Origin of the sequence: Flavobacterium stagni (genome assembly GCF_004122105.1) — a bacterium.
Lineage (GTDB): Bacteria > Bacteroidota > Bacteroidia > Flavobacteriales > Flavobacteriaceae > Flavobacterium > Flavobacterium stagni.
The window spans coordinates 57,672-114,937 of sequence record NZ_SBKN01000008.1; the positions used below are offsets into that span (position 1 = coordinate 57,672).

At 38.9% G+C, this 57,266-nt stretch carries 63 protein-coding genes and 1 tRNA gene (2 of these 64 cut by a window edge); 38 read left to right on the plus strand and 26 right to left on the minus strand.

What is annotated here, in order from left to right:
• The 12 genes from EQG61_RS12155 to EQG61_RS12210 form a co-directional block, all read left to right on the plus strand.
• Window positions 1–62, plus strand: partial view of an RHS repeat-associated core domain-containing protein gene (locus EQG61_RS12155; protein ID WP_262707620.1) — the 3' portion only. 781 nt of this gene lie to the left of the window's left edge; the window shows 62 of its 843 coding nt (coding positions 782–843); the start codon falls outside the window, past its left edge; it ends in the stop codon at window positions 60–62.
• 3 nt (window positions 63–65) lie between these two features.
• Complete coding sequence (locus EQG61_RS12160) at window positions 66–275, plus strand: hypothetical protein (RefSeq protein ID WP_129462221.1); 210 nt, start codon at window positions 66–68, stop codon at window positions 273–275.
• A gap of 639 nt (window positions 276–914) precedes the next feature.
• A complete protein-coding gene (locus EQG61_RS12165; RefSeq protein WP_129462222.1) occupies window positions 915–1,421 on the plus strand; it encodes a hypothetical protein in 507 nt (168 codons plus the stop codon).
• Between the two features lie 22 nt (window positions 1,422–1,443).
• Window positions 1,444–1,806, plus strand: coding sequence for a DoxX family protein (locus EQG61_RS12170; RefSeq protein WP_129462223.1), 363 nt, complete (start codon window positions 1,444–1,446; stop codon window positions 1,804–1,806).
• 70 nt (window positions 1,807–1,876) lie between these two features.
• Window positions 1,877–2,452 (plus strand): hypothetical protein, encoded by a 576-nt coding sequence (locus EQG61_RS12175; RefSeq protein ID WP_129462224.1) that lies wholly within the window; start codon window positions 1,877–1,879, stop codon window positions 2,450–2,452.
• A gap of 94 nt (window positions 2,453–2,546) precedes the next feature.
• Window positions 2,547–3,101 carry a hypothetical protein gene (locus tag EQG61_RS12180; RefSeq protein ID WP_129462225.1) on the plus strand — a complete coding sequence of 185 codons (555 nt, stop codon included), beginning with the start codon at window positions 2,547–2,549 and terminating at the stop codon, window positions 3,099–3,101.
• A 527-nt stretch (window positions 3,102–3,628) separates the two neighbouring features.
• Window positions 3,629–4,030: a hypothetical protein gene (locus tag EQG61_RS12185; RefSeq protein WP_129462226.1), complete on the plus strand. Its 402-nt coding sequence runs from the start codon at window positions 3,629–3,631 to the stop codon at window positions 4,028–4,030.
• 27 nt (window positions 4,031–4,057) lie between these two features.
• Entirely contained in the window at window positions 4,058–4,558 is a 501-nt protein-coding gene (locus EQG61_RS12190) for a hypothetical protein (RefSeq protein ID WP_129462227.1), read from the plus strand.
• Between the two features lie 15 nt (window positions 4,559–4,573).
• Window positions 4,574–5,089 carry a hypothetical protein gene (locus EQG61_RS12195; protein WP_129462228.1) on the plus strand — a complete coding sequence of 172 codons (516 nt, stop codon included), beginning with the start codon at window positions 4,574–4,576 and terminating at the stop codon, window positions 5,087–5,089.
• Between the two features lie 106 nt (window positions 5,090–5,195).
• On the plus strand, window positions 5,196–5,444 hold the full coding sequence (locus tag EQG61_RS12200; RefSeq protein WP_129462229.1) for a DUF7683 domain-containing protein: 249 nt from the start codon (window positions 5,196–5,198) through the stop codon (window positions 5,442–5,444).
• Window positions 5,445–5,657: 213 nt separating this feature from the next.
• A complete protein-coding gene (locus EQG61_RS12205; protein ID WP_129462230.1) occupies window positions 5,658–6,398 on the plus strand; it encodes a hypothetical protein in 741 nt (246 codons plus the stop codon).
• Window positions 6,399–6,606: 208 nt separating this feature from the next.
• A complete protein-coding gene (locus tag EQG61_RS12210; protein ID WP_129462231.1) occupies window positions 6,607–7,899 on the plus strand; it encodes an MDR family MFS transporter in 1,293 nt (430 codons plus the stop codon).
• Window positions 7,900–8,024: 125 nt separating this feature from the next.
• Here EQG61_RS12210 and EQG61_RS12215 read toward each other — a convergent pair whose 3' ends face one another.
• A complete protein-coding gene (locus EQG61_RS12215) occupies window positions 8,025–8,567 on the minus strand; it encodes a hypothetical protein (RefSeq protein WP_129462232.1) in 543 nt (180 codons plus the stop codon).
• 124 nt (window positions 8,568–8,691) lie between these two features.
• On the opposite strand from EQG61_RS12215, the gene EQG61_RS12220 reads away from it, so the two are divergent.
• The 4 genes from EQG61_RS12220 to EQG61_RS12235 all read left to right on the plus strand — a co-directional run bounded on the left by EQG61_RS12220 (window position 8,692) and on the right by EQG61_RS12235 (window position 12,012).
• Window positions 8,692–9,051: a BlaI/MecI/CopY family transcriptional regulator gene (locus EQG61_RS12220; RefSeq protein ID WP_129462233.1), complete on the plus strand. Its 360-nt coding sequence runs from the start codon at window positions 8,692–8,694 to the stop codon at window positions 9,049–9,051.
• Window position 9,052: 1 nt separating this feature from the next.
• A complete protein-coding gene (locus EQG61_RS12225; protein WP_129462234.1) occupies window positions 9,053–10,822 on the plus strand; it encodes a M56 family metallopeptidase in 1,770 nt (589 codons plus the stop codon).
• Between the two features lie 91 nt (window positions 10,823–10,913).
• Complete coding sequence (locus tag EQG61_RS12230; RefSeq protein ID WP_129462235.1) at window positions 10,914–11,816, plus strand: hypothetical protein; 903 nt, start codon at window positions 10,914–10,916, stop codon at window positions 11,814–11,816.
• A gap of 55 nt (window positions 11,817–11,871) precedes the next feature.
• Window positions 11,872–12,012, plus strand: coding sequence for an SsrA-binding protein (locus EQG61_RS12235; protein ID WP_129462236.1), 141 nt, complete (start codon window positions 11,872–11,874; stop codon window positions 12,010–12,012).
• Here EQG61_RS12235 and EQG61_RS12240 read toward each other — a convergent pair.
• A complete protein-coding gene (locus EQG61_RS12240) occupies window positions 12,009–12,521 on the minus strand; it encodes an adenine phosphoribosyltransferase (RefSeq protein WP_129462237.1) in 513 nt (170 codons plus the stop codon). The two genes, EQG61_RS12235 and EQG61_RS12240, sit on opposite strands and share 4 nt — an antisense overlap.
• 102 nt (window positions 12,522–12,623) lie before the next feature.
• Between EQG61_RS12240 and EQG61_RS12245 the strand changes: the two genes are divergently transcribed.
• Window positions 12,624–12,697 (plus strand) — tRNA-Arg (locus EQG61_RS12245).
• 318 nt (window positions 12,698–13,015) lie between these two features.
• Here EQG61_RS12245 and EQG61_RS12250 read toward each other — a convergent pair.
• The 3 genes from EQG61_RS12250 to EQG61_RS12260 form a co-directional block, all read right to left on the minus strand.
• Window positions 13,016–15,043, minus strand: a complete 2,028-nt coding sequence (locus EQG61_RS12250; RefSeq protein WP_129462238.1) for a hypothetical protein — start codon at window positions 15,041–15,043, stop codon at window positions 13,016–13,018.
• Window positions 15,044–15,295: 252 nt separating this feature from the next.
• Window positions 15,296–16,009 (minus strand): DUF1573 domain-containing protein, encoded by a 714-nt coding sequence (locus tag EQG61_RS12255; protein ID WP_129462239.1) that lies wholly within the window; start codon window positions 16,007–16,009, stop codon window positions 15,296–15,298.
• 10 nt (window positions 16,010–16,019) lie between these two features.
• Entirely contained in the window at window positions 16,020–16,529 is a 510-nt protein-coding gene (locus EQG61_RS12260; protein ID WP_129462240.1) for an NUDIX hydrolase, read from the minus strand.
• A 66-nt stretch (window positions 16,530–16,595) separates the two neighbouring features.
• Between EQG61_RS12260 and EQG61_RS12265 the strand changes: the two genes are divergently transcribed.
• From EQG61_RS12265 to EQG61_RS12275, 3 genes are all read left to right on the plus strand, one after another.
• On the plus strand, window positions 16,596–17,171 hold the full coding sequence (locus EQG61_RS12265) for a pentapeptide repeat-containing protein (protein ID WP_129462241.1): 576 nt from the start codon (window positions 16,596–16,598) through the stop codon (window positions 17,169–17,171).
• 61 nt (window positions 17,172–17,232) lie between these two features.
• Window positions 17,233–19,458: a TonB-dependent receptor gene (locus EQG61_RS12270; RefSeq protein WP_129462242.1), complete on the plus strand. Its 2,226-nt coding sequence runs from the start codon at window positions 17,233–17,235 to the stop codon at window positions 19,456–19,458.
• Window positions 19,459–19,509: 51 nt separating this feature from the next.
• The gene (locus tag EQG61_RS12275; protein WP_129462243.1) at window positions 19,510–20,346 is read left to right on the plus strand and encodes a hypothetical protein; all 837 of its coding nucleotides are present in this window, start codon (window positions 19,510–19,512) and stop codon (window positions 20,344–20,346) included.
• Window positions 20,347–20,361: 15 nt separating this feature from the next.
• On the opposite strand, the gene EQG61_RS12280 is transcribed toward EQG61_RS12275, so the two are convergent.
• From EQG61_RS12280 to EQG61_RS12325, 10 genes are all read right to left on the minus strand, one after another.
• Window positions 20,362–21,036: an ABC transporter ATP-binding protein gene (locus EQG61_RS12280; RefSeq protein WP_129462244.1), complete on the minus strand. Its 675-nt coding sequence runs from the start codon at window positions 21,034–21,036 to the stop codon at window positions 20,362–20,364.
• Window positions 21,037–21,039: 3 nt separating this feature from the next.
• Entirely contained in the window at window positions 21,040–22,296 is a 1,257-nt protein-coding gene (locus tag EQG61_RS12285; protein WP_129462245.1) for an ABC transporter permease, read from the minus strand.
• Window positions 22,296–23,393 carry an efflux RND transporter periplasmic adaptor subunit gene (locus EQG61_RS12290; RefSeq protein WP_235829065.1) on the minus strand — a complete coding sequence of 366 codons (1,098 nt, stop codon included), beginning with the start codon at window positions 23,391–23,393 and terminating at the stop codon, window positions 22,296–22,298. The genes EQG61_RS12285 and EQG61_RS12290 overlap by 1 nt, the downstream gene beginning before the upstream one ends.
• 54 nt (window positions 23,394–23,447) lie before the next feature.
• Complete coding sequence (locus EQG61_RS12295) at window positions 23,448–24,497, minus strand: o-succinylbenzoate synthase (RefSeq protein WP_129462246.1); 1,050 nt, start codon at window positions 24,495–24,497, stop codon at window positions 23,448–23,450.
• Window positions 24,497–25,699 (minus strand): tetratricopeptide repeat protein, encoded by a 1,203-nt coding sequence (locus tag EQG61_RS12300; protein ID WP_129462247.1) that lies wholly within the window; start codon window positions 25,697–25,699, stop codon window positions 24,497–24,499. The genes EQG61_RS12295 and EQG61_RS12300 overlap by 1 nt, the downstream gene beginning before the upstream one ends.
• Window positions 25,700–25,759: 60 nt before the next feature.
• Complete coding sequence (locus EQG61_RS12305) at window positions 25,760–26,434, minus strand: metal-dependent hydrolase (protein ID WP_129462248.1); 675 nt, start codon at window positions 26,432–26,434, stop codon at window positions 25,760–25,762.
• A gap of 19 nt (window positions 26,435–26,453) precedes the next feature.
• Entirely contained in the window at window positions 26,454–27,422 is a 969-nt protein-coding gene (menA, locus tag EQG61_RS12310; protein WP_129462249.1) for a 1,4-dihydroxy-2-naphthoate octaprenyltransferase, read from the minus strand.
• Window positions 27,423–27,438: 16 nt separating this feature from the next.
• Window positions 27,439–28,944, minus strand: a complete 1,506-nt coding sequence (locus EQG61_RS12315) for a PH domain-containing protein (RefSeq protein WP_129462250.1) — start codon at window positions 28,942–28,944, stop codon at window positions 27,439–27,441.
• On the minus strand, window positions 28,944–29,462 hold the full coding sequence (locus EQG61_RS12320) for a PH domain-containing protein (RefSeq protein WP_129462251.1): 519 nt from the start codon (window positions 29,460–29,462) through the stop codon (window positions 28,944–28,946). Before EQG61_RS12320 ends, EQG61_RS12315 begins: the two co-directional genes overlap by 1 nt.
• An 82-nt stretch (window positions 29,463–29,544) precedes the next feature.
• Window positions 29,545–30,384, minus strand: a complete 840-nt coding sequence (locus tag EQG61_RS12325; protein WP_129462252.1) for a 1,4-dihydroxy-2-naphthoyl-CoA synthase — start codon at window positions 30,382–30,384, stop codon at window positions 29,545–29,547.
• A gap of 276 nt (window positions 30,385–30,660) precedes the next feature.
• Between EQG61_RS12325 and EQG61_RS12330 the strand changes: the two genes are divergently transcribed.
• The gene (locus tag EQG61_RS12330) at window positions 30,661–31,086 is read left to right on the plus strand and encodes a PH domain-containing protein (protein ID WP_129462253.1); all 426 of its coding nucleotides are present in this window, start codon (window positions 30,661–30,663) and stop codon (window positions 31,084–31,086) included.
• A gap of 8 nt (window positions 31,087–31,094) precedes the next feature.
• Here EQG61_RS12330 and ygiD read toward each other — a convergent pair whose 3' ends face one another.
• From ygiD to menD, 3 genes are all read right to left on the minus strand, one after another.
• Window positions 31,095–31,928: a 4,5-DOPA-extradiol-dioxygenase gene (gene ygiD / locus EQG61_RS12335; protein WP_206733890.1), complete on the minus strand. Its 834-nt coding sequence runs from the start codon at window positions 31,926–31,928 to the stop codon at window positions 31,095–31,097.
• 308 nt (window positions 31,929–32,236) lie between these two features.
• Complete coding sequence (locus EQG61_RS12340) at window positions 32,237–33,064, minus strand: CvfB family protein (protein ID WP_129462255.1); 828 nt, start codon at window positions 33,062–33,064, stop codon at window positions 32,237–32,239.
• An 18-nt stretch (window positions 33,065–33,082) separates the two neighbouring features.
• The gene (menD, locus tag EQG61_RS12345; RefSeq protein ID WP_129462256.1) at window positions 33,083–34,741 is read right to left on the minus strand and encodes a 2-succinyl-5-enolpyruvyl-6-hydroxy-3-cyclohexene-1-carboxylic-acid synthase; all 1,659 of its coding nucleotides are present in this window, start codon (window positions 34,739–34,741) and stop codon (window positions 33,083–33,085) included.
• Window positions 34,742–35,147: 406 nt separating this feature from the next.
• On the opposite strand from menD, the gene EQG61_RS12350 reads away from it, so the two are divergent.
• Window positions 35,148–35,645 (plus strand): GNAT family N-acetyltransferase, encoded by a 498-nt coding sequence (locus EQG61_RS12350; protein WP_129462257.1) that lies wholly within the window; start codon window positions 35,148–35,150, stop codon window positions 35,643–35,645.
• 12 nt (window positions 35,646–35,657) lie between these two features.
• Window positions 35,658–36,239 carry a hypothetical protein gene (locus EQG61_RS12355; protein WP_129462258.1) on the plus strand — a complete coding sequence of 194 codons (582 nt, stop codon included), beginning with the start codon at window positions 35,658–35,660 and terminating at the stop codon, window positions 36,237–36,239.
• Between the two features lie 11 nt (window positions 36,240–36,250).
• Here EQG61_RS12355 and EQG61_RS12360 read toward each other — a convergent pair whose 3' ends face one another.
• Complete coding sequence (locus EQG61_RS12360; RefSeq protein WP_129462259.1) at window positions 36,251–37,048, minus strand: hypothetical protein; 798 nt, start codon at window positions 37,046–37,048, stop codon at window positions 36,251–36,253.
• A gap of 171 nt (window positions 37,049–37,219) precedes the next feature.
• Entirely contained in the window at window positions 37,220–37,603 is a 384-nt protein-coding gene (locus EQG61_RS12365) for a pyrophosphohydrolase domain-containing protein (RefSeq protein WP_129462260.1), read from the minus strand.
• A 308-nt stretch (window positions 37,604–37,911) separates the two neighbouring features.
• Between EQG61_RS12365 and EQG61_RS12375 the strand changes: the two genes are divergently transcribed.
• From EQG61_RS12375 to EQG61_RS12390, 4 genes are read left to right on the plus strand one after another with little or no spacing between them, the layout of a single operon-like run.
• Window positions 37,912–39,000 (plus strand): GyrI-like domain-containing protein, encoded by a 1,089-nt coding sequence (locus EQG61_RS12375; RefSeq protein WP_129462262.1) that lies wholly within the window; start codon window positions 37,912–37,914, stop codon window positions 38,998–39,000.
• A gap of 52 nt (window positions 39,001–39,052) precedes the next feature.
• Window positions 39,053–39,595 (plus strand): RNA polymerase sigma factor, encoded by a 543-nt coding sequence (locus EQG61_RS12380; protein ID WP_129462263.1) that lies wholly within the window; start codon window positions 39,053–39,055, stop codon window positions 39,593–39,595.
• Between the two features lie 30 nt (window positions 39,596–39,625).
• Entirely contained in the window at window positions 39,626–40,036 is a 411-nt protein-coding gene (locus EQG61_RS12385) for a hypothetical protein (protein WP_129462264.1), read from the plus strand.
• Window positions 40,037–40,050: 14 nt separating this feature from the next.
• Complete coding sequence (locus EQG61_RS12390; protein WP_235829066.1) at window positions 40,051–40,539, plus strand: sensor of ECF-type sigma factor; 489 nt, start codon at window positions 40,051–40,053, stop codon at window positions 40,537–40,539.
• A gap of 74 nt (window positions 40,540–40,613) precedes the next feature.
• On the opposite strand, the gene EQG61_RS12395 is transcribed toward EQG61_RS12390, so the two are convergent.
• A complete protein-coding gene (locus tag EQG61_RS12395) occupies window positions 40,614–41,657 on the minus strand; it encodes a WD40/YVTN/BNR-like repeat-containing protein (RefSeq protein WP_129462265.1) in 1,044 nt (347 codons plus the stop codon).
• Between the two features lie 113 nt (window positions 41,658–41,770).
• Here EQG61_RS12395 and EQG61_RS13865 point away from each other — a divergent pair, with 113 nt between their 5' ends.
• The 4 genes from EQG61_RS13865 (at window position 41,771) to EQG61_RS12415 (ending at window position 47,802) form a co-directional block, all read left to right on the plus strand.
• Window positions 41,771–43,282 carry a hypothetical protein gene (locus EQG61_RS13865; protein ID WP_206733888.1) on the plus strand — a complete coding sequence of 504 codons (1,512 nt, stop codon included), beginning with the start codon at window positions 41,771–41,773 and terminating at the stop codon, window positions 43,280–43,282.
• A gap of 93 nt (window positions 43,283–43,375) precedes the next feature.
• Complete coding sequence (locus tag EQG61_RS12405; protein ID WP_129462266.1) at window positions 43,376–45,373, plus strand: KUP/HAK/KT family potassium transporter; 1,998 nt, start codon at window positions 43,376–43,378, stop codon at window positions 45,371–45,373.
• Between the two features lie 125 nt (window positions 45,374–45,498).
• Window positions 45,499–46,710 carry an RsmB/NOP family class I SAM-dependent RNA methyltransferase gene (locus EQG61_RS12410; RefSeq protein WP_129462267.1) on the plus strand — a complete coding sequence of 404 codons (1,212 nt, stop codon included), beginning with the start codon at window positions 45,499–45,501 and terminating at the stop codon, window positions 46,708–46,710.
• A gap of 9 nt (window positions 46,711–46,719) precedes the next feature.
• On the plus strand, window positions 46,720–47,802 hold the full coding sequence (locus tag EQG61_RS12415; RefSeq protein ID WP_129462268.1) for an endonuclease: 1,083 nt from the start codon (window positions 46,720–46,722) through the stop codon (window positions 47,800–47,802).
• Between the two features lie 34 nt (window positions 47,803–47,836).
• Here EQG61_RS12415 and EQG61_RS12420 read toward each other — a convergent pair whose 3' ends face one another.
• Both EQG61_RS12420 and EQG61_RS12425 read right to left on the minus strand, forming a co-directional pair.
• Complete coding sequence (locus tag EQG61_RS12420; protein WP_129462269.1) at window positions 47,837–48,877, minus strand: RluA family pseudouridine synthase; 1,041 nt, start codon at window positions 48,875–48,877, stop codon at window positions 47,837–47,839.
• Window positions 48,867–49,487: a PASTA domain-containing protein gene (locus tag EQG61_RS12425; protein WP_129462270.1), complete on the minus strand. Its 621-nt coding sequence runs from the start codon at window positions 49,485–49,487 to the stop codon at window positions 48,867–48,869. The genes EQG61_RS12420 and EQG61_RS12425 overlap by 11 nt, the downstream gene beginning before the upstream one ends.
• A gap of 82 nt (window positions 49,488–49,569) precedes the next feature.
• On the opposite strand from EQG61_RS12425, the gene EQG61_RS12430 reads away from it, so the two are divergent.
• From EQG61_RS12430 to coaD, 3 genes are read left to right on the plus strand one after another with little or no spacing between them, the layout of a single operon-like run.
• Window positions 49,570–50,559, plus strand: a complete 990-nt coding sequence (locus EQG61_RS12430) for a D-alanine--D-alanine ligase (RefSeq protein WP_129462271.1) — start codon at window positions 49,570–49,572, stop codon at window positions 50,557–50,559.
• Window positions 50,556–51,179, plus strand: a complete 624-nt coding sequence (locus EQG61_RS12435; RefSeq protein WP_129462272.1) for a hypothetical protein — start codon at window positions 50,556–50,558, stop codon at window positions 51,177–51,179. The genes EQG61_RS12430 and EQG61_RS12435 overlap by 4 nt, the downstream gene beginning before the upstream one ends.
• A 33-nt stretch (window positions 51,180–51,212) precedes the next feature.
• The gene (coaD, locus tag EQG61_RS12440) at window positions 51,213–51,671 is read left to right on the plus strand and encodes a pantetheine-phosphate adenylyltransferase (protein ID WP_129462273.1); all 459 of its coding nucleotides are present in this window, start codon (window positions 51,213–51,215) and stop codon (window positions 51,669–51,671) included.
• Here coaD and EQG61_RS12445 read toward each other — a convergent pair whose 3' ends face one another.
• Window positions 51,672–52,274 carry an NUDIX hydrolase gene (locus tag EQG61_RS12445; RefSeq protein WP_129462274.1) on the minus strand — a complete coding sequence of 201 codons (603 nt, stop codon included), beginning with the start codon at window positions 52,272–52,274 and terminating at the stop codon, window positions 51,672–51,674.
• 7 nt (window positions 52,275–52,281) lie between these two features.
• Here EQG61_RS12445 and pyrE point away from each other — a divergent pair, with 7 nt between their 5' ends.
• The gene (gene pyrE, locus EQG61_RS12450) at window positions 52,282–52,932 is read left to right on the plus strand and encodes an orotate phosphoribosyltransferase (RefSeq protein ID WP_129462275.1); all 651 of its coding nucleotides are present in this window, start codon (window positions 52,282–52,284) and stop codon (window positions 52,930–52,932) included.
• Window positions 52,933–52,938: 6 nt separating this feature from the next.
• Window positions 52,939–53,331 carry an SRPBCC family protein gene (locus tag EQG61_RS12455; RefSeq protein ID WP_129462276.1) on the plus strand — a complete coding sequence of 131 codons (393 nt, stop codon included), beginning with the start codon at window positions 52,939–52,941 and terminating at the stop codon, window positions 53,329–53,331.
• A 37-nt stretch (window positions 53,332–53,368) separates the two neighbouring features.
• Here EQG61_RS12455 and EQG61_RS12460 read toward each other — a convergent pair whose 3' ends face one another.
• Both EQG61_RS12460 and EQG61_RS12465 read right to left on the minus strand, forming a co-directional pair.
• The gene (locus EQG61_RS12460; protein WP_129462277.1) at window positions 53,369–55,498 is read right to left on the minus strand and encodes an elongation factor G; all 2,130 of its coding nucleotides are present in this window, start codon (window positions 55,496–55,498) and stop codon (window positions 53,369–53,371) included.
• 76 nt (window positions 55,499–55,574) lie between these two features.
• Entirely contained in the window at window positions 55,575–56,306 is a 732-nt protein-coding gene (locus tag EQG61_RS12465; RefSeq protein WP_129462278.1) for a biotin--[acetyl-CoA-carboxylase] ligase, read from the minus strand.
• A 95-nt stretch (window positions 56,307–56,401) separates the two neighbouring features.
• Between EQG61_RS12465 and rsfS the strand changes: the two genes are divergently transcribed.
• Together rsfS and ftsH are read left to right on the plus strand one after the other, a co-directional pair.
• A complete protein-coding gene (rsfS, locus tag EQG61_RS12470; protein ID WP_129462279.1) occupies window positions 56,402–56,773 on the plus strand; it encodes a ribosome silencing factor in 372 nt (123 codons plus the stop codon).
• Between the two features lie 17 nt (window positions 56,774–56,790).
• A protein-coding gene (gene ftsH / locus EQG61_RS12475) for an ATP-dependent zinc metalloprotease FtsH (protein ID WP_129462280.1) crosses the window boundary here: on the plus strand, window positions 56,791–57,266 show its 5' portion. It continues 1,456 nt past the right edge of the window; 476 of the gene's 1,932 nt are visible here — the first part of the coding sequence; its start codon is at window positions 56,791–56,793; the stop codon falls past the right edge of the window.

Consider the following 57,266-nt stretch of genomic DNA (forward strand, 5'->3'; position numbering starts at 1 on the left):
ATTACATTGGTTTAGCAAAAGATAATAAAATAAATAGTCTAGATAAAAAGAAAAAAAAATAAAACATGAATAATTTTTTAAACATATTTATTTCCTTAGTTTTTTTATCGGGTGGAGCCTACTTTATTTATAGTACTTATAAAAAACCTGCTGTTTTATTTGGCACTAATTTAAAAGGATTTATCGGTGGAGTTGGACTAATAATATTAGGGTTAATGTCTTTGTTAGGTAAGATGAACTTATTGGAAATTATTAAAGAGATTTTTAATGCATAATTTAATATCAACCCTCTCCACAAAGTGTTCATATGATGCACAATGCTCTGCATCCCGATAGCTATCGGGACCCGACTTTGCAGAATAAATTAAAAACAAAACCACCTTCACGGGTGGTTTTTGCTTTTGTATCTAGTATTATTATGCCTGTATCTACTCTTTAACGTTTAGCACCACAATTATAGATGATGAGGCCACCCGATGGCGCGGATTTTCAACCCCGCTCCCGCGCGAAATGAAATTCGACGAAGTCAATCCTTTCGCGTGGTTGTAGAAAATTAAATCATAACTGCTATACAAAACCACCTTCACAGGTGGTTTTTATCTTTATAAAGAAGGGTTGAATGAAAGTCGGCACCCTAGCCCAGATCGAAATGTAAAGCCCGGAAGACGGTACCGTAGTTTTTTGTTGCCTAACGAAAGCGACCAACGGAAGCTATCGTATGGCTTACAAAAACACGGTAAAGGCTGAGGACATGAAATGTAGAGCTGGAATAGCTTCAAACTATACTCCTAAACCGCTGTACCATCTCCAACATTTGAGACCTAAACAGGTATGAAACGATTCAATGTATTTGCTGTATTGATTTGATAAATCGCGGAGTGTAAAAAATCAAAACTATTCACTACCTTCCCTTCATGGTACAATACAAAAAGCCAATCACCTATCTCATTGTGGGACTCGCCGTATGCCTCAACATTTTGTTATTGGATCGGTTGGTGCTTCCCCGCAAGTTTGTGCCCGCAATTGTGGAAGAAACCATGATGTTGGAATACGAACATGAGTCGCGCTATGGTGGGCATTCACGCACCTTTATTGGGGAAATGTATTTTACGGATCTAGGGCAAACGTTTAGCTTGGAACGAGGTAATATTGACACACCTTTTGTTGAAGTAGAAGAAACCTTCTTATTTCACAATATTACCGGAGTTAAAACGATTAACGAAGATTATTCGGAGGGGTTGATCTCGGGCTTCAACGGATTAAAATTATATTTTCTGGGGATACTTGCGTTGTCGCTGAATATTTGTGCGGGACTGCTGTTGGGGTACAAAAAGGCCAACGAGAATATTCTGTGGAATTCGATTTTGTTTAACGGATTTCTGCTATTTGTCTTGTCGGTTTTGTATATTTATGTCAGTTAAACAAACCCTAAACCAACGTCAAATGAAAAAAAACAAACTAATTTATTGGACTACCACCACGCTTATCGCCCTATTTGAAGGTGTGATGCCGGCACTGACTTCACAAACGGAACTGGCCAAGGAAGGGATTCGCCATTTAGGCTATCCCGAGTATTTCGGAAATGCCTTGGTGGTTTTTAAAATCTTGGGTGTACTTGTTTTGGTTATTCCGCAAGTCCCCAAACGTTTGAAAGAATGGGCCTATGCCGGATTCACATTCAACTTTCTATTTGCGGCCATCAGCCACTGTGCAGTTGACGGCATAAACGGGCAAACGTTTTTCCCATTGGTGGTTTTGGGTATATTGCTGCTTTCGTATCGCTCGTATCATCAATTGGAGGGATGAGCTGCTGAGTTGCTGAGCTACTGAGCGTTTGAATGCCAATTCAAACATAAATCGAGAATATAATCCAACTATGAAAAATTGCATCTTACTTCTTATTTTTTGCTTTATTTCCTGTAAAGAAACTAGTCAATCAGAGATTGAAGTGACTTCAGCTAGTGAAAAAAAAGAAGGAAAAAAAGTATTTGAATATTACAAAGATGATGTTTTAGAGAAAAAATTAGAATACATTAATTTATGTAATAAGTTGTATCTAAATCAGGGCTGGTATTACAATGAGAAAAAGGAATTAGTCCTTGAAAAAAGTAATTTCTTTAAAACTACTATTGGGAAAACCAAACTTAAAGTAAAGGATACAACTTTAGTTAAATTTTATTTTAAGCCGATTATAAAAAATAGCATTCGTGTATTGTTATTATGTCAGAAAAAAATTGACAATTATTGTGAAATAACCACATGTAAAAATTTTGACACCCTATATTTTAAAAATAATAGACTTGAATATGTGCATAGTTTTGCAAAACCTGGAAAACGAAATGTTGGAGGCTATATTTTAGAGATCAGTCGTACAATGAAAAAGAAAAAAGGGAAAGATTACTTTCAGGAACGTAGGGTTTATTTCAAAATCCCTTTTGAAGTTGTGGATTAACCTACCACTCTGCAAAGTGTTTATTTTATGCACGATGTTCAGCATTTCGATTGTAATTGAGATGCACAGCGAGGGGACATAATTTAAGACGATAATGAAGAATATTGTAGAAGATTTAATTTACATAATGCGTTCTGAAAATGAAGACAAATCTAATTCTGCAATTACCTATTTAGGTTTGTTAGTTGAAAGACACATTCAAGATAGGTATTGCGATATAGATTATCTACATCTATTCCATAATGATATTCAAATCTATAATCTTAAACTTAGTGAAAATGATGTTAATTCTATCTTAGAAACTGTGTTATTCGAATTATTTCTTTACGTTAATAAAAACCCTGTTTCATTAGCATGGTGCCTTGGTAAATTTCATGATAAAGACATTTTATCAGATTTTTTAAAGCTTTTTGAAATTTATAAAAATGATGATGATGTTTTTTTACAATTATTGTTTTCATTAAATTCAATTTACGATTTAAGAGAAATAATGAATACTTTAAATTTAGAATTAAAAAAAATTGATTTAAGTAAATTAGAGAAATCAAAAGAATATCTTATAGAGTTATCTTCAATTTTCCAAAACTTAAAACCTTTTTATTCTGACACCCCAGGTGGCGCGGATTTTCAATCCGTGCCCACAACGTAAAAAGTTAAACTACATCGTTTTGATGTCGTTTTTCTATATTTGATAAAAACTAAATATGCCTATTCATTGTATTAGCACGGATTGCACCCGAGGCTTTAGCCGAACAGACGAAGTAAATCCGCGCTATCGGGTGTAAAATAATTTTGATTCATAATTTAAAAAAGAGCTACTTCTTTAGCATACACCTTTCATGAATACACCACCCAAACGACCCAACAAAAAGAATACCTCACTTTGGGATAATGCAGTGTTTCTCTTTTTCATCGGACCGTTGTTGTATTTATTTATTGTGGCGTTGACGGGAAATTCGATATTTTATGAGAAAAGAAATACTTCAATACACAGCACAAGGAAAGTCTTTTTACTTTCAGGTGGTGCTCTTTTTTATTTTATCCTTCTTTTATTGCTTTTAGGAGATGAATTTAAACAAAGGAGATGATCTTGTTTGTTGTTGGATAGTACCATTTCAAATTTGAAAATTGTATTTAAATATAAAAAAAGTTAAATTTGAAATAAAACAAACACCTATGATACGACGAATCGGTGCCGTACTCTCCGGAATAATAGCGGCAGTACTCTTATTTATGGTCGCGGAATCCATTAATAATTCGCTTCATCCCTTTCCTAAAACATTGGATCTAAAGGATACGAAAGCCGTTGGCGCTTTTATGGAAGCCCAGCCCATCGACTTTTGGTTGTTGGTTTTGGGGGGCTGGCTTGTGGGTTCGATCGTTTGCGGCCTTTTAATTCGGATCATTGGACGCTCCACCTCATTACGCTCACCGTTGATTGCGGGCATTGTATTAACGCTTTCGGCGGTGCTGAATTTTGTGCTATTGCCCCATCCCACTTGGTTTATTGTATGTGGTTTGGTACTCTTTATTCCAGGCACCCTGTTGGGTTTTCGTTTGGTGAAAAAGGGAGAGTAAACACATTCACATATACCCGCTTTTAGTTTGGAAACACCTTTACGCCATTCCCGTTCGTTGAATGCCATAGTCTACATCACTTTTGGATGCATACTGTTGCTGTATTTTGATTTTTTTCATCCCGAGGCAACCGTCACACCTGAACAATCGATTCAGTATTATGAATACCAAATTAGTGGAGCAAGTTACCGTTCGCATAGGAGTTATGAAAATGTTTATCTCGTGACGACAGCAAGTGGAGAAAAATACCGCTTTTTCTTTCCACCCGACTTGCCTGAAATCAATCCACAAGCCCCTATTGCACTAGTGAAAACAGCTTGTTTGGGCAAACTAAAAACGATTCGTATCGCTACTACCGACTATTCGGTTTCATTCCTCACCCATCCCGCTTGTTTTTTTGTGATCGCTCTCTTTTTGGGTATTAGTTTTGCCTACCGGGTGCGACCCAACAATAGAAATACTGCTTTTTTAGGCATTGCTGTGACTTTTGTATATTTGGGTATGTTTGCCTATTTGTATTTTAACTAAAATCAATTTCTCAAGATGACACCCCACTCCTTTTGGACCCTAGTATTAAAAATCATCGGCATTTGGATGATTGTAAACGGTTTATTCTTTTTACCCCAATTTGTTGGTCCTCTTTTGTATGGCCACAGTGGTTACGATTTCGAGGATTTGAAGTTACTATTGGCCGTCAATTTACTCATCGTGGTCATTTTTATCGCCGTCATTCGGATGTTTTTGTTTAAAACGGACAGCCTAATTCGTTTTTTCCGATTGGATCGCAACTTTCAAGAAACCACCTTTAGTTTAACGCTTTCAGAAGTGACTGTACTCCGTATCGCGCTGATTGTCATCAGCGGCATGGCCTTGCTTGACAGTATTCCCGACTTTTGCCGCAACTTGTTTGAATTTACGCAACAAAAAATACTGTTTAAAGACTATCCCAACGCCCATTGGTTGGTATTTCAATTCATAAAAAGTGGTCTTGCTTTGTGGGTGCTCAGCAATTCACGTAGGGTTGCAGGATGGGTAACACAAAAAGCGAGGGAGGATTAAGCGGGGGAATTGCTTAATGACTGGTCACAATAGCTATTGGGACGCGAAGCGGTTACAGTCCGCATTATCGGGGTTTAGCATGGCTTATGCCTAAAAATGATTAAATATGATAGTTAGAGAAATAGCAATTTATCAAAAAGAAGGTGATAAGTACATTAAAAGTTTCGAAATTGATTTATCAGCTGAAAAACTGATAAATATTTTAAATGTAGATACCGATAAAGACCCAAATGTTTATATGGTATATGCTATAAACAAAGCACAATTTTTACAACTGCAAAAGTTAATCCCAAATTTAAAAGAGATTAACTTTGAAAATGTTGAATTGTTTTATGAATGTTTTCAAACAAAATAATCAATCAATGTTATAAAGATGTATAAGAGACGGGAGGCAATACTCGTCTTTTTTAAATTCATTCCACTAGTCCCGATTGCGCGTATTTCACCTGCATCAAAATGAAAAGGACGGGATAATTTCTTCACTCCTTTTCTCATTAAATTTCTGGCACGGAAATTGTGTTTGGTTTTGCAATTAAAAATTACACTAAACCACTGAAAACCAATATTTATGAAAACCTTTACTTTATCCATCGCCTTCTTTATTTCCGGTTGGTTTACATGCCAAGCCAACGGGTACCAATGTTACAATTACACCGGTACTGTAGGCAAAGCTTCGATCAACTTATCGTACCAAATCACACCCGATTATTTTGGTGAAGCGGCAAAAAAGAACTTTAACATTAACGGTGTATACAGTTACACCCAATACAATACCCCTATCCGTTTGGAGGGCATTCTGGATGCAAGCCAACAAACGGTAACCTTGTATGAAATGAACAAGGAACAACGCACCGCCACTTTTATCCTTTCCTTACAAAATCAAAAAATTAGTGGTACGTGGACTAAAGTTGGAACTACTTCCTCTCTACCCGTGCACTTGCAATTGACAACATCACTCAACGATACCGCAACGGCTGCAACAGAAATCCCTCAATTTGATTCGCTTCCCGACTATTATTTTGTGGGTGTATATACAAAAAAAGCGGGAGCCACTCAGGCTGAAATGACATCCCTAAAAATCATGCGTAAAAAAGACCACCGCCTTTTTCAAGAAATTTCATTTACCGATGCTACGGTACCTACCGGAAATTTAATGACGGTGATTTATGATCAAATTGAAGTGACTTCGCCCAAAGCTAAAAATTTCACCGTAGCCAACCAATACGGACGTACAGGTGGCTATTGGAACATTGTTTGGAATTCCAAAACCCAACGTTTTGAGAAAGCAGTTGAACCGATTGCTGACTAAAAGCTGCTGAGAAGCTGAGCCGCTAAGCTGCTGAGCTTTTGATCTGTCAATAAAAATACAACCACCTACACGGGTGGTTTTTTTATATAGTAGTATGGGGATCTCTATTTTATTTCTCGATGTATGGCATTTTTTTAATCTATGCATACATTACTAAAGACTACAATCTAACGTCTAAAGACTAATTGCTATTCACTACCTTTGCCTCATGTTGCAAAAAGCCCTTCAAAAATACCTTGCTAACTTTAAAGGATTTTCCCGAGAAATATGGATCCTGACGCTGATTACCTTTATCAATCGCGCGGGTACCATGGTCTTGCCGTTTTTATCCAAATACTTGAAAGAAGACTTGCATTTCAATTATGAGCAAGTCGGGTGGATTTTATTTTGGTTCGGTGTGGGTTCGATGGCGGGCTCTTGGTTAGGCGGTAAACTCTCCGACAAAATTGGATTTTACAAGATCATGGTGTTTAGTTTATTCACCAGTGGCTTGGCCTTTTTTGTCTTGCAATACGTCAAAACCTTCAACGCTTTATGTGTGGCTATTTTTGGCATCATGGTGATTGCGGACATGTTTCGTCCGGCCATGTTTGTATCGATCGGTACGTATGCCAAACCAGAGAATCGCACACGGGCACTGACCTTGGTGCGTTTGGCCATTAATTTGGGCTTTGCGGCGGGTCCGGCACTGGGCGGACTCATCATTATGGGGATGGGCTACCAAGGTTTGTTTTGGGTCGATGGCGCCACGTGTATTCTTGCTATCGGAATTTTTGCTGTATTGGTCAAAGAGAAAAAAGCGATCAAACTCCACCCCGATGAAAAGGCTGCCTTGGAAGCAGAACGCAAATCGGTGTTTACGGACGGACCGTTTTGGTTGTTTTTGTTCTGTTGTGTGATTACGGGGATTTTATTCTTTCAATTGTTTACCACGATTCCGCTGTACCATCGCATCCAATTTGGACTTACTGAATTGCAAACGGGATTGCTACTCACTTTCAACGGCGTACTTGTTTTCTTTTTGGAAATGCCCATTGTTAGTGCGGTGGAGCGAAAAAAACTGGATAAAGTTAAGATTGTCACTTGGGGATGTTTCTTTATGAGTATAAGTCTGTTTTTACTTTTAATTCACCAATGGGCAGGCATCTTACTCGTCATGATGGTGTTTATGACTTTTGCGGAAATGTTTGCCTTCCCCTTTTCCAATTCGTTTGCGATGAGTCGGGCCCCCAAAGGACACGAAGGTCGTTATATGGCAATTTTCACGATGAGTTATTCGGCGGCCCACATACTCAGTGCCAAAATTGGAATGACCGTTGTGGACCATTACGGCTATGCCACGAACTGGTTAGTCATGGGTGTTTTGGGATTGGTAGGTACGGCCTCTGGCTACTGGGTCTACCGCATGGTACAGCAAGAGAAAGCGAGTCATCCAGAGCAGGTTCGTGATATCCCAGCAAATTTTGAACATCCAGCGGAAGGTGGAGAGCGGGAAATCTAATAGTTGAATTTTGAATTATAAATTTTAAATTATAAATTTTAAATTATAAATTTTAGTCCCGTAACTTCGGGAGGAATTTGGGATTTTAACTATTGGAATTTAAAACTTGAGTTAACTCCCACTTATCATAAGTATTTCCTTTTTATGGCATCTAAAGCCTCATGGCTGGTATTCCATTCCGTTAAGATTTGTTGGCGGAGGGTATCGGGGTTGCCTTCAAAGTAGCGCAACCAATTGTCTTCTCCTAAATGCTGGCGCACGATTTTGAGTCGTTTAAGGGTTTCAGGCGCAGTACGGAAAACGGTTGCCTCGGGAAACACTTTGCTGTCTTTATGGTAATAATGAGCGGTGCGGAGATCAAAATCAATTTCGATGGCATACAAACAATCGGTATCATTATCGGGTAAAAAAGCGGTCCAAGGTGCGTAGCCGACTACATTGCCCGAGTAGCGTTTGGGACCTTGGGTTTCTAAACGCCATTTGCAATTGGCTGCCCTTCCCCAATGGTTGGCCACACGATAAACACCATCTTCTGTAAAATAATACCGACTCCCCGACTTGCTGGTGAATTGGAGTTGGAGCGACTCCAATACAGAGGCATCCACTTCCTGAAACACACAATAGGTATGTTTGTGAAAATTATGTCGGGTATAGGTTTTACGGGTCATGGCGCAAAGATACACAATCCATTCAAACCCCTATTTCTAAAAAAATAGTTAAATAACTATAAAATTAGTTTGTCAACTAAAAAAATAGTTATAAGTTTGATTCATCAATTAAAAAACGAATTCCATGCAAAAGTTAACCAACAAGGAAGAAGAGATCATGCACATTTTATGGAAGCTGAAAAAAGCTTTCGTAAAAGAAGTGATGGCGGAAATTACCGAAGACCAACCCCATTACAATACCTTATCTACGATTATCCGTAACTTGGAAGACAAAGGGTATGTTGGGCACACAGCCTTTGGGAACACACACCAGTACCATCCGATCATTTCTTTGGAAGAATACCGCAAGACGTTTATGAAAACGGCTTTAGCGAATTACTTTGACAATTCGTACAAACAAATGGTTTCCTTTTTTGCAGAAGAGGAAAAAATTTCAGCGGAAGAGTTACGGGAGATTTTAGCATTAATTGAAAAAAAGAAATAGTATGGAAGCGCTTTTCATTTACTTATTGAAATCGGGCGGACTCTTGGCTACCTTTTTTCTGGTTTATTATTTGTTTTTGCGAAAAGAGACCTTTTTCAAAAGCAACCGTTGGTTTTTATTGGCAGGTTATGCGCTATCAATGCTCTTACCCTTGCTGACCATTACCAAAACGGTTTGGATTACCCGACCTAAACTGACTATAGACCAACTCATGGCAATGGCAGCGCCGGGTGTTGCAAAAACGCCTCCCCCACCAACTATGGATTGGAGTTCTATTTTGTTAGCTCTTTACATAGGCATCGCTTTGGTATTTATTGGTCGTTTGGTGTTCCAACTTTTCTCGGTTGTCTCTTTTTTAAAACAACGCAATAGTGCCCAACAAGATGCTGTAAAATTAGTAGATGTCAATGAATCAGTAGCTCCGTTTTCTTTCTTTAATTATATTGTAATTAACTCCCAATTGTATACCGAAGAAGAACGTCAGAGTATCTTGCTACATGAGCAAATACACAGCCAACAGCGCCATTCCATTGACGTACTTATTGCCCATGTTATTTGTGGTCTATTTTGGTTCAATCCCTTTGTTTGGGCCTACAAAAAAGTGCTTTTACAAAATTTAGAATACATTGCCGATCGCGAAGCTATGGCGTTATCTGGCAATCCAACAGCGTATCAAAAAGCTTTATTGAAAGTGGCCATTCCCACCCATCAATTGGCCATTACGAATCCCTTTTATCAATCATTAATCAAAAAACGAATTCTTATGTTACATCAAAATCAATCCCACCAACGCAATTCTTGGAAATACACATTGATGATTCCAGCCCTAGTTGCATTTATTTTCTTGTTCCAAATTAAAACAGTTGCCCAAGAAAAAGAGACTCAAATTATTGAGCGAAATGACAATCAAAACATCATTCAAATGCGTTGGGACAAAAACACCCCCGACTCAGAAATGGAAAGTGATGTGAAAGCCTTGAAGGAACAGGGCGTAACGGTTAAATATTCCAAAGTTAAACGCAACGAAAAAGGGGAAATCACAGGTATCAAAGTGAGCTATGAAGATAACAAAGGGAAAAAAGGGCAAACCCAAGTAAGTGGTGACGAACCCATCGCTCCAATCGTGTTTTTCAAATCGGACGACCACATTGGTTTTGGTACTCCAAAAATGAAAACCTTAACGGTAACCAAAACTTTTTCCCAAGACGAACCTGGTGATGTTCGCATAGAAAAACGCATCATCCGTTCAGATGACGGTAGCGAAATCATCACTTTGAATGGATCGGAAGACATCGATGCTTCAGTAAACGAGCATAAAATCGTGGTTCGAGCGACAAATTCTGACAAACCGATGATTATTGTCGATGGCAAAGTGATGGAATTGGGATATGATGTAAATGCCATCAATCCTGAAGATATTGTCACCGTTGAAGTCTTTAAAGACGGAGATGTAGTTAAAACCTATGGCGCTGAAGCAAAAAATGGTGTGGTAAAAATCAATACCAAAAAAATTAAGGCCATTCGTGCTGAAGCGATGGAAGAAGGACGCAAAGCCATGGAAGAAGGACGCGAAGAAATGCGTGTAGAAATGAAGCGCGCGAAAGAGGAAATGCGTAAAGCCCGTGCTGAAATGGATGCCCAACAACCAGAATTGGAGAAAGCACGTCAGGAAATGTTGAAGGCCAAAGAGGAAATGCTGAAGGCAAAAGCTGAAATGGAAAAAGCCAAAGCCGAATTTGAGAAAGCGAAAGCCAACTTAAAAAAAGGATAAGCGTTAAAATACTGTAAAATACGCTCCATCGAAATTGCACTTTCTCTTAAGTTTGTAGTACCATAATAAACAACCAAAAAATTAAAGAAGTATGTCAGTAATTGTTCGATTTTTTAATTTAATTGCGGTGATTGCCGCGACATTGTTATCGCATGTTTTGGGGGCGCAAAACCAACCCAAATTGATGCAAGACCGTCAGGATGATATTGTGATGACCTGGAAAAAAACAACTCCAGATCAAGAAATGAAAGACGACGTGAAAGCTTTAGCAGAACACGGTGTTACGGTAAAGTATTCGGGAGTAAAACGCAATGCCAACCAAGAAATTACAGCCATTAAAATTGAATACAAAGACCGCAAAGGCAATAAAGGCGCATTGGAATACAGTAATGAACAGCCGATTGCCGATATTGTTTTGTTCCAACAAAATGGCGAAATTGGATTTGGGAAACCGAATCAAGGCAACGACATCTTTGCTATGAATGACATCTTTGGACGTTCTTTTGGAGGAGACAGCCTCTCGCCTTTCGGCAAAGGGTTCCAGTTGGATCAACTCCCTGATATGAAACAATACAATTTCAGCTTTGGTGACGGTGAGGGTTTTTCGGGAAAATCAAAAATGATAATCCAAGAAAACGGAAAGAAACCGTTGGTTATTGAAGATGGAAAAGTGGTTGAAGGCGGCGACGATTATACCAAAGAAGAGTTGGACGAAATTTTGAAAAACAACAAAATGCAATTCAACGGCATGGGTAAATTAGACCCTATAGAATTCGACTTCCGCAACGAAGAAGGCTTGGAACAGTTCAAAGAAAAAATGAAGGCATTGAAAGGTGACCTCCAAAAAAATCAAAGCGACGAAGACGATTTGGAAAAAGCGAAAGCCGATATGGTGAAAGCCAAAGAAGAAATGGTAAAGGCCCGCGAAGAATTGGAAAAAGCGAAAAAAGCGCTGGAAAAAGAAAAAGCACCCGCGAAAGCGAAAAAAGGATAAATGAAAAGACCACGAATTACGTGGTCTTTTTTATTTTTGCCTAAAATCAAACCGCATGTTTAAAGTTTTGGCTAAAGTTAATAAATGGTGCTTACCCAGTTTTACCAAGCAGCAATTGGATCCTGCGAAAGCCAAAAAATGGCAATTGGCAATTTTAGCTTGGCGGTATTATGTGACGACACGCGCCCTCGATTAGTAAGTGAGCACGGCAGCCACAGGATGTGGCTTCAATTTTTCGCTACCGTTTAAAAAAGAAAGTTCCATCAGGAACGAACATTGTACAATCGTCCCTCCTAACCGCTCGACCAATTCACAAACCGCTTTGGCCGTTCCACCCGTCGCCAACACATCATCGTGAATAAGAATACGATCGCCGGGCTGAATAGCATCGGTATGGATCTCCAGACTATCCGTACCGTATTCCAGCGCATACGAGGCTGAAATCGTGGCATACGGCAATTTGTTGGGTTTCCGCACAGGAATGAATCCGGCACCCAATCGATCAGCCAACAAAGTCCCAAAAAAGAAGCCCCGACTTTCCACGCCGACTACTTTATCAATAGGCTGCTGGTCCAATAAATCAACTAACGCATCCAAACATTTTGCGCGTGCTTCGGGGTGTAATAAAAGCGGCGTGATATCTTTAAATAGAATTCCTTCTTTTGGAAAATCCTGAATATCACGAATATAGTTTTCGAGTTGCATTTTTTTAATGATTTTTACAAATATACGCTTGCAATTTACACATTTATGTCTATATTTGCACCCGCAATAAAGCACTAGTTCACACGAATGCTTTACGCAAACGGCCTCGTGGCGCAACTGAATAGCGCATCTGATTACGGCTCAGAAGGTTACAGGTTTGAATCCTGTCGAGGTCACGAATAAATCGTATAAAACAAAAAAAACGCCAAGTTTACTTGAGCGTTTTTTTTGTTTTATACGATTTTCAAAGCGGAGCTTTGAAGGATGTTGCGTAGCAAAATCCTTTCGTGACTGTAACTAGTTTATTCACACGCAACGTGCTTTGAAGGATGTTGCGCAGCAAAATCCTTTCGTAACCAGCACAAACTTGTACATCATTTTCAAAGCGGAGCTTTGAAGGATGTTGCGTAGCAAAATCCTGTCGTGACCGAGACTAGTCGATTCTCTCGAAACGTGCTTTGAAGGATGTTGCGTAGCAAAATCCGTTCATAAAATTATTTTATCCGAGTAATCCAAAATCCTTCCGTTTGGGTTGGATCAATTTTAGTCGTTAAACGAGCGGCATCAACACCTTTATCGGTTAAGTAATGTACTAATTTATCAAGCTGTTCTTGAGCTAAGGTAGCCTCTTCGGATTTTCCGCCTACTTTTATCTCAAAGAGGTTCCAATCCCGATTGGAAGTTAGTAATTCCACCCAATAATCCAATTCAAGTGAAGTATTTGCTTCCCAATTTTTCGTTCCTTTACTAAACTGTATAAGTGGTAAATGAATGGAATGATTAACGCGCAGTGGCTCAATTTTTAATTCCTGTCGCATTTCTGCATATCCGGCAGGAGAAGAGTAATCCAATACAACAGGTAAACCGTAACCGCCTGTTTGGGTTGCGCGTACCAAATATTTTGACCCGTAATTGAAAATAGCGGTAAAGTTTCCAGAATCAAATGGAGTGATGAATTGATGGATTGGTTTATTTTGAAGGAGATCCACAGAGGTTATAGTCGCATTATTTTCCCACTCTTTTTGTACACAATTCACCCGTCCGTTGAGCACGACAACGGGTTCAGGACGAATCTCCTCAGGAAGATTAAATTGAAAGAAATCGATGTCTTTTTCATCCAACTGTCTTGCCATCCACCCTTGATCACCTTTAGGTGTTACATTAAAATAGGCATCCCATTTATTGGAATTTATTCCATTTCCTAAATTGACTGGGGTACTCCAATTTTCCCAACTATCATCCAGTCGTTTGGCCATATAAATATCTATTGAGCCATACCCTGAATGCCCATCTGAACCAAAATATAATGTTTTATTGTCATACGCTAAATATGGAACCGTTTCCGATAAGTTCGAATTAATTATCTTTCCTAAATTCTTAGGCTTGGAATAATTGCCCATCCGTTTTCGAAAACAAACGTATAAATCCGTTAAGCCGTAACTGTCTTTTTTTTCAATAGCTAAAATGATGAATTGTTCATCGTGAGAAACAAAGGCATTAAATTCACTTTTCAGGTTTTCAAATTCTTCAATAATTACCGGTTTGGGCAATTGCCAACCTTTTTCGGTTAGATAGGTGAAGGACACCCCTTTACCCTCTCCAAATTCAGATTTTTCGTAATGGTTGCCTACATACATTTTATTTCCAGTAGGCATAAGGGTAAGTAAATAATTATGGTACTTATCGTTGATTGGGCCTGGCACTTGACGTGGTTTAGTCCAATTTCCTTTGGCATTTTTTTGGGATTCCCAAATATCGGTATCCCATTTTCCTCCCAAATTATCAATATGCTGGTGCCGGTTGATATACATATGACTTTTATCCAGGGAAATTCCTATTCCATTTTCGTTAGCAGTGGAATTGATTCCTTCATCCATGGGAGAAAGTTTGATTTTAGCACTTGTGACCACTTCATTACGTTTCTTGACTTTGAAAGTACTTTTCATGTAATCGGCCAAAATCTCCATATTATTTTCAACTATATACCCAAAGTTATTTTGATGTAAACGGAAAAGTTTACGAGGCGCTTTTAGTATTTCATGATCGTTAACATAAAAACAAATATCATGCTCTTTCCAATCGATTCGGAGTACATTTTTTGCTTTGTCTTTATTTACCCATTCCGACTTTTTTTTGTACCAAATCGTATGCACATAATTCGTTATCGATTTAATCAAAACCTCACCATCTGGAGAAATCATGAAAAAATTATAGTTGACCCAACTGCGAAAACCAAATATTAAACCCGCATTACTTTTTTCATTAAATTTTACAGGAGTAAAACTGGTCTCCATTGTCACCATTTGATCTTCAAAAAATTCCCAGGATTGATAAAATACATAAGCTAATTTATTGTCTACATCTAGTTCCAATCCTTTAGGTGTTAATTGACTACTTTTATCTTTTTCTGAAAATTCAGGCCAAGTGCCTTTTTGTTTAAAATCACGAACAATCGTAGAATCGATTAATTGTGCTTGAAGAGAAGAAAAAGTAAAAAAGATAAATAGTGCTATTTTTTTCATATTCGGCTTTGGATTAAATCAACTATTAACTAATAGGCTAAAATAGAAAAGTAATGATGACTTTACAAATTTGATAAAAAACAAATTGAATTCTTAATCTGCAATTGGTCCCATTTTCATAAAAAAAAACAAAATCTTATTTTAAAGTAAGATTTTTTTTAGGGCTTCGAATTGGAAGCTTAATTGAATTTGAAATAATCTACATATAACGATTTAATCCTAAGTTGGTACCACAACATCTGTCGGTACCATTTATTTTCTTCCTCTCGGTTTCAATCGGACTAACTCTTGTTTGGAGACCGGTTTGGGCAATGGTAATTTTACTGGTTTTCTTTGAGGTCCATAGCTTTCTTCTAATGGTTTTGCGGGTTGCAATTGTACCGAATCACGAATGGCCTTGACAGGAAGTATTCGGGTTTGATAACTCCCACCGTGAAATTCAAGTGTATCAATGGATCGGGCTTTAATGGTAAACCGCCCTTCTCCATCGGATTGTAACGCTTGTTTTTGGTGTCGATTCACAACCAAAACATACGGAATCGGTTGGTGTAATGAATCAACAACTGTTCCTTTGACCACGGCATCGCGCTCTTCTTTTGCCAAAACGATGAGATTCACCTTAACGCGAATGGGAACTTCCGACGCATTGGTGGTAATGGATACCATTTGAGATGTTGTTGTGGGTACGCTTGTAGGCCATTTAAAAATAACAACCCCATTTCCTGTAGCAAGAATCGGCTCTTTGGTCCAATCAAATGTAGGCGTTCCGCTTCCTTGAACAGTCGTAATTAACAAGGGTTGGTTGCCCGAGTTGCGAATAGGAATAAAAGCTTGTGCCGTTTCGCCCACATAAACGGGTGCTATCGTAAAGTTTCGTTTGTCAACCACCGCGATGGGTTGGGCATAAAGCACCGCTTTCGCGAATAAAAATAGTCCGATCCACAACCGCTGCACAAAACACTTCATATCAAATCGCTTATTTACAATACCGCTCTCCAATGACGGTTCGAATCGAAATAAAACCTATAGCCTCCAAATCCATGGTTTTGGGATCAATCCACTGAATATCTTGAATTTCATCGGGTGCAACGATAGCGATTTCAGCCGAATCCAATTCGTATTCAAAAAACAAATCCAAGGTTTTATAAGGTACCGTTTTGTACAAATAATTATTGGCCGCCGAAGTTACGTATTTCATTTTCCGCACATCCAGTTGGAGTCCGAGCTCCTCTTTCAACTCCCGACATGCGGCCACTTCTCCCCGTTCACCCGGATCCACAAATCCTCCGGGTAAATCCAATTTGCCTTTATCGGGTTCCTTATTGCGCACGGTGAACAGCACTTTGTTTTCAAATTTTAAAACTACAGCGACAGCCGCAGCGACATTATGAAAATAGGTAAATCCGCAATGGCGGCATTCCACTCGGTAGTTGTTTTCAGTTTGCAGTTTGGCTGAAGTACAGCGCGGACAAAAGTTAAAAATCATACGGCTTGTTTGCTCAAATATAAAAAATGTAGGTTAGATTCTGTACCTTGTGACCAAAAATACGCCATGAGTTATCATTTTGTCCACGACCAAACAATATCGGGGAAAGTGCTTACCCAAGAAGACATTCAAGATACCGAGTTTGAACATTGCACCTTCAAAGATTGTGATTTCACCCAGTGTTTCTTTCGCAATGTGACGTTTGTGGATTGCAATTTTATCCAATGTAATTTTAAAGAAACGAAAATCAATCATACTTCGTTGCGGGGCGTTTGGTTTACGGGATGTAACCTCACATCAGTCAATTTTGCGATGACGGACCAAGTGATTTATGAATTTCATTTCAAAGACTGTTTGTTGGATTACAGTCAGTTTTACAAACTCAAATTAAAAAACATCCAATTCATCCATTGCAGTATGATTGCGGTGGATTTTATGGCATCCGACTTATCGGGCGCTTTATTTGATTCCTGCAATTTACGTCGCGCCGTGTTTAGTGAAACCAATTTAGAGAAAGCGGATTTTTATACGAGTTACGACTTTATCATCGACCCTGAAAAAAACAAAGTCAAAAAAGCTATTTTTCATGAAAACGGTTTGCGGGGTTTGTTGGAAAAATATCAGTTGGTGGTGAAGAATTAAAGGAATAAACCATTAGGGAATTTGCAATTTCATTTGTTATTATCACAATGAAAATCATCTAATGAAAAAACTATTAATACACGCTGTAATTTTCTTGTCACTTTTCGTAACAATGTATGGGCAAACTCTAAAAGGCACAATCGTAGATGCACATACGCAATTGGGTATCGAAAATGTTTATGTGATAAATACTAAAAACCACTTGCATTTTCATACCGACAACTCAGGTAATTTCTTATTGGAAAAATCTTCCGTAGGCGACCAACTGAATATATCAAAGGAAGGCTATATCGAAAAATCAATTACGTTAACTTCATTAGAACCCATTATCATAACCCTTACCCCAAAAGGCCAATTATTGGATGAAGTAGTGATTCAAAAAAAATTACAAAGTTTTAATGCCATTGCTGAAATTGATTTGAAAGTAAATCCGGTGAATTCCTCACAAGAATTATTGCGTAAAGTTCCCGGACTCTTTATTGGTCAACATGCGGGAGGAGGAAAAGCAGAACAATTGTTTTTAAGAGGATTTGATTGTGACCACGGTACCGATGTCGCCATCAGTGTAGACGGAATGCCTGTGAATATGGTTTCACAAGCCCATGGTCAAGGGTATGCCGACTTGCATTTTGTTATTCCAGAAACCGTTCAAAAAATTGAGTTTGACAAAGGCCCTTATTTTGCGGAACAAGGGAACTTTGCTACTGCGGGCTATGTGGCTTTTCAGTCGAAAAAACAACTTACATCGAATCAAATTAGTGTAGAGGGTGGTCAATTTGAAACGTCTCGAATACTAGGTTTATTTTCATTAATTCGTTCTGAAAATGAAAACCTTTATACGGCCATTGATTTCCAAAAAACTAATGGCCCTTTTGAACATCCCCAACATTTTAATCGGTATAATTTTTTTACAAAATATTCAAAAACATTGTCCAATCATGACACGTTTGACATAAGCGCATCTCATTTTACAAGTGGTTGGGATGCTTCTGGGCAAATTCCACAAAGGGCCGTTGACATGGGACTAATCACACGCTTTGGTGCCATAGATGCCGCTGAAGGAGGTGAAACATCTCGCAGTAATTTAATTGGGCATTATTTCAAAACCATTTCGCACGCTACCCAATTTCGGACCCATTTTTACTTAACCCATTATGCCTTTGATTTATTTTCGAATTTTACCTTTTTCCTTAATGACCCTGTCAATGGAGATCAAATTCGTCAAAAGGAAAACCGAACCTTATTGGGGTTTGAATCCCGTTTGGACCATCAAAAAGAATGGGGAGATTGGAGAATAAAAATGAGTACGGCTGTTGGATATCGCCAAGATTTAACCAAAAAATCAGAATTGGCACATACGCTAAACCGACACACCACCTTGCAACAAATGCAATATGGTGATATCACTGAAACGGATCAATTTGCCTACTTCACCAGTGATTTTAGTTATCAAAAATGGCTTATCAATCCGTCAGTTCGCGTGGATTATTTTGATTTTCAATACCAAAACTTTTTGCTTCCCAATGCCCTTACACAATCCCAACAAAAAGTGATTGTGAGTCCGAAACTCAACATTTTATACCAAAAAAACAATAATTGGAATGTCTTTCTCAAACTTGGCAAAGGCTTCCATAGCAATGACACCCGTGTTTTATTGAGTCAGTCACCCCGAAAAGCAGTTCCAGCAGCCTTGGGTGCAGATTTTGGTACAGCTTTTAAACCATTTACCAAACTTTGGGTACATACCACGTTTTGGTATTTGCATTTGGATCAAGAATTTGTTTATGTTGGAGATGAAGGAATTGTTGAACCGGCGGGTAAAACACAACGAATGGGTTGGGATCTCGGGTTGCGATTTCAATTGAATTCACGGCTCTATTTTTCGAGTGATTTGACCCTCACACGCGCCAAATTATTGGAGACTCCTGCATCCGAAAATCGTATTCCTTTGGCTCCAGTTACTACATTTGTTTCCCAATTGACCTACACCAGTGCGTCGCATTGGAATGGCTCCATTGCAGTGCGCTATATGGGAGATCGTCCAGCAGATGAAACCAATTCAATTGTGGCTAAAGGCTATTGTGTAACCGACATGAATGTAAGTTATGCATTTTCAAAATCATTGGAAATTGGTACAATTATACAGAACTTATTCAATACCCAATGGAATGAAACGCAGTTTGCTACCACAAGTCGTTTGCAATTTGAAACTGCACCTGTAACCGAAATTCATTTCACCCCAGGAACACCATTTTTTGGTAAAATTTTTGTTCGTTATAAATTTTAATTCTTCACTATTTTATTACATTTGGTTGAATAAAATATTTAATCCGTTATTATGAAATCTTTATGCACTTTCCTATTTGTACTTTTCTTTTTTACTGTAAATGCACAAACCATTTATTTCAATAACAACGAATACCTACCCGCACTTATTGAATTAAATTCGGGCGAAAAAATGGAAGGTTTTGTCAAAGATTTTAAACAACCGCGCGGTTTTATGGTCTCTCCTATGGGCTCGTTTGGCAAATTAGAAGACAATTTGACGGTAAAAAATAATAAAATTTCATTTAAAAAAGAGGAAAAAGGTTCGGTTGAAAAAGTAGATGTTTCAACCATTAAGCGTATTGAATTTAAAGGTGAAATGGACAATGAAGTCTTTGAACACCTCAAAATAAAATCCATCAAAAAAGGGAAAATCATGGATGATTACCGGGATGTATTTGTGCCGTTAATTCGTGAAGGTAAACTCAATTTGTATGGTGCTTTCATTTCGGTGAGCCAGGGTGGACAAAGTCAGGTGGTGATGGTGATGACCTACATCAAAAAGCCGGGTGATGAATTTGGCTATGCCCCAGTTGATTTTGAAAATTTGACACTTTTCAGTGGGCAAGAAGCTGCACAAGAAGGATTTTCAAGAGCAATTGAAACAGTTGGTCGTGATTGTCCAGCGTTTGTTGAAAAAATGAAATTGGAGATGGAGAAAATGAATTCCAAAGAAGAGCGCAAAAAAATGTTAGCGGATTACGCAACTACCCAAAAAGAAATTGCAGAGGCCTCCAAAAAAGGAAAAACTAAAGAGGATCGTGAAGCCATTGCGAACGAATACCAAATGAACTACATGCTCAAAGGCTATTTGGAAATGATGCATACGTATGATACCACTTGTCCTTAAGACATCTATTTGACATCATACTATCCGCCCATCTTCCATGGTCACAATTCGGTGGGTTCGTGCGGCAAAGTCGGGATCATGCGTGACAATCAATAACGTTTGTTGGCGTTCTTGTACCAATTCATTGAAAATTGCAAATACCAAGTCGCTGTTTTTCTTATCGAGATTACCCGTAGGTTCGTCCCCCATAATAATCAATGGATCGTTAATTAAGGCCCGTGCAATAGCCACCCGTTGCTTTTGTCCGCCACTTAATTGATTGGGCATTTTTAAGGCTTGTTCGTGCATGCCGAGCGTTCGCAAATGCTCCATGGCACGGAATTCAATTTCATCTTTGGTGTATTTCCCTAATTTCATTCCGGGCAACATGACATTTTGCACTACATTGTATTCGGTCAACAAATAGTGAAATTGAAAGACGAATCCGATTTGTGCATTACGGATGAGGGCTAATGAAGCATCCGACTTTCCGGTAACCAACTCGTTATCAATATAAATTTCCCCTTGATAATCGGTATCCATGGTTGACAATAAATACAGTAACGTGGATTTTCCACAACCGGATTTCCCCACGATGGATACAAACTCCCCTTGCTGGATTTGCAAATCAATTTTTTTCAAGACTTCAAATGGAGCTGGATCATAAAATGATTTGGTTAACTGACGGGTTTCTAAAACAAGTGCTGCCATATCTTATTTCCCTCTAATGATTTCAACGGGGTCCACTTTTCCCGCTTTCCGTGCAGGGAACCAACCAGCGATGAAGGTTGTGGTTAATGCGAAGGTGATTCCGATACCATAAAACAACGGTCGAAAACTAATGGGATAAGTCGTAATCGTAGGTAAAGCGGGCGTATTAAACGGAATCACATCAATAATTGAGGTAAAAATATAACCGAATAACAATCCGCAAATTCCCCCTGTAAATCCAATAATCATGGATAGGATAATAAAAATCCATTGCACATCGCGACCTGAAAATCCGGTGGCCTTTAAGATGGCAATGCTGTCCATTTTTTCAAAAATCATCATGTTTAAAATGTTGTAAATCCCGAATCCCGCCACAATCAAGAGTACGATTCCCACGGCATAGGATATTATACTTCTAATGGTACTTCCAGTTTCAAACTGCGAATTGGTGGTTTGGTAATCCATACCGTCTACCTCGTATTTTTTACTGAATTCTTTGGTCAAGGCAGGAGCTTGCTGAATATCAAATAATTTGACTTGAATATCGGTGATGTAGTTAGTGGGTGCCCCCAATAATTTTTGGGCCGAACTCAAGGAGGTATAACTCATGGTATTGTCCAATTCAGCGATACCGATTTGCAAAATACCTACAATTTTAAACGTGGAAAGATTGCCTTTGGCAGTGGTGACTTTAACCACATCCCCAATTTTCATCAGCATTTTATCCGCCAAACCTTTACCAATAATAATACTATTGCTTTGGTTTAAATCAGCTACTTTCCCCGCAATCACATAATCACTTAACCGAAATAGCTTTTCTTCAGCGGCGACATCAACTCCATAGACAACACCAGAAATTTCGATGGTTCCCGAATTAAAAAAAACAGGAGCAGTAATTTTGGGCGCGACATCGACCACGCGTTTGTCTTGCTTTAAATCATGGATAATGGCTTTTCCATTGTAAATCGACTTGCCGCGATCTTTGGGTTTTACGGAATTGATAATTACCGTTTGATTGCGATACTGGGGATCAAAATCGACAGGTTGGTGTTTGGAAGGTTGAATTTCGTTGTATAAGCGTACATGGGGCGTTCGATTCAACATTAACCCATCCAATAAGTCGTTTAATCCGTTCATGAAACTGACTAATGAAATGAACATCGCGATTCCAAACGTTACCCCCACAGCAGCCACAAGCGACTGTTTGAAGCGCGCCCGCAATAAATGCAAAGCGATATTGAAAAGGAGTTTTACGTTCATTATTTGGGCAAATAAATAGTTTCGCCAGCTTGTAACCCTGCGGTAATTTCGACATGTTGATAATCGCCAATTCCCACCGTGACTTTGCGTTTTTCATCGGTATTCACCAAAACATACGAACCATCCACCAAATAATTTCTAGGAATGCTGATTACATTCGATTTGGATTGAATAATAATCGTCGCTTCTGCAGTTAGGTTGGGATACAAACGGGATGGCAATTGTGTAAAATGAGCCTCAATGCGAAAGGTTCGCGAACGTTCGTCCATCATCGGATAAATTCGGTCAACCACTGCGGTAAATGACTTGCCTTTGTAACTGTCTAAAGTGACTACCAGTTTTTGGCCTAAGTTGACTTTGACCATATCGTTTTCATCGACTTCCAATTCGAGATAAAATTGATTTTTTTGTCCAATGATAGCCAATGGAACTTGCGGATTAACCACGGTTCCTTCTTTCACTAAAATATCATAAACTGTCCCCGATACTTCACTTTGAATGGAATAATCGCGTTGGGACTTTTGACTTAAAGCCACCGCATTGGCATTGCGTTGGGATTCATTTTTTAATTGAGCGCGGTATTGTGCTAATTGTTTAATTGCCATTTCATAGTTGGCTTTCGAACTTTTGTACGCTTGTTGTGTTTTTTCAAAATCAACTTCGGATAAAATATTTTGAGAATGGACCCGTTGACTGCGTTGGTAAATGGATTCATCCAAGGCTAATCGGTCTTTGGCTGATTGTACTTTCCATTCCAGTTCACTGATTTTATCTTGAACAAACCGACTGTTGTCGGCGCTCAATTGTTGGGCAAGCAATGCATTCTGCGTGGCTAATGCGGCTTTTTCTTGATCCAAAACAAACAACAACTGTCCCGATTTAACGGTTTGACCCGCTTGCACGTCAATGGATTTTAAAGTGCCGCTAACGGTTGGATAAACGGTATATTGTCCTGTAGCTTTAACGACACCTGAGGCATAAACCCCTTCAGTAACAGTTCCTTTTTGGACAATTATAGATTCAGTTTGCTTCTTTTGACAAGAAACTAAAAACGCCATCGTGAAAACCGATAGCGTGACAAAGTGTTTACGAATCATAAACTACGGTATTACCTATCAAAGGTACGAAATACCCTAGTGAGTAGCGTAACATTAGTTACTTTTTTCATTCCAAACGAAGGCATCCCAATCGTTCAAATCGTGGTGCCATAAATGACCTTCTTTGATGGTTAATGGGGATTGAAAATTATTCAGATACAAACTACCTGTTCCTAACCCTTGGGCCATCGAACTCCCTAAGGTATAGGTCCATTGTGCAATAGCATTCAAGCCTACATTACTTTCAAGCGCAGATGTAATCCACCATCCAATGTTTCGTTCATTGGCAAGATCTATCCATTCTTGGCTACCTCGAAAACCGCCTACAAAACTAGGTTTTAAGATGATGTATTGGGGTTGGATGGTATCCAGCAATTTTTCTTTGTCTTCCCGATCAAATATTCCAATCAATTCTTCATCCAAAGCAATGGGAATCGGACTCATTTGACACAAATCACGCATTAAATCAAATTGCTTGGGTCGGATGGGCTGTTCGATACTATGAATCGAAAATTCGGCCAATTGGGCCAACCGTTCTTCCACGTTTTCAGGAGTAAAAGCACCATTCGCATCCAAACGAATTTCCAGTTGGTCGGGTGGATATTGCGCCCGGAACTCCGTTAACAAATCCAACTCCGATTGAAAATTCAAGGCGCCAACTTTCATTTTTACACAGGGAAAATGTGTTACTTTTTCATCAAATTGTTTGCGAATAAACGTGGGTTTTCCCATCCATAATAAACCATTGATGGGGATGGATTCTTTTCCTGCTGTAAATGCTGATGGGAACAAAAGGCCCGGGTGCGGACTGTAAAATGATAAAAAAGCTTGTTCAATACCAAATTGAATCGAAGGATATTCACGCATGGCCTCATACAATGCGGTTTCTCCCATTTCAATATGGTCGCAAACCCATTGTAATTTTTCAAGAAATTCGGGACGATCATCGCAACTCAGACCTTTTAACATGCCACACTCCCCCATACCGAGACGCCCGTTTTCTTTAATAAATAAAAACCATGTTTCGCGCACTTCCATTTCCCCGCGTGACGTGCCCACGGGTACATTAAAATTCATGAGGTAACGAACAAAATTTGCTTCCATTAGTCAACGATGTGTCTTATTTTTTTAAAATTACCATTGGGCAAGCCCGATTTTTCAAAAAGTTGCAAGTCAGCTAATACTTGTGCTTTCCAAGATTTTCCAGTGGGAAGATTTTGATCAATGTATTTTTTATATACTATTTTAGCCTCACCCACTTTATCCGTAAATAAATAAACATGTGCTTCTTCCAATTTTAGTTGAAGATCATCCGGGTTGAATTTTAAAGCATCCTTCAAACAGATTTCCGCTTTGGCAAATTGACGAGTTTGAAGATAACAATGAATGAGCGAAGCAAACAAAACCGCATCGGTAGCACCTGCATTAATTTCGGCTTGTAAAGCGCCCATACCCAATTCGGTTTTCCCTTTTTGGAAATCGGCCATGGCTCTTTTGGCAATAAACTGACTTCTCAAATTGCTTTCCCCTGTTTCTTTCAAAGCTGCTTTTTCAGCCGTTTCAACCAATTGATTACGTTCAATTTCGCTTATTTTTTTGTAATTGGGATACGTCGTTACTCCCATCACATTCTTCGTTAAAGCAACAAGGTAAGCTTCTTTTTTGGCTAACAAAGCATATACACCTCGCTTTTTGCCCAATTCTACAATTTCTTTACGGGCAATATCGGTCCATCCTGTACTCGCTTGACTATCTACCCACGGCACCACTTCTAAAACAATCTTTTGCTTCATCAACCAATTGTCGCTTTGGAATCCGAACCACAAAGCCGATTGTGGATTTTTCACACACAAATGATCCGAAGCTAACAATCGGGCTTCTTTATTGACGGGCGTATTTTGCACATAACAAGCTGTCGTTGTTTTTCCCGTTGTTAAGTATGAATTTGCCTCACTTTCTGAAGAAAATATGGCAAATGTAGCTTTATCATCCCCACTGATTGTAGACGCCAAAAACACGGCACCTGCTGCGCCTTGTGAAATTCCCGTGGGATCAGGAATGGCTTTTAATACAGAGACCAAACTCCCGGACAATTTTTGATTGTCGTCCAACAACGTGATGCGGTACACCAATTCGGTTGTCCCTTCGGGTAAAGCATTGGTTTTGATTATCTTTTTTTCACCCGCACGCAATTCAATCGTTTCCGTTGTGGTGCGCATGGTATCCCAATACCCGGATTTCTTAGTTTGGGCAAAAAGTGGCGTTACTAGTATAACAGCAAACCACAAATAAGCATTTTTTTTCATTGTTAATCTCATAAAAAAGTCCCTTTTAAATGGGACTTTAAACGGGCAATAATTAGGCCATTAAACGTCTATACTTTGAGCAATGTCTAATAACAGTAACTCTTTTCCTGCTTTGGCAAATGTATTTTTTGCTGCGGCATGGTCTATTTCAATGTATCCAAAGGTATCGTAGTGATAGCCTAAAATGCGGTTACATGCAAGAAAATCGGCAGCAATTACGGCATCTTCAACATCCATGGTAAAGTTACTTCCAATGGGCAAAACGGCTAAATCAAGTGCTGTTCGCATTGGGATGAGTTTCATATCCATGGTCAGCGCCGTGTCGCCAGCGATGTACACATTTTTATCGGCTTCAATCACAAATCCGCCGGGTTGACCTCCATAACTCCCGTCAGGAAAGGAACTAGTATGCAGCGCATTTACATATTTCACCGTACCGAAATCAAACTTCCAGCTTCCTCCATGATTCATAGGATGATAAGCAATTCCTTTAGCACCGTAATGGGATGCAATTTCATAATTGGAAACGATGGTAGCGCCTGTATTTTTAGCAATCGCTTCAGCATCTAAAATATGATCCTGATGGGCATGGGTTAGCAAAATATAATCCGCTTTAAAGGAATTAATATCCAAATGAGCGGCATTAGGATTCCCAGAAATAAAAGGATCAACTAAAATGGTTTTTCCTCCTGTTTCTAGGGATAGACAAGCATGTCCATAGAATGTAATTTTCATATAATTGTTTTTAGAGTGTTTAGTTTGAAAATAATGAACTCAAAAGATAAAGCGTTTCATCTGAAAAGAAGAAAATCAATTGCAACGCCATTACCAACGAAATGAAAAACGTACTCAAGGCTACTTTTTTCAATTCCGGATCCAATAATCGGGGTTCTGTATTGGCTTTTACTCGTTTTAAATGCAGGATTAAAGGCAAATAAAACACCATATAAAAGTAATTATCAATATTGAAATGCTCAGGATTGGAGTCGTAGTTCATGTCAAAAATGTAAGCAAAAACTAGAAACAACACAATGGCCGTTACAATTAAGAAATAATGGTACTTTTTACCCCAAGCACCGCCATTTTTAACAATCAACGTGTTTTTACCTACTTTTCTATCCGATTCTTCGTCCCGCATATTGTTTAAATTCAGCACGGCTACACTTAAAAAACCGATGGCTGTTGCGGGAAGAAATAGTACGGGATCTAATTCTTTTAAAATCATAAAAGAAATTCCTACTGTACTGACCCATCCAAAGAATATGAAAACAAAAACATCTCCTAATCCCCGATAACCGTAAGGATTTTTACCCACGGTATAACGTATAGCAGAAGCGATGGCTAGTATTCCGAGTACAAAATAAATCATGGAATACAGAAAGTTGGAAACACCAAAGGCTTTGTAGATCAGTAACATGGCCGATACCAACGTTAAAAATGCGGTTACAAAAATGGCATACCGCATAGCACCTGGTGTAATGGCACCCGATTGAATAGCACGTTGTGGTCCAACACGATCGTCATTATCTGTACCTTTTACGCCGTCGCCGTAATCGTTGGCAAAATTGGACAACACTTGGAGTCCGATAGTCGTGGACAAAGCCAAAATAACAATTTTCCAATTAAAACGGGATTGGGACATAGCAAAAAAACTTCCTACCAAAATTCCCGATACAGAAAGTGGTAAGGTTCGGACACGAGCGGCTTCAATCCATTGTTTCATAGTGTTTTATTTTAAATTACATCCAATTGTGATCGTGACTTTCTACTTGATAAAGCCATCCGTTCACATAGTGTTTTAGTGTTTCAAAGTTAGCTAAATAAAAACTGATATTTCCAGCTGCGGTATGTAAAGTTACCGAGCCAATATTCAGGGATTTGTGCCAAAACAATTGTGAAGTTGTAATGGCTTGAATTTTATCGGTTTCCAAAATATCATGCGCGATATCCCACGCTCCGGTTTGACGCATGATGTAGTTTTCACCTACAAAAAATCGGTAGGTTTTGTAAGCAAAAAATTGATAAGTCGCCATCAACAAAACATAGCCCATAATGACACCATAGACTTCCGACACTTGCAATTCGGGGGAATTATTCACAATCGGAATAAGAATACAAAGTGGAATAACGATGGTCAAGAAAAGGGCAAAAACCAACCGGCGCCAATTGGATTTCAGTAGCATGCCTTGTTCGGGTTGTTTCCCGTAGATCAATTTCAAAATTGCTTTCTTTTCATGTTGATTACAACCGGGTACTTCAATGCGGTCTTTGTGATGGTTCTTTTCGTCGGTTACCGCTTGTTTAATTTTCAATTCGAGCACATCCAGTTTCTTCTGAAAATAATTTTGAGAAAAGGTAACAAACTGAACGCGTGAGGGTCTGAGTATTGTATTTTTTGTATTGATTAAACCAAAAGAGATCAGTAGTGACCCTTTTTGTTCTGTCATGGTATAGTTAAAATAACGAATGACTGTTCGTACCACATTCATTAAAAAAACCACTGTAAAAAGCACCAAGAATCCGAATAAAATGGAATAAGCGATGGAATTTACCATCCAATCTTGTTCACTGATTTTATCTTCCAACCATTCTTCTTTTCCAATTTCGTGCAATTTTCCCCAAACAGAAAAAAAGAAGGTTAGAATCAATCCCACACTTTTGATATAATTGGACGTAATCCCAACTTTAAACAAACTTATTAAATTGATTTTTAGAAAAGTAGACGGCTTTATCTCTGAATTCGGTTCATCCACTTCTGTAGTTGAAGATACGGTCGCCACTTTGTGTGCATCCAACAATTTGGCTTTCAGTTCCAAGGCCAATTCGTGAGAAATCGCTTTGATCTCCGACTCGTGTTTATCCGACCCCGCAGTATCCACTTGCACCCCATAAACCCGAATAATACGTTGGATAAGATTTTGAGTGATGTTCACCTGCTGAATTTTTTGCAGTTGAACGACCGTTTTGGTTTTGGATAAAATACCGTCGTATACAATAAATTCATCGGTATTGGGATCGATATGAAAGGTAAAGTTGGTGTACCGCAAATAAGCCACACAACTCACAATTAAAAAGGTTCCCACTAACCCCATGAATAATAAAAACATACTGATTTTGCCACCATTGATAAATACAACCAAAAGCAGCGGCGCAAATCCGCGGAGTATCTTATACAAGGTATCCAAAAACAGGACGAGAACTCCTATTTTGGATTGTCTTTGGGGCTCGTGAAAATTGACTGCCATTACAATTCTTTTTGAATTTTACCCATCAACAATTGTTTGATTCGCTCGGCATCGTCTTTCAATAACCCCGGAATTTTAATATCCCCCCCTTGCACACCCGCCGTGTAGATTTCGACCTGAGCCAACCCTAAGTAGCGTGAAATCAATCCTTCATGCAAGGCCACATGTTGCACCCGGTTGTAGGGTATGATTTTCGTGTTGGTCGCAATCACGCCGTATTGGAAAATCAAATCGTGTTCCCGAAAGGCGTAGCCCTTTTTTCGAAAACCCAATAACGTAAGCCATACAACACAGAAGCCAATAATTCCTCCACCTAACCAAAAGAAGAGTACATCCTTAGTAGACAGTTCTTCGGGTTTGAGCGTAAGAATGAGTAAAATAATGAGTTCGATTAAAAGCACAACGCCAATATTCACCGCCAAGACACGGCGGTATTTTGTCTGTAATCGTTGTAATGTAACCGATTCAAATTGGGGTAAGTCGACAATATTGAGTTCGTTATTGGTAAAATTTTCCATAGGAAAGATGATGTTTGGCTTTTCGGGTTAATTGCTATTAAAATCCTTAGAATGACAACGAATCACTAGTAACTAGTCACGCTTACGGCAACCACTTTTTATCAAAATTCGGTTTGCGTTTTTCCAAGAAGGCATCACGACCTTCTTTGGCTTCGTCGGTCATATACGCTAATCGCGTGGCTTCCCCGGCAAATACTTGTTGGCCAACCATACCATCGTCAGTAAGGTTCATGGCAAATTTCAACATTTTGATGGAAGTTGGTGATTTGGCTAAAATCTCTTGCGCCCACTGGTAAGCCGTACTTTCCAATTCGTCATGAGGTACAACCTCATTCACCATACCCATTTCAAATGCTTCTTGCGCAGAATAATTGCGACCTAAGAAGAAAATTTCACGGGCTTTTTTCTGTCCGACCATTTTGGCTAAATAAGCCGAACCGTAACCACCGTCAAAACTAGTAACATCGGCATCGGTCTGTTTAAAAATGGCGTGTTCTTTACTGGCTAATGTCAAATCACAAACAACATGGAGACTATGTCCGCCACCTACGGCCCATCCGGGAACAACGGCAATTACCGCTTTGGGCATGAAACGAATGAGGCGTTGCACATCCAAAATATTCAATCTGTGGTATCCGTCATCGCCCACATAACCTTGATGTCCGCGAGCTTTTTGATCGCCTCCTGAACAAAAGGACCAAACCCCGTCTTTGGAAGACGGACCTTCCGCAGACAACAGCACCACACCAATCGACGTATCTTCTTGGGCATCGTGAAACGCCATCAACAATTCGGAGGTCGTTTTGGGTCGGAACGCATTACGCACATCGGGGCGATTAAACGCGATTCGGGCCACGCCGTTGCATTTTTTATAAGTGATATCTTCGAATTCACGAACGGTTTTCCAATTGATTTCGCTCATTTTTAGTAGTTTATAAGTAAGTTATTAATCGATAAGAATAAATTCTAAAGTAGTGTAAATTTAGGCCATATCCGCAGAATGTCGAACCTATTTTTTCACAATAATACAGTGTTTATTAACTTTAGAATACAATAAATTCTTTTTGTTTTGACTTTGATATGTTCAAAAAGCTGCAAAAATACGCCCCATTTGTTCGCCAATTTTCATTGGCGAATTCAAAGTAATTGTCTACATTTATACCCACCAAATTTTTGTTACTAACCTACATTAGTTACCATGAACCGTTATTTCTCTTCACAAAATCGCTTCACTACACTTATCCTTTGGGGATTGGTTGTAGGAATGACCTTCTTACTTATCAACGCTTATCGCGAAAACACGCTTACCTGGCCTGCTGGAATAGTAATGGGATTAGTAACGTTGTTTATACTTTGGGTTTTGTTGGATACGCGCTATGTACTTCGTAATAATGTTTTGTTGTATCGTTCCGGACCCATTCGTGGTAAAATAGCGATTGATCACATCAAAAAGATTCGCAAGCATTCCGGACTTTTCGTTCCCGTTACGTTGAAACCCGCTTTGGATGTCAAGGGATTTATTATCACTTACAATCAATTTGACGACATTTTTATTTCGCCAAAAAATGCAGATGAATTTCTGGCTACACTACAAAAAATGAATCCCGAAATTGAGGTTAACTAAACGATTAACTAGCCAATTTTTACGGAAGTCATCGTCAATGAACCGCCTACTGCTCTATCGTTGAAGAATTGAATCGTATCTTTTTCAGTTTGTAAACCCAACGTGTACAATAAGGGATAGTAATGATCGGGAGTTGGAATGGCCAACAGTGCGGCGGAACCTAATTTTTGATACTCAATCAAGGACTTGTGGTCTTTCCCTACAATTTTATCTTTAAACGTTTGGTTGATTTCCAAAGCCCAATCGTAACCGTATTCGGGTTCGTTTAACTTATCCCAAGCGACTTTTCCTAAATTGTGTACCATATTTCCACTACCGATAATCAATACTCCTTTTTTGCGTAAAGCACTCAATTCTTTGGCTAAATCATAATGGAATTGCGGCGACTTACTGTAATCGATACTTAATTGCAACACCGGAATATCCGCTTTGGGGTAAATATGGCGTACCACGGTCCAAGTGCCATGATCTAAACCCCATTCGTGATCCAATTCGACCGGAACTGAAGTAATTATTTTCTGTGTTTCTATAGCGAGTTCAGGGGAACCCGGTGCGGGATATTGCACCCGAAACAATTCGTCGGGAAAGCCACCAAAGTCGTGTATGGTTTTGGGTTGTTCCATAGCCGTAATGTGCGTGCCGCGGGTTAACCAATGTGCCGATACCACGAGTACAGCTGTGGGTCTGGGAATACTTTGGCCCATGGCGGCCCAACTTTTAGAAAAATCATTGTCTTCAATGCCGTTCATGGGCGAACCGTGGCCAATAAATAATACGGGCATCACTACCCCATTCTCTTTAAAATCTTTTGACCAACTGTATAACGGACCTAATGCTGACATAACTACTCCTCCTGCGGCTAATTTGATAAATTGTTTGCGTTGCATACTGCAATATTTGTATATACAAATGTAAGTTTATTTTTTTAATTTCAATTTAAAATGAAGTTAAAATACGATTGAAAATAAAATCGTGTTTTTTAGCCCCGATAGGAGCGGTATCCCCGTAACGCAGTGAAGGGATAAAGCGGATAGCGGGAGGAAATGAGAGCGGGGCACTAGCTTGTGCTCCTTTTACCTAAAATAAAACAACTAAAAATCTTGAAAAAAAAAAAAAAAGGGATTCCATGTGAACCCCTTATGTCTCTTCTTTATTTCAAATAAATTCCGTTCTCTCGGATATCGATACGTCGGTCTTTGTAGAGTTGGCCCACCGCTTTTTTAAACGTCTTTTTACTCATCTTCAGGACTGTTTTAATGTCTTCGGGATGCGAATTGTCGTGCAAACCCAAAAAGCCGCGATTGGCATTGAGTTCGGCTAAAATTTTCTGCACTGCGGCATCAATTTGTTCCAAACCTTGTTTTTGAAATGAAATGTCGACCTTTCCATCGGGGCGCACTTGTTTCACATAGGCTTTGTAAGTTTTCCCAAATTTCAAGGTTTCATCAAACACTTGATTTTGAAACGCAAGTCCGCGAAATTGATGTTCGATGATCACATTGACACCTGCATCCGAAAAATGGGTAATCATGACTTTGACTTCCTGACCGGGTTCGAGCGTAACATTTTCCTCTTGAATAAAGCGGTGAATGCGACTGGAAGACACGAGTCGGTTGGTTTTTTCATCTAAAAAAACATAGACCAAATAGCGTTTCCCGGTTTCCATCCGTTGGGCTTGTTCCCGAAAAGGGACAAACAAATCTTTTTCCAATCCCCAATCCAAAAATGCCCCGTATTCGTTCATGTAATTGACCTTCAAGTGGGCAAATTCGTTTAACTGCACGTACGGCCGCAAGGTAGTCGCAACAGGACGTTCTTCGTGGTCCAGATAGAGAAACACGTCGATTTCCTCCCCTACTTCATACACTTTGGGCATGTATTTTCGCGGCAATAAAACGTCTGTAGTTCCGTCAGTTAAAAATAGTCCCACTGTGGTTTCGCGGGCAATGGTTAGGGTATTGGTCTTTCCGATGTTCATGAGGTATGGTTATTACTTTTAAACCAGTGATTTAAAAAATTGAAGTAAATAATGATCGTTTTCGAGTGTTGGTGTAAAAACTTCCAACAATTGGGGTTGTGCTGAATTTGTGAATACAGTTTTTAGTGCTGCTTCTAAACTTTCTTCATTTGAAGCGGTATGGTATTCGAATCCGTACATCGCGGCCAAATGTTGGGTCGTAAAGCAATGTGAGGTTTCAAAAAAGGTATTGAATACTGGTGTTTCCTCGTGGCCGGGCAAAATACGAAAGATGCCGCCACCGCCATTATTTAACAAAATAATAGTGAAATTTTTGGGGATGTAGGCGTTCCAAAGTGCGTTACTATCGTATAAAAAACTGATATCGCCGGTGATTAAAGTGGTGGGTTTCCCGCTTGCGACAGCTGCACCAATAGCAGTTGATGTACTTCCGTCGATACCGCTGGTTCCGCGATTACAATACACTTCGATACTGGGATCAATATCAAAGAGTTGTGCATAGCGAATGGCCGAACTGTTACTGATTTGCAATTGCGAGTGTTCGGGTAAGGCGGGTAATACCTTTTCAAATACTTTAAAATCACAAAAGGGAATGGATGCTAAATAAGCCGTTGTCTTTTCACGACGGTGTTCGCGAATCGTCAATGCTTGTTGGCGGTACGAACTTTCAATTGTCGTCGTAAAATTGAAAAACGATTGAAACCAAGTATTGGGATGTACTTTTCCATGATAGGACAAACAGCCAAATGTATCGTAGGCCCGAAGCGGATCAATATGCCAATGGTGTTGGGGTTGGTATTTTCGCAAAAACGCTTTGATGCGTTTGGACACAATCATGCCGCCAAACGTAATCAATATATCCGGTTGAAAGGCTTTAAAGTCGGCTTCCGTAAAGGGAGTGATGATGGTATCAATGGTATTGATTAGATCCGGATGGTGCAAGTTGGACGTAGTTTCAATCATCACCACCACTGATGGATCTTGGGCCAAACGATTTACAATTTCTTGGTCCAGTTGATGGGGATCGTTTACGCCAACAAGTACTAATTTCTTGGTAGCGGCGTTCCAAATTTGGGCCAAATCCGCAAAAGGTTCGTTTACCACGGTATCTTTTACTGCAGAAGAAATGATTTGCACCTCAACAGATAACTCATTGACGGTTTCATACAAAGGTTCTTCGAAGGGTACGTTTATATGCACCGGACCTTTTTGACGAATAGCCAATTCAATGGCTTCGTGAATTAACAAGTCGTTTTCAGCGTTAGCATCCTCGGTTAAATTGGCATTGAATACGGTATGATTGGCCAAAACATTTTGTTGCCGAATGGTTTGCCCGTCGCCGATATCAATTTTTGCTAAAGGTCGGTCGGCTGAGACAACAATTAATGGAATCTGACTGTAAAAAGCTTCTGCCACAGCGGGATAATAATTCAATACCGCCGAACCGGATGTACAAACGACTGCGACTGGTTTGCGTAGTTGTTGCGCGAGTCCCAAAGCAAAAAAAGCCGCAGAGCGTTCGTCTGCAATGCTGTAACAATGGAAATCGGGATGCTGTGCAAACCCGATGGTTAACGGCGCATTACGCGAACCTGGAGAAATCACGATATGTTGAATGCCTTTGTGTCGGAATAGTTCAATAACCGACTGGGCCAAAGGAATTTTAGGATAGACCATGTGTATTACTAATGGAGTACAAAGGTACGAAGCCCACTTCGAACGAAAACTATTTTTTGAAAATATTAATAAGGATAACTTAGCGGGTAATATCCGAAAAAAACCAATGACAAATGATTAGAAGAAGGAGTACATAAAATAAACGTGACAAGATTCGGCAACGTTCGGCATGTGTCCCGTCGCATTTTTTCCATGCGTAATAACTTAGAGAGAGTACTAGAACCAAGCCAAAAGTCAGTAAAGCCGGTCCCAGATACTGCCCCTCCAACAAAATTGATACCCAAAGTATCGCCTTTGGCATGATCCAAGCTATCAGTGTGTCTAGTGGTTTCATACGGGACGAAATTACGACCTAGCGTCAAAACAACACTACGTAAAAACACCTGATTTATTTGTATTTTTGAACATGGAAATTTCGATTCGACCTTATAGTATAACCGACTTACCTCCTATTTTGGAGATAATCAATCATAACATTCTCCATTCCACAGCCTTGTATGATTATACGGTGCGTACCTTGGAGCAACAAACGGCAATTTTTCAAGATAAATTAGACAAAGGGTTTCCCATTTTTGTAGCAGTTTGTGATTCACAAGTGGTGGGTTTTGGGTATTATAGCGAATTTCGGTTTCGGGAAGCCTATAAATTTACAGTGGAACATTCGGTCTATGCGCATCCCGACTGGCAAGGAAAAGGCATTGGAAAATTACTTTTGGACGAATTAATAACATCGGCCAAAAAACAAAACATCCATACATTAATTGGTGTCATTGATGCTGAAAACGAAGGCAGTATAGCTTTTCACCAACGCATGGGATTTGAAGTTAAAGGCATATTACAGGAGACAGGATTTAAATTTAACCGTTGGTTGCATAGTGTATTTGTGCAGCGAATTTTAGAATAACACCAAAGAAATATGCATTACCCAATCACGTATTATATTAAAACTGGAGCCTTTTTACTACAAGGAATCGTTCTTTTTTGTGGCTATTACTACGGAATTACTTTTCTATTTTCTGCGAGTTATGTGCTAAGCTTATTGTTTAGTGTTGCGACATTCATGGCCCCCATTTTATTTCCTGAAAAACCAAAACCCAATACGTTACCCATTCAACGACAAACGCATCATTCAGTTATATCGTTGAGTTTGGTGGCGGGTGTGGCCTTGTTATTTTTTACAGGATTTGGACGCTTATTTTTTGACAACACCTATCATGTTGAAACCATCACGGTCTTTTTCAGTCTTGTTCTTATTACACAGGCGTTTGAAAAACCAGCGGCAACAGAACTGCGCTGGGAAAACGATGGTTTATTGATTTTGGGCGAAAAATTTTCAAATACACTTCCCCATGGAAGCATTACTCATTTTGAAATCGAAGAGGATGCCATAACAATACACACGCAAGATGGCATTACCCACCATATCGAACATATTGTTTGGGATGAAAAAGGTCAACAAGAGGCTCAAAAGTTCTTGGCAGAAAATCTAAACGTGTAATTTCAATGCTCTTAAGCCTCACCGGCTACCGAAAAATCCACATAATAATTGGATTTAAAAATGACCACAAACGTGACATTGCATTTCCCACCATCATTCATAAGAATGGTGCGGTACTTGAAACCGTTGGGATCTAGTTTGTCATTGCAGAACATATTGACTCTAACTTCCAATTCTCCTTTTTTGTTACGATACGGAATCAATTGCTTGATGTAGTCTTGATTGGATTTGAGATTTGCTTTTTGCTCTTCAAAAACACAATGGATGAGCTCTCGAACTTTTTCAAATTCGGCCGGGCTCAAATCATAGGGTGTATTGCGGTCTCTTTTTTTACTGGGATAATACGTAAAAAGCGCATAATCCGGGTGATTACGGAGATTAATAACCGATTTCAAAGGCGTATGATTTTCGACAACTTCCAATCGAAAGCTATTAGTCCCGTTGGCAAACTCCAGCATTCCGTTTTTCAAAACCGCTTTACTACCGGCGCCATTCATATCGTTCCGACTGAAATGTAGGGTATCGTTTTGAATAAAAGCTATGCCTTCAAATTTTTCATATTTGGAATGTCCATGATCTTTTTCTTTGGAATCATAAACAAATGTACTGTCGGTGTATAGGGTTAATTCATGGCGGTATTCCACCAAATCCCCAGATTGATGCAAGGCTTTAAACCACACTTTTTTTTGGGAACGAACAGGCTCATGCGCTTCTTGTTTACAGCCCATTGAAAGTCCCAATACAATTAGGAATCCTAATTTGAATTTAGAAATGCAGTCCATCCGATTGTACAAAAATGATGAAGCCATATATAAGACCTAAATAAATAGCCGTGTAAATTAATTCGTTTCGAAGAAATGAAAAATTAGACGTCTTTTTATACCGTTGATAGCCACGGTGAACATAATTGAGGCGTATCCCAATAAAAAGGACTATAAAAAAAATGATGTATACTGGCAAATGCAAAATTGTTGAAAATATTACTTTAAAATGGAATCAAAATCAGGTTTAAAATAATTGGGGCCTTTCATTACCTTTCCGTCTTCGCGGTAAATAGGTTTTCCATCTTCACCCAATTTACTCATGTTGCTGCGTTGAATTTCGTCAAAAACCGCTTCAATCTTGTGTTGCAATCCGTGTTCGAGAATGGTGCCACATAAAATATAAAGCATATCCCCTAAAGCATCGGCGATTTCGATCAAATCATTATTTTGAACAGCTTCTAAATACTCTTCATTTTCTTCTTTCATCAAATTAAACCGAAGTAAATTGGTTTGCGCCCCTAAGTCGGCTTTTGGAGACTCACTCACCCCTAGTCCAAATGCAGTATGAAATTCTTTAACTGCGTTTAATTGTTTTTGCATACCTTTAAATTTGTACTCGAAAATACAAAGAATCGTGATGTTTCGCTACCTTTGTTAAAAACTATTGAAAACCCATGTTTACTAAAGGTCAACTTATTTTTGCGGTCATTTTCATTATAGCATTTGTAACGGCAATGGTAATTGCTTACCGAAAAGATAAAGCATTACATCAATTATTTTACAAAGGAAATTATAAAATTTTATTAGCGTTTTTTGCTTTTGTCTTGTTTCTTTTTGTCATAAAATTTGTGACGAAACATTGATAATCGTTCGGTTATTTTCTTACTTTTACAGCGAATGCTCCTAAAATGAAGATTTTACAATACCTTTTACTCCTTTTGGTGCTTTTTGCTTTTGGTACGGCTGTATTTGTTGCTACCCAAAAACCGACCTATTCTGTAACCCGTAGTATCTTCATTAAAAATCCGAGACAAGTTGTTTTTGATTATGTGGATAACATCCGTAATTGGGAAACCTTTGCCTCATGGATTCTTGACGACTCAGGGGTCAACTACACTTACCCCGGAAACGCCGCAGGTAAAGGAGCAACTGCAAAATGGTCAGGCAATCGCGAAGGAACACTTTTAACCAAAAACGCGGTTGATCAAAAATACCTCTTCAATGAAATGAATGAAGACGGTCGAATTACCACTTTTCAATGGCAGTTTAAAGACTCGGCAGGAGGAACAAAAATCACCTATACAATCAAAGGTAAGTTGGATTTCAATTCCAAAGCCAAAGCTTTTTTCAAAGGTGGCGTTCAATCGACAATGGGAAATGTATATGACCGCACTTTACTCAATTTAAAAAACGCCATTCAAAAAGAAATTAATACTTATTCAATTAAAGTGGATAAAGCGGTGGATCGACCACGAATTATGTGCTTAAAGCAATATGCACGTTGTTCTGATAATGATGTTACTCGCACGATCAAGACCTTGCTTCCGCGCATGCAGTATTTTTTTGATAAAAATAAAATCACACGTAACGGCAAACCTTTTATTGTATACCACCAATACGATCGAGCCACCCATCAAGTCGCACTTTCGGTTTGTATGCCGGTTCGGGACAGCATTCGTATCGAAGAAGGAAGTGACATTACTTTTATGGTTTATCCTCCGTTTAAAGCGTTGAAAACAACACTCAAAGGAGATTATTCCCACAGCCAACAGGCTTGGAAGAAAGGATTGCATTTTATCAATCAAAAAAAATGGTTGCGCCTCACGCATTTAAACATTACTGAAGTCTACCAAAAAAGCATGGAAGATACACCGCATCCGTCGGAATGGGTGACGGAAATTTATATTCCGGTGCAACCCACCAATGCACGAGTAGCAGCACCTATTATTTCGGATACGAGTCGAACCCAAGTACCTAAACCTCCGGTAGTAGAATAAAAACGATTAAACCTTTTTCGTTTTTTCCCATCTTATATACAAATACGGCATTTTGAAAGATGAAAAAGCATTCATACGGGAATTGCTAGATCCAAAAACGCAACAACAAGCGTTTGGGGTGCTTTTGCATACGTATCAAAAACCGCTGTACCATCACATTCGAAATATTGTTTTAAATCATGATGATGCGGATGATGTATTGCAAAATACCTTTGTCAAGGTTTTTCAATATTTGAAAGATTTCAAAGGAGAAAGCAAACTTTTTTCTTGGATGTACCGCATTGCTACCAATGAAGCGATTACGCATCTGAATCAAAAAGCAAAACGACAAGGTTTTACATCTGCAGAATTTCAGGAAAAAGCAATTCAACAATTGGAAAGTGATGTGTATTTTGAGGGGGATGCTTTTCAAATTCAATTGCAAAAAGCGATTGCTACGCTACCCGAAAAGCAACAATTGGTATTTAAAATGAAATACTTTCAAGAGTTGAAGTACGAAGAAATATCGGAAATACTCGGCACTTCGGTGGGCGCATTGAAAGCATCTTATCACCATGCTGTAAAAAAAATTGAAGATTATATTAATACCCATTAAACCTTATAAAAAGGATAAAGTCAAAGTAGTATGAAACCATTTCAAATAGACGAGCAAAACAAAATCAAATCGGGGTTTACTGTCCCAGAGGGCTTTTTTGATGCCAATGCTCAGAACCTATTGAATCTAATAGATGACACACCCGTTCCTATTTCTTTATGGGATCGGTATAAAAAACCCCTGATGTCGATTGCTGCCATTCTTGTAATAGGATTGGGAATTGGATTTTATTGGAAAATACAAGTACAAAATGATGAAGAAGCGCATTGGGCAGCCGTGGAATCCTATGTGGCAGAACATACGGATTTAATGGATGAGGCCTACATCGATTACCTCAATACAACGGCTTTGGATAGTTTACATCAAAACACTACAGAAGCAAAAATATTAGAAGAAGTTTTAATTGAAAATGGTGATTTAGAACAATACATTACCGAATAAATTTGAGAATACTTATGAAAACAAACACAAACAAAACGATTTACACGACTTTACTATTATTGTTCTTCGCTATATTTCAAGTGCAAGCTCAACCCGGTGCACGTTTAAAGGAACGTATCAAAGAGAAAAAAGAACAAGTGAAATCGCAAAAGGTAGCCTTTATTACGCAAGAACTCAATTTGACACCAGATGAAGCCGCAAAATTTTGGCCCATCTACAATGCTTTTGAAGAAAAGCAAGCTGAAATTCGAAAACAAAAAGTAAAATCCTACATGGATCGTCAAGACGATGATCAATTGGATAAAATGAGTGAAAAAGAAGCGCAAGCCGCATTAAATCAAATGGAAAGCACCGAAGACGAACTCTATAAATTGCGTAAAAAATTTGTTGCCGATTTAAAAAATGTGCTCCCTGCGGTAAAAATTTTAAAGCTAAAACGTGCTGAAGAAGAATTTAACCGTAAATTGGTCGAACAATTGCGCGACCGTCGTGCAAGAAATTAAACATGAGAGTGTGAAACCCGTAACGATTACTCGTTACAATATGAGAGCAGTTTGTCCTAGATAAACTGCTTTTTTCATTTTCCTCTTACTAATGTAAACTTCATTATTTTATTTTTGCCCGCAGCAAAATAGGTACTCTTATCTAAAAATCGCAAGGTATAAAATGTAGCATCTGCATCCAGTTGTATCCAATGTGCGCCTTGATCGGCCGAATAGTATGTCCCACCAGCACCAGTAGTTACCAGTTCTTTCCCTTGACTTCCCGGAACAAATTGTATACAAGAAATATAGCCAGGCCCTTCAGCATACGTTATTTTTTTCCAAGTAATTCCTCCATCCAAGGTTAGTACAAGATTGCTGTCTTTAGAATTTTGCTGACTATAATCACCGCCAGCTGCCACTCCAATTTTAGAATTATAGAAAGCCGCACTGAAGGCTCCGGTCATTTCTCCACCTTGTTTTATAGGAATCTCGATACATTGCCAATGATTTCCGTAATCAACGGATTTCCAAATTCGCGATTTCTTTCCTCCGGTAATTACCCAAATGGTATTTTTTTGGGTAATAATATTGGTATTACTTGCCGCAAAGGCTGCTTCACCTTCGGCAAGTAAGGGTGCATCGCTTTCGGGAATTCGGTGCCAATTTTTACCGCCATCTGAGGTTAAAAGCACAGCTAACGCTTTATCCGTTGGGTCACCAATAGCAATTCCGTGTTGGTTATCACTAAAAGCGATGGCATCGTAAAAAACTTTTTCATGGTACTCGTTGTAGACTTCGTGAAGATGATGCAATTGATCCGTACCGGCAAACAATTGGGCAGGGTTACCAATCGAAAGAAAAAATACATCGTAATTATTATAGGCTAACGATCGAAATTCAACTTTTTTTGGGGTAGGCAAGTGTACTTGTTTGTGTACTTTGGTATCCAAAAATAGTGTTCCCGCTTTGGACTGACTTCCGGCATACCAAAGCTGCTTTTTGGATACTACTAATGCCCGAATACTTATGGTGTCATTGAGTACAACTTCTTTTTGTACGGATTGCACCCTATTTTGGGTTGAACTACACGATTGAAATACGATAACCGTCAATATTGAAAAAATAATAGTTCGCATAAACCCTTGTTTTTTCTACGAAAATAGGAAATTCAACACCAAAATTCACAAGCTATTGATTTTTTTGGCACAGTGTTTGGTTTTCCAAAATCAAATCATAAATAGATACGGTTATGAAAGCGAATTTACTTTTTAGCATAATGATGAGCGGACTTTGCTCATTGGGTTGGTCCCAAGACCGAACTACGGTAAGTGCCACCAATTCGGAAATAAGTGACAATTTAGATTTACGAGCTGTGGCATCCATTTTTGGCGATTCTCGAGATTTAGAAGACTTTGAACGCCGATTAAATGACCCAAAGACTCCCATTTCAAATTTGGATTTAAACAATGATAATCAAGTGGATTATCTGCGTGTGGTAGAATCCATTGAAGGTAACCAACATATTATTGTCTTGCAAGCCGTGCTCGCCAGAGACCAATATCAAGATGTTGCTACCGTTGAAGTGGAAACTAATCCGAGAACAAAACAAGTTCAAGTTCAAGTAGTCGGTGATGTTTATATGTATGGTCCAAATTATATTTATGAGCCGGTTTATGTGAGTACACCTATTATCTATAACTATTTTTGGACTCCCTATTACCGTCCTTATTGTTCGACATGGTACTGGGGATATTATCCAACCTATTATTATGCATGGAATCCCTATCCAATTTTTAGATACCGTCACCACATCGGCTTATGCATCAATTTTAATTACTATTACAATTATGTGAATTATCGTCGTTGTCATGTAGCTTACAATCATTATTATGGTCGTCGATGCAATTATTACGAACGTCAATATCCAAATCGCTCTTTTGCCTACCGTAACCATGGCATAGCCAATCGATATGAATTGGACCGCACTCGTCCAACAAGAAATGTTGCTTATCCGGATACGCGCGATGCCTTAGCAGGAACAAGAGATGTCAATAATCCTCGTGGAAATTCAAGTGTTCGTGGAAATGATAATGTACGTCCTACAAACGACGGAAACGTACGTGGAAATTGGACAAATGCTGCATCGCCACGCCCTGTCCGTCAAGACTATACAAGTTCGTCAACAAACAGTCCACGACCCATTCGTCAAGACTATTCTGCAACTACAGAATCACCTCGTCCTATTCGTCAAGACTATACAAATTCAACAACAAACAGTCCGCGACCTATTCGTCAAGATTATTCAGTTACAACAGAATCTCCGCGACCCATTCGTCAAGACTATACTAGTTCGACAACAAACAGTCCACGACCTATTCGCCAAGATTATTCAGTTACAACAGAATCTCCGCGACCTATTCGTCAAGACTATACAAATTCAACAACAAGTAGTCCGAGACCCATTCGTCAAGACTATTCAAGCTCAACAACAAGTAGTCCGAGACCTATCCGTCAAAATTATTCTGTAACCCCAGAATCACCTAGACTTATTCGTCAAGACTATTCAAGTTCGACAACAAGTAGTCCGCGACCCTCAAGACAAGATTATGTGGCACCAAGTCCGCGAGTTGAACCCACACAAAGTTATGGTGGTGGTCGACAAGATTATTCAGCTCCATCAGGAGGAGGTCGTTCTATGGGAAGTTCGCCCTCTAACACTGGAGGTGGTGGCGGTCGATCATCAGGTGGCGGTCGTCGTTAAAATAGCACAAAATAAGCATCGAATTATTTCGGTGCTTTTTTATTTTAGAATATTGAAAAGTAATACCTTTGTACACTTTTTTAATATTTTTTTATGAGTTCGCATTCACATCAAAATCTCCATGGCAAACTTTCTGCTGCGGGATTATTGGTAACCCTGGGGATAATCTATGGAGACATTGGTACTTCCCCATTGTATGTAATGAAAGCCATTATCGGCGACAGTCCGATATCACAAGATTTAATTTTAGGAGGTCTATCCTGTATTTTTTGGACCCTAACATTACAAACTACATTAAAGTACGTTATCCTGACCTTGGGAGCAGATAACCATGGTGAAGGCGGTATTTTTGCCTTGTATGCTTTGGTGAAACGCACGAAAATTCAGTGGTTAATCGTTCCTGCTATTATTGGCGGTAGTGCCCTTTTAGCCGACGGTATTATTACTCCACCCGTATCGGTTTCTTCTGCGGTTGAAGGATTACGCAACTTTAATCCAGATATTCCTACTATTCCGATTGTTATCAGTATTTTATTTGTATTGTTTACGATACAACAGTTTGGTTCCAAGTTGGTTGGGAAATTCTTTGCCCCAATGATGTTGATTTGGTTTACCATGTTGGGCGTTTTGGGTGTTATCCAAATGACACAAAATTTAAATGTATTTAAAGCTTTAAATCCCTATTATGCCTATCACCTTTTAACCAGCGATATTAGCGATCAGGGGTTTTTTATTCTAGGAGCTGTATTTTTATGTACAACTGGGGCTGAAGCCTTGTATTCGGACATGGGACACTGTGGACGTAAAAACATTCGAGTGAGTTGGATGTTTGTCAAAACTACGTTGATCTTAAATTACTTCGGACAAGGAGCCTATTTACTATCTCATGAAGGACTAACCTTGATGGATTTAGGAAGTTCGAACCCGAATCCGTTTTATTTAATTATGGCTAAGTGGTTCCAACCTATCGGAATCGTAGTGGCAACATTAGCGGCTGTAATTGCATCACAAGCATTAATTAGCGGTTCGTTTACCTTAATTAATGAGGCGATGCGCTTGAATTTCTGGCCAAAAGTTCGCATCAAATTCCCCACCGATCAAAAAGGTCAGTTATACATTCCGTCCATCAACTGGTTACTATTTTTAGGTTGTGTTGGAATCGTGTTGTACTTCAAAGAATCCAGCAATATGGAACATGCGTATGGATTAGCCATTATTCTGTGCATGATTATGACCACCATTTTGTTAAACTATTATTTGATCATGAAAAGGGTGAAATGGTACTTCATTGCCCCATTAATCATCACTTATTTAGCCATCGAATTTAGTTTCTTAGCTGCTAACATTGTCAAATTCATGGACGGAGGTTTTGTTACGCTTTTCATCGCCTTACTTTTGATCGGGATCATGTCTACTTGGTATTTAGCGAAAAAGATTAGTAAAAACTACACCAAAATTGTAAAAATTGACAATTATAAAAAGGTTTTGGCTGAATTGAGTTTGGACTTATCCATCCCAAAGTATGCGACTCATTTGGTGTACATGACCAACTCCAACCGAACCGATGAAATTGAAGAAAAAGTGATGTACTCCATTCTTCAAAAACGTCCGAAACGTGCCGATATGTACTGGTTTATCCATGTGAATGTATTGAACGAACCCTATCGTAAAGAATATAAAGTTACCGAGATTATTAAAGATGATTTGTACCGTATCGACTTCTATTTGGGCTTCCGTGAAGCGACAAAAATCAATTTGATGTTTAAGGAAGTAATTAAAGATATGGTTCATAATGGTGAAGTGGACATTACCAGCCGTTATGAATCCTTAAATAAAAACAATATTATCGGAGATTTCAAATTTGTCTTATCTGAGAAATTTTTGTCTAATGACAGTGACATAACCTTCTTTGAAAACATCGTAATGAATTCATATTTCGTTTTGAAAAAATACTCCCTCTCTGAAGAAAAAGGGTTTGGTTTGGATTCGAGTTCGGTAAAAGTCGAACAGTTCCCAATGGTTTTGCATGCGCCCGAACGAATCGAGATGCGCCGATTGGACCATCAAAATTGTGAATTAGAAAAAAATTAAAATAAGGAAAAGCAGTTCGATTTGAACTGCTTTTTTTATCCAATAAAATCGCTTCGAAGTATTTTAAAATTCCTGTTTATCAAAATGAAAAAATGCCCTACATTTGCAGGCTTACTTTTTTTACAATGAGATTACACCGTAATTTAGTTTTTACTACGATTGATGCCCTTCATGCGATTTTCAATGAAGGCGAATATGCCGACAAAGTGGTTGCCCGTTCGCTCAAAAAAGACAAACGCTGGGGAAGTCACGATCGAAAATTTGTAGCAGAGACGATTTACGACCTGGTTCGTTGGAAACGATTGTATGCAGAAATTGCGGAAGTAAAAGCTCCTTTTGATCGGGATAAACTATGGCGAATGTTTGCCGTATGGGCCGTATTACGTGGTTATCCTCTACCCGATTGGAAATATTTTGAAGATACCCCGCAACGAAAAATCAAAGGTCGATTTGACGAATTATCCAAAGTGCGTAAACTGCGCGAGTCTATTCCGGATTGGATGGACGAAATTGGAGTTCAAGAATTGGGTGAAGAAATTTGGACTAAAGAAATTGCAGCACAAAATCGCTTGGCTGATGTGGTGCTTCGCGTCAACACTTTAAAAACTACGCGTGAGAAAGTGAGAGCCCGATTAATGGACTTGAACATTGTCACCGAACCCATACCCAATTTACCTGACGGGTTGATTTTACCCGAACGTGCCAATGTATTCTTAACCGATGTCTTTAAAGAAGGTTGGTTTGAGGTACAAGACGGTTCATCCCAATTGGTTGCACCTTTATTGGATGTCAAACCTGGAATGAAAGTCGTAGATGCTTGCGCAGGTGCGGGAGGAAAAACCTTGCATTTAGCATCCCTAATGGAAAACAAAGGACAAATCATTGCCATGGATTTGTACGAAAGCAAATTAAAAGAATCCAAATTACGTGCCCGTAGAAATGGCGCTCACAATATTGATTACCGTGTGATTGACTCCACAAAAGTCATCAAAAAACTTCATGAAAAAGCAGACCGTGTCTTGATTGACGCACCTTGTAGTGGATTGGGCGTATTAAAACGCAATCCCGATTCGAAATGGAAATTGCAACCCGAATTTCTAGATAACATCCGAAAAGTACAAGCTGAAGTTTTGGAAAATTATTCCAAAATGGTTAAGCCGGGCGGCAAATTAGTCTATGCTACTTGTTCCATCTTACCTTCTGAAAATCAGGAACAAATTAAGCATTTTTTAAGCACTGAAACTGGGAAATCCTTTACCTTTGTCAAGGATGTAAAAGTCCTTGCCCACGAATCAGGATTCGACGGCTTCTATATGGCCTTATTAGAACGAAAATAAACTTAACGAATGAATAAAATTTTTACAGTATTGGCAACCTTTGCCATCGGGATTTTGTCGGCTCAAAACGGAGCCCCAGCAAATCCATATTACAACGGATTCAACTGGACATTAACCGGAATGAGTCTCAAAGATGCCTTAGCTACTAAAATTACAACAACACATACCAATGAATTAACTTACACACCAGGTGTTTGGAACGCCATTAAAGCAGTAGATTTAGATCCAACAAATACAGCCAATGTATTATTGGTATATGGTTGGGAATCTGGAAGTGATGCCGACGTAACCAATGACCGCACCCGTGATAAAAATGCGAATAGCGGGACAAATGGTGACTGGAATCGCGAACATATTTATGCCCAGTCATTGGGAACGCCCGATTTAGGTCAAATCGGACCCGGTGCTGATGCACACATGCTTCGTGCTTGTGATGTCCAACGTAATGCCTCTCGTGGAAATCGTTTGTATGCTACAGGTTCTGGCACAGCATCATATACAATTGGAGCTAACAATTGGTATCCTGGTGACGAATGGAAAGGTGATATTGCTCGAATTCTAATGTATATGTACTTACGCTATGGTTCACAATGTTTGCCTACAGCTGTTGTGGTGGGTTCTCCTGTCGCATCGGATAGCAATATGATTGATTTATTATTGCAATGGAACGCCGATGATCCGGTTACTCAAAATGAAGATAACCGAAACACTTACATGAACAATACGAGTAATACGTATGCACAAGGCAATCGCAATCCTTTCATTGATAATCCGTATTTAGCGACACGTATTTGGGGCGGACCTGTGGCTCAGAACCGTTGGCCGAATATCTTTTTGGCCAATGATCATTTTGACACAACTGATGTGGGTATTTTCCCAAATCCATCCAACAATCATGCGGTTTATGTGCAGACGAATACAAGTATTGATCGCATTGCTGTGTATAATTTAAATGGACAAGAAGTGATGCACTTCGAACACCCTTCTTTTGCCAATGAACAATTGCAAATTGAAAATATACCCAGTGGTTTCTATTTCTTTAAATTAGAATCCGGTTTGGAATCGGTTACCCAAAAGGTAATCATCAACTAAAAAAAGCCTCCGAAATAATATCGGAGGCTTTTTTTTATTCTTCTTCTAACGTATGCGATTTGGAATAGGTGCGCCATTTCTCCACACATTCCACTAAATCATTCGGGATTTCTGAGTCAAATCGCATCATTTCTCCCGTTACAGGATGCACAAACCCTAATGTCTTGGCATGAAGCGCCTGACGGGGTAATACTTTAAAACAATTTTCCACAAATTGCTTGTATTTGGTGAAGGTTGTTCCTTTAAGTATGGCATTACCTCCGTAACGTTCATCATTGAATAATGTATGTCCGATGTGCTTCATGTGCACACGGATTTGGTGGGTGCGACCCGTTTCTAATTTACAAGAAACCAAGGTCACATAGCCCAATCGTTCCAAGACTTTATAATGAGTAACCGCATGTTTTCCTATTTCTGAATCCTCAAAAACGGCCATTTGCATACGGTCGCGAACATGTCGGGCAATATTACCCTCGATAGTTCCTGCATCATCTTCAACATTTCCCCAAACCAAAGCCACATATTCACGCTCTGATGTTTTTTCTTCAAATTGCTTGGCCAGATGAGTCATCGCTTGTTCGGTTTTGGCAACCACTAACAATCCTGAAGTATCTTTATCAATGCGATGCACCAAACCTGGACGTTCTGAACTATTCAACGGTAAACGATTTCCATAATGATAGGCTAAAGCATTGACCAATGTTCCCGTGTAATTTCCATGCCCCGGATGTACTACCAATCCTGGGGGTTTGTTGATGACAACTAAAGAATCATCTTCATATACGATATCCAAAGGTATGTCTTCGGGGACAATCTTATGTTCGAACGGTGGATGGGTCAGCACAATACGAATAATATCGCCTGGTTTGACTTTATAATTTGACTTCACTCCCGCTTCATTAACCAACACATTACCGCTGTCAGCTGCATTTTGCAATTTATTTCGTGAAATATTGGGGATTTGCAATTGCAAATATTTGTCAATTCGCATCAAACCCTGCCCTTTGGGCACTTCAAATCGGAAATGCTCAAAAAGTTCGTCCTCGGGTTCTAACCATGGGGTATTAGAATCCATCCGTTAAACTATCTTGGGGTTCGGTATCCGGAATAGAATCCGTTTCAGTTTCTTCAAAAACCACTTTTCCATCACCCAAAACGAGATCAATTTTGGAGGATTTCAATACTTTGGTTCCTGCTTTTATTTTTTTTCCATTCATCCACATCTCCAAGACCATATCCTTTCCGATGTAAGGTTTATAAGTAATCTCACCTTCTTGTAATCCAACGGCTTTCAGTGTTGGAACTGCTTGACGATAGGTTTTTTCAACCAAATCAGGAACAGCAACCATGGTATAGGTTGACGCATTGATTTTCACATAAATGGTTCGTCCCCCTTTTACCTTACTACCTGCAGTAGGTTCTTGTTGAACGATGGTTAACTTCGGAAAATCAGCAATATAATCGACCGTATCAATAATTTCATAATCCAAATCTAATTCGTCTAATTTCTCCTCGGCTTGTTCGGGAGTCATTTTACTTAGATTAGGAACGGTAATTTCTTCACCGTGATTGGTTACAAAGGTTATCCAATGAAAAAACAAAAAACCCAACACGGCTACAATTAACAAGGCCGCCGCTGCTTGGGCAAAAAAGACTTTACTGGTCAAATAATTCCGTAAACTCATACGATTCAATTTCTCGCAAAGATAGGATTTTAGTTGCAACAATTATGTTATTTTTGCGAGGTACAATTAAAAAATATCCCCGATGAACGTTGCAGTTGTGATGGGCGGATACTCCGATGAATCGGTAATTTCGCTTCGAAGTGGTCAGTTAATTTTAAACCAATTAGACCGTTCAAAATACAAGCCGTATGAAGTACACATTCTTAAAGAAGGATGGTCAGTTCTTATCGATGGGGAAAAATTCGCAGTAGATAAAAGTGATTTTTCATTTCAACTAGAAGGAAAAAAAATCAAGTTTGATGTAGCTGTAAACACCGTTCACGGCACACCCGGAGAAGACGGCCATTTGCAAGCGTATTGGGAGTTAATTGATGTACCATATACGGGATGTAATTTTTACCAATCGGCACTCACTTTCAACAAAAGAGATACGTTATCGGTACTTTCGAAATTTGATATACCAAAGGCCAAATCGGTGTATTTACGATACGGCGACCCCATTCATGCGGAAGCATTGGTAGCGGAATTAGGTTTGCCTTTTTTCGTAAAACCGAATCAGTCGGGAAGTTCACTTGGCGTTTCCATGGTTCAGTCAATCGACGAATTGGAAAAAGCACTTGCCTTTGCCTTTGCAGAAGATCATGATATTTTAATTGAATCGTATCTAAAAGGAACGGAAGTCTCTGTGGGTGTTTTACGCTATCGCGGGGAAGTTATGGTTTTGGGAATAACAGAAATTGTTTCTCAAAATGCTTTTTTTGATTACGAAGCCAAATACCAAGGTAAATCCGAAGAAATAACGCCTGCCCGATTGGATGCCGCCATTGAAGCTTTGGTGAAAACCACTGCCAAGAAGGCTTATGAGGCTTTGGGAATGACGGGTTTTTCGAGAACCGACTTCATCATCATGGACGGAATTCCGCATTTCATCGAGATGAATACCAATCCGGGGTTGTCGCCACAAAGTATTTTCCCGCAACAAGCCGCTCATGCACAAATTGCCTTTAGTGATTTATTAGACAATGAAATCCGATTAGCATTGGAGCGCAAAACCATTTGGGCTAAGTTATGATTGTCATCTTAGGCACAAAAACGCACTTGCGTCATGCGGCCACCTTTCAAGGAAATTGCCCCCATTGTCAATTGAACCAAGTGGATTTCGAACTCCAATTGTATTGCGATTATACACATTTGACGTTTATTCCGCTATTTCCCGTCAAGCGTCACGGGGAAATTCATTGTACCCACTGCAATGCTTATATTGAATATGCTGATTTACCCCAATCGAGCAAATCAAAAGTAGATGCTATTGCCCATCAAAAAAGAATATTCCCAGTTTGGACTTTTACAGGTTCGGCAGTTATACTAGTAGTGATTTGCCTATTCTTAAAAAATTGGTATGTAAAATCGCATACCGATTACCCACTCGAGCAACTTCAAAAAGGAGATGTTGTGCTTTATGAAACGGAAAATGGCTATTATTCGACATTTAAAATTTTAGAACGAAAAGGGACCACATTTCAAGTGTTGGTCAACGAATATGTCCAAGACACCTATTTTGATTTAGAGGATCTGGATATACCTTCCAACTACGGCAAACAAAAGGAATCGTTGTCATTAGAAGATTTAAATGCGATGGAAGAAAATGGACGCATCGAAGGGATTGAAAAATCAAATTTGAATTCATTTTAAATCGCTAACTTTACATTACTTATTCCAACAACTATGAAACGAGCAATTTTTCCAGGTTCATTTGACCCCATAACGTTAGGACACTTTGATATCATTCAACGAGGAGCTTCCTTGTTTGATGAAATCATTGTTGCCATTGGGGTGAATGCCGAAAAAAAATACATGTTCTCATTGGAAGAACGCAAACGTTTCATTGAAGAAGCCTTTAAAGACGAACCCAAAGTGAGAGTGATCACGTATGAAGGGTTAACTATTGATTTGTGTAAAAAAGAAAAAGCAGATTTTATTCTCAGAGGTTTACGAAATCCCGCTGATTTTGAGTTTGAAAAAGCGATTGCCCATACCAACCGTAAATTGTCCCAAATTGAAACCGTCTTTTTATTGACTGCTTCGCGAACCTCTTATATTTCTTCCAGTATTGTTCGGGATGTATTGCGAAATGGTGGAGATTACACCGTTTTAGTGCCGGATTCTGTTCGGGTGAAAAAATAATTAAATCAAACTATTTTCTTCTTCAAAAAGTAATTTGATATTTTCATACGAATTACCGAGTGCATCACGGACTTCTTCAGGAGATAACCAGGCCACTTTTTCAATACCTTCATTGGCTTGTGGAGTTGGCGTTCCTTTAAAATTGGTTTTCATTTCGAACCAATGGGTAATTTTCAATCGGTATTTGCCACCTCGTTTAAAGATGTGATACGTTTTTTGAAGTTTACGGGTAATTTTTAATTGATTGACTCCTGTTTCTTCTTCCACTTCACGTAATGCGGTATCTTCTATGTCTTCATTTTTTTCAATGCCGCCTTTGGGTAAATCCCATTTTCCATTGCGATAGATAAAAAGAACCTTGCCTTCTGCATTGTAAACTAAACCACCGCCGGCCTTTTTCACAGGAATTTTCTCTTTTACCTTTTTTAAAATTTCTTTTTCATCCGGATAGTACAAATAGGCTTTCTTAATCTTGTTATTGAACATCTTTACAATAAGCTGCTCGATGTCAACGCTTTCCAACAAAAACAATTGAAAGTCGGTTTCCTTGGCGACCTCGTTTGTCAAAAAAAGTGGCTTATCGTTTACAAAAACTTTATACATTTGTACTATGATTTTTAATACTGCAACTGCCGAGAAAACTGCCGAATTGCTCTTACAAATAAACGCAATTAAATTAAATCCGTCAAATCCTTTTTTATGGGCTTCCGGATGGCACTCCCCTATTTATTGTGACAACCGCCTAACTCTTTCATTTCCAGCGATTCGAAATTTCATTCGCGATGAATTTGCCAAAAATATTGAAGAAAAATACGGCAAACCCGATGTTATTGCTGGTGTTGCTACCGGTGCAATTGGTATCGGAATTTTAGTGGCAGAAGAAATGGGACTTCCGTTTGTCTATGTTCGACCCGAACCCAAAAAACACGGTCGTAAAAATCAAGTGGAAGGTTTCCTTCAAAAAGGGCAAAATGTGGTTGTCGTTGAAGATTTAATCAGTACGGGAAACAGTAGTTTACTTGCGGTTGAAGCCCTTCGTGAAGCGGGCGCCAATGTAAAAGGTATGGCTGCCATTTTTTCCTATGGTTTTGAAATTGCCAAAGCGAATTTTGAAAACGCGAATGTGAATTTAAACACCTTAAGTGATTACGAACATTTACTCCCTTTAGCGGTAGCAAAACAATATATCAACGAAAACGAATTAAGCACATTACAAGACTGGCGTATGCATCCAGACACCTGGAATGTCGCTGTAAAATAATATATTATGCAATTAGAAAGTCCGAAAGTCGCCGTATCCAAATCAGCTGAATATCTATTCAACGCATTAACGGATGTCAAAAATTTTGAAAAATTAATGCCTGAAAACATTGCAAAGTTTGAAGTAACGGATGAAAACACTTTTTTATTTGGTTTAAGTGGGATGCCCGAAATTAAATTACGTTTGAAAGAACAAACGCCACACAGCTACATCAAATTAGGTGCTGCCAGTGATAAAGTTCCTTTTACGCTCATCGCCAATATTGAAAATACAGGACCCGAAAGTGCAAATATACAATTGCAATTTGAAGGCGAATTCAATGCGATGATGGCGATGATGGTTAAAGGTCCGATCACCAAATTTCTCGAAACCCTATCGTCTAATATGGGCAAATTATAAAATCAAAAAATCCCGATAGAAATCGGGATTTTTTTTTTTACACTTCGGCAATCTCATGAACCTGATCCTTTACCAATTGCTTTTGAATTTCAAAAGGTAATGGTTGATAGCCTCCCGTTTCTAATGTAAATCTAGCTCTTCCTTGGGATAAAGCGCGTATTTCTTTACCCAAATCATCCATAGCTTCATAAGGAACATGGGCATGTATTTTTGTGAAATGGCCTTCTGCATCCATTCCTTCAACGACACCTCGGTGTGTTTGTATCGCACTCATAAGTGATCCAGTCAAATTTTCTGGAGTATGAATTAAAATGTGATAATAAGGCTCTAAAAGTAAAGGATCTGCTTGATAAAAACAGGTTTTAAAGGCCATCATCCCTGCCGTTTTAAAGGCCAAATCATTACTATCTACACTGTGCATTTTTCCATCAAAAACGAGGACTCGTACATCCCGAACATAAGAGCCTGTTAAAGGTCCCTCCTGCATTTTCTCCATAATTCCTTTTAGAATTGAAGCGTGAAATCGGGTGTCAATAGCACCGCCTACGATACAATTATAATACATCAATTTACCACCCCAAGGCAAATCAATCGATTCTGAACTTCGAATTGGGTATCCTTTGGGCTCTTCGATTCCGTCATACCAAGGTTCGATTTTCATGGCAATTTCAGCAAACTGACCGGCACCTCCGGTTTGTTTTTTATGACGGTAAACAGTTTCAGCTGCTTTTCGAATCGTTTCACGGTAGGGAATTTTTGGAGCAACAAATTGCACGTGCAACTTAGCTGATTGTTCTAATTTCCAACGAATCACAGACAAATGCAATTCACCTTGACAATGAATTAAAGTTTGTTTCAATTCGGGAGACACTTCAATTTTTATGGTAGGATCTTCTTCAATTAATTGATGTAACGCTTGAGATAACTTTTCTTCTTCTCCTTTAATTGTGCTTTCTACGGCTCGAGTTAAAACGGATTCAGGATAAGGAATTGGAGGTAATTCTACAGGAAATCCTTTCGCATGTAATGTATTGTGGGTATGGGTATTTTTAAGTTTTAATGTCGCACCAATATCACCTGCTACCATCTCATTAACTGAATTGCGTTTGTTAGCAACCATTTCGAAAATTTGATGAATACGTTCAACCTGACCTGTATTCTCATTGGTCAACTCGTCTCCAACTCGTATTTTTCCAGAAAGCACTTTGAAAAATGACAAATCCCCTACATGGGGTTCTGTCAGCGTTTTATAGATGTAAATTGCAGTTGGTTCGTTTTCATTACATGAAATCGCTTTTCCTTCAATGGTAATTTCGTTGGGCATTTCATTTGCGGAAGGACAAACATGATCAATAAATTCCATTAATCGATTGACACCTCTATTTTTTAAACCCGACAAACAGAATACAGGAAATAATTCATGGTGAATTAACGCTTGATGCAAGCCTTCTTTCATTTCTACTTCTGTCAACGAACCCTGTTCAAAAAATCGTTCCATCAAAGTTTCATCATAACCAGCAATGGCTTCTACTAATTCTTGATGCAACTGATTGGCTTTTTCTAAGTGAATATCAGGAATTTCTTCAACTGCAACCGTTCCATCAGTATCCGAATACCGGTACAATTTCATGTGCAATACATCAATTACGGCATCAAATGAAGCTCCTGAGTGAATAGGATATTGCACAATGACTACTTTTCGCCCAAAATGTTGAATGGCTTCTTGAACTGTAGCGTCAAAATCAGCCGATTCATGATCGATTTGATTCACTGCCAAAAGCATCGGTAATTTGTAGTTATCGGTATATTCCCATATAATATCCGTTCCGACTTCCACCCCGGTTACCGCATTCAATAGCATTACACCACAATCGGCAACACGCATGGCGCCAATAATTTCACCTGAAAAATCATCACTACCTGGAGTATCTAAAACATTGATTTTAAAGCCTTCCCATTGTGTAGCAATTAATTTCGAAAAAAAGGATTTTCCCTTTTCTTGTTCTAAATCGGTATAGTCTGCTAAGGTGTTTTTTTCTTCGATTGTTCCTCTTCTACTGAGAAATCCGGCATTATAAGCCATTGCTTCAGCTAATGTAGTTTTACCACTACCGGTATGGCCCACTAAAACAATATTTTTTATGTGTTGAATATCAAAATTTGCCATTGTACTTCGAATTTAAAGTTTATCCCTTCAAAGTTCCGAAGCTAATAGGAAATGAATCATGACATTCGTCATACATCTAATACAATAAGCGAATTTCTTTAACCCCAAAATGTTGAATTGTATCATCTTCCTGCATGACGTGCAAACGTCCGTTTGTATCGACATCTTGAATAATCCCCATAAATCGGGTCCCATCAGGTAATTCAAAAGGCATGGGAATTCCTTTTTTGAAAAGATGCGCTTTATAAAAATCCCATAAAACATCCGTTCTTCCTTCAACAATCAAGGTGGTATATTCAATCAACTGGTGAACAATTTCATGACAAAGTAAATCGGGATCAAACTCCTGACCTGACACGTTCAAAAGTGAGGTTGCCTGTGGCAGATGATCAAAATTTTGCTGATTCACATTGAGTCCGACACCAATCACAGCCTCTATTTCTGTGTCCGACTTGAATAAATTCTCTATTAAAATACCAGCGACTTTCTTTTGGGCTGACAGAATGTCGTTGGGCCATTTGATGCTTAAATTAGGAATTTTGTGGGCTTCCAAAACGGTAAAAATACTGCAGGCTATGGCAATATTTAAGTGAAAAATAGATTCTGGCGATTGGATGATTTTTTTAACCAAAACACTCATTATCAGATTTTTACCCGACTCCGTTTCCCATGAAGCACCCATTTGACCACGCCCGTTGGTTTGCGTTTGCGCAGTGACTGTAGTGAAATTTTCAAGCAGATTTTGCCGTGAAATTTCTTTTAAATAATCATTGGTCGAACCTATGGCATCGAGTTTGATAAATTGCATGGGATAACGGATAAAAAAATGATTTTTAAACTTCTGTTAAGCCTCAAAAATAATGACAAAAAATAATACCTTTGCAAAATTAGACGCTATTTTAAATGACGAAAAAAGAAGTTAGTACCGATGTCCTCTTAGCAGGCATCATTAAAGGAATTGAAGAAGTTAAAGGAAATGAACTTGACATCCTGGATTTAAGAGAAATAGATACGGCTGTGTGTGATTATTTTGTGATTTGTACCGGTACTTCCAATACACAAGTAAATGCTATTGTGAACTCTGTTCAGAAAGTAGTCTCCAAAGAATTTAAAGAAAAACCTTGGCATGTTGAAGGAACTGACAACGGAGAGTGGGTATTGATGGATTATGTGAGTATTGTTGTCCATGTATTCCAAAAAGAACCCCGAGACTATTACAATATCGAAGGATTATGGGGTGATGCCAAAATTACCCGAATAGAAACCAATTACTAAAAAGCACGCTACATATTATGTCAGAAGATAAAAAACCGAATAACGGGATGCGTTTCAGCCCTTGGTGGGTAACAGGAGCGGTTCTTTTCTTGCTTATTGCACTCAACATTATGGGTGGAACAGCCTTAGAAGATCCTACTTCGATAAGCGTATCTCAATTTGATGCCTTGTTAAACAAAGGAGAAATTCAAAAAGTAGTAGTGTATAATAAGTCAAAAGCCGAAGCGTATTTGACTGAAAAAGCACAAAATAGCAAACAACATGAAAAAGTAGTCAAAGATGTTTTTGGATCCAAAAACAAAGGACCACATTATGTTTTTGATATTGGAAATGACGAACTTTTTGAAAAAGAATTGGCTGATGCCGTAGCGCATAAAAAATTAGTGAATTACCAATTTGAACAACGCAGCGATTGGTCTAGCTTTTTAGTCAATTTATTGCCTTTCATCTTACTGATTGGAGTTTGGTTGTATTTTATGCGTCGCATGTCTGG

Coding starts and splice junctions, on each gene's coding strand:
- EQG61_RS12200 (WP_129462229.1), top strand. CDS start 5,196: ATGATAGTTAGAGAAATAGCAATTTATCAAAAAGAAGGTGATAAGTAC.
- EQG61_RS12340 (WP_129462255.1), bottom strand. CDS start 33,064: ATGAACATCGGAAAGACCAATACCCTAACCATTGCCCGCGAAACCACA.
- EQG61_RS12415 (WP_129462268.1), top strand. CDS start 46,720: ATGAATAAAATTTTTACAGTATTGGCAACCTTTGCCATCGGGATTTTG.
- EQG61_RS12305 (WP_129462248.1), bottom strand. CDS start 26,434: ATGAAAATTACATTCTATGGACATGCTTGTCTATCCCTAGAAACAGGA.
- EQG61_RS12430 (WP_129462271.1), top strand. CDS start 49,570: ATGAACGTTGCAGTTGTGATGGGCGGATACTCCGATGAATCGGTAATT.
- EQG61_RS12405 (WP_129462266.1), top strand. CDS start 43,376: ATGAGTTCGCATTCACATCAAAATCTCCATGGCAAACTTTCTGCTGCG.
- pyrE (WP_129462275.1), top strand. CDS start 52,282: ATGATTTTTAATACTGCAACTGCCGAGAAAACTGCCGAATTGCTCTTA.
- EQG61_RS12255 (WP_129462239.1), bottom strand. CDS start 16,009: ATGAAGTGTTTTGTGCAGCGGTTGTGGATCGGACTATTTTTATTCGCG.
- EQG61_RS12365 (WP_129462260.1), bottom strand. CDS start 37,603: ATGCAAAAACAATTAAACGCAGTTAAAGAATTTCATACTGCATTTGGA.
- EQG61_RS12265 (WP_129462241.1), top strand. CDS start 16,596: ATGAGTTATCATTTTGTCCACGACCAAACAATATCGGGGAAAGTGCTT.
- EQG61_RS12465 (WP_129462278.1), bottom strand. CDS start 56,306: ATGCAATTTATCAAACTCGATGCCATAGGTTCGACCAATGATTATTTA.
- EQG61_RS12445 (WP_129462274.1), bottom strand. CDS start 52,274: ATGTATAAAGTTTTTGTAAACGATAAGCCACTTTTTTTGACAAACGAG.
- EQG61_RS12390 (WP_235829066.1), top strand. CDS start 40,051: ATGAAAACAAACACAAACAAAACGATTTACACGACTTTACTATTATTG.
- EQG61_RS12330 (WP_129462253.1), top strand. CDS start 30,661: ATGAACCGTTATTTCTCTTCACAAAATCGCTTCACTACACTTATCCTT.
- EQG61_RS12215 (WP_129462232.1), bottom strand. CDS start 8,567: ATGACCCGTAAAACCTATACCCGACATAATTTTCACAAACATACCTAT.
- rsfS (WP_129462279.1), top strand. CDS start 56,402: ATGACGAAAAAAGAAGTTAGTACCGATGTCCTCTTAGCAGGCATCATT.
- EQG61_RS12460 (WP_129462277.1), bottom strand. CDS start 55,498: ATGGCAAATTTTGATATTCAACACATAAAAAATATTGTTTTAGTGGGC.
- EQG61_RS12260 (WP_129462240.1), bottom strand. CDS start 16,529: ATGATTTTTAACTTTTGTCCGCGCTGTACTTCAGCCAAACTGCAAACT.
- EQG61_RS12360 (WP_129462259.1), bottom strand. CDS start 37,048: ATGGCTTCATCATTTTTGTACAATCGGATGGACTGCATTTCTAAATTC.
- EQG61_RS12315 (WP_129462250.1), bottom strand. CDS start 28,944: ATGGCAGTCAATTTTCACGAGCCCCAAAGACAATCCAAAATAGGAGTT.
- EQG61_RS12235 (WP_129462236.1), top strand. CDS start 11,872: ATGTTTAAAGTTTTGGCTAAAGTTAATAAATGGTGCTTACCCAGTTTT.
- EQG61_RS12455 (WP_129462276.1), top strand. CDS start 52,939: ATGCAATTAGAAAGTCCGAAAGTCGCCGTATCCAAATCAGCTGAATAT.
- EQG61_RS12270 (WP_129462242.1), top strand. CDS start 17,233: ATGAAAAAACTATTAATACACGCTGTAATTTTCTTGTCACTTTTCGTA.
- EQG61_RS12165 (WP_129462222.1), top strand. CDS start 915: ATGGTACAATACAAAAAGCCAATCACCTATCTCATTGTGGGACTCGCC.
- EQG61_RS12425 (WP_129462270.1), bottom strand. CDS start 49,487: ATGAGTTTACGGAATTATTTGACCAGTAAAGTCTTTTTTGCCCAAGCA.
- EQG61_RS12355 (WP_129462258.1), top strand. CDS start 35,658: ATGCATTACCCAATCACGTATTATATTAAAACTGGAGCCTTTTTACTA.
- EQG61_RS12210 (WP_129462231.1), top strand. CDS start 6,607: ATGTTGCAAAAAGCCCTTCAAAAATACCTTGCTAACTTTAAAGGATTT.
- EQG61_RS12195 (WP_129462228.1), top strand. CDS start 4,574: ATGACACCCCACTCCTTTTGGACCCTAGTATTAAAAATCATCGGCATT.
- EQG61_RS12175 (WP_129462224.1), top strand. CDS start 1,877: ATGAAAAATTGCATCTTACTTCTTATTTTTTGCTTTATTTCCTGTAAA.
- EQG61_RS12295 (WP_129462246.1), bottom strand. CDS start 24,497: ATGGAAGCAAATTTTGTTCGTTACCTCATGAATTTTAATGTACCCGTG.
- EQG61_RS12170 (WP_129462223.1), top strand. CDS start 1,444: ATGAAAAAAAACAAACTAATTTATTGGACTACCACCACGCTTATCGCC.
- EQG61_RS12250 (WP_129462238.1), bottom strand. CDS start 15,043: ATGAAAAAAATAGCACTATTTATCTTTTTTACTTTTTCTTCTCTTCAA.
- EQG61_RS12160 (WP_129462221.1), top strand. CDS start 66: ATGAATAATTTTTTAAACATATTTATTTCCTTAGTTTTTTTATCGGGT.
- EQG61_RS12375 (WP_129462262.1), top strand. CDS start 37,912: ATGAAGATTTTACAATACCTTTTACTCCTTTTGGTGCTTTTTGCTTTT.
- EQG61_RS12325 (WP_129462252.1), bottom strand. CDS start 30,384: ATGAGCGAAATCAATTGGAAAACCGTTCGTGAATTCGAAGATATCACT.
- EQG61_RS12385 (WP_129462264.1), top strand. CDS start 39,626: ATGAAACCATTTCAAATAGACGAGCAAAACAAAATCAAATCGGGGTTT.
- EQG61_RS12300 (WP_129462247.1), bottom strand. CDS start 25,699: ATGAAAAAAAATGCTTATTTGTGGTTTGCTGTTATACTAGTAACGCCA.
- EQG61_RS12290 (WP_235829065.1), bottom strand. CDS start 23,393: ATGATTCGTAAACACTTTGTCACGCTATCGGTTTTCACGATGGCGTTT.
- EQG61_RS12280 (WP_129462244.1), bottom strand. CDS start 21,036: ATGGCAGCACTTGTTTTAGAAACCCGTCAGTTAACCAAATCATTTTAT.
- EQG61_RS12275 (WP_129462243.1), top strand. CDS start 19,510: ATGAAATCTTTATGCACTTTCCTATTTGTACTTTTCTTTTTTACTGTA.
- EQG61_RS12350 (WP_129462257.1), top strand. CDS start 35,148: ATGGAAATTTCGATTCGACCTTATAGTATAACCGACTTACCTCCTATT.
- ygiD (WP_206733890.1), bottom strand. CDS start 31,928: ATGTCAGCATTAGGTCCGTTATACAGTTGGTCAAAAGATTTTAAAGAG.
- EQG61_RS12410 (WP_129462267.1), top strand. CDS start 45,499: ATGAGATTACACCGTAATTTAGTTTTTACTACGATTGATGCCCTTCAT.
- EQG61_RS12285 (WP_129462245.1), bottom strand. CDS start 22,296: ATGAACGTAAAACTCCTTTTCAATATCGCTTTGCATTTATTGCGGGCG.
- EQG61_RS12180 (WP_129462225.1), top strand. CDS start 2,547: ATGAAGAATATTGTAGAAGATTTAATTTACATAATGCGTTCTGAAAAT.
- EQG61_RS13865 (WP_206733888.1), top strand. CDS start 41,771: ATGAAAGCGAATTTACTTTTTAGCATAATGATGAGCGGACTTTGCTCA.
- EQG61_RS12395 (WP_129462265.1), bottom strand. CDS start 41,657: ATGCGAACTATTATTTTTTCAATATTGACGGTTATCGTATTTCAATCG.
- EQG61_RS12220 (WP_129462233.1), top strand. CDS start 8,692: ATGCAAAAGTTAACCAACAAGGAAGAAGAGATCATGCACATTTTATGG.
- menA (WP_129462249.1), bottom strand. CDS start 27,422: ATGAAACAATGGATTGAAGCCGCTCGTGTCCGAACCTTACCACTTTCT.
- EQG61_RS12225 (WP_129462234.1), top strand. CDS start 9,053: ATGGAAGCGCTTTTCATTTACTTATTGAAATCGGGCGGACTCTTGGCT.
- EQG61_RS12230 (WP_129462235.1), top strand. CDS start 10,914: ATGTCAGTAATTGTTCGATTTTTTAATTTAATTGCGGTGATTGCCGCG.
- EQG61_RS12320 (WP_129462251.1), bottom strand. CDS start 29,462: ATGGAAAATTTTACCAATAACGAACTCAATATTGTCGACTTACCCCAA.
- coaD (WP_129462273.1), top strand. CDS start 51,213: ATGAAACGAGCAATTTTTCCAGGTTCATTTGACCCCATAACGTTAGGA.
- menD (WP_129462256.1), bottom strand. CDS start 34,741: ATGGTCTATCCTAAAATTCCTTTGGCCCAGTCGGTTATTGAACTATTC.
- EQG61_RS12435 (WP_129462272.1), top strand. CDS start 50,556: ATGATTGTCATCTTAGGCACAAAAACGCACTTGCGTCATGCGGCCACC.
- EQG61_RS12185 (WP_129462226.1), top strand. CDS start 3,629: ATGATACGACGAATCGGTGCCGTACTCTCCGGAATAATAGCGGCAGTA.
- EQG61_RS12205 (WP_129462230.1), top strand. CDS start 5,658: ATGAAAACCTTTACTTTATCCATCGCCTTCTTTATTTCCGGTTGGTTT.
- EQG61_RS12240 (WP_129462237.1), bottom strand. CDS start 12,521: ATGCAACTCGAAAACTATATTCGTGATATTCAGGATTTTCCAAAAGAA.
- EQG61_RS12420 (WP_129462269.1), bottom strand. CDS start 48,877: ATGGATTCTAATACCCCATGGTTAGAACCCGAGGACGAACTTTTTGAG.